This is a genomic window from Actinomyces procaprae (genome assembly GCF_004798665.1).
In the GTDB taxonomy this organism is placed as follows: domain Bacteria; phylum Actinomycetota; class Actinomycetes; order Actinomycetales; family Actinomycetaceae; genus Actinomyces; species Actinomyces procaprae.
Window position 1 is genome coordinate 2415159 of sequence record NZ_CP039292.1, and the last position, 57671, is coordinate 2472829.

At 69.3% G+C, this 57671-nt stretch carries 39 protein-coding genes and 1 pseudogene (1 of these 40 only partly in view); 17 read left to right on the forward strand and 23 right to left on the reverse strand.

Annotated elements, in window-relative coordinates; translation table 11 throughout:
• Window positions 1-38: 38 nt before the first annotated feature.
• The 17 genes and pseudogenes from E4J16_RS09885 to E4J16_RS09965 form a co-directional block, all read right to left on the reverse strand.
• A complete protein-coding gene (locus E4J16_RS09885; RefSeq protein ID WP_168709485.1) occupies window positions 39-3698 on the reverse strand; it encodes a CDP-glycerol glycerophosphotransferase family protein in 3660 nt (1219 codons plus the stop codon).
• 111 nt (window positions 3699-3809) lie between these two features.
• Entirely contained in the window at window positions 3810-4202 is a 393-nt protein-coding gene (gene tagD / locus E4J16_RS09890; protein WP_136313895.1) for a glycerol-3-phosphate cytidylyltransferase, read from the reverse strand.
• Window positions 4203-4360: 158 nt separating this feature from the next.
• Complete coding sequence (locus E4J16_RS09895; protein WP_136313896.1) at window positions 4361-5536, reverse strand: glycosyltransferase family 2 protein; 1176 nt, start codon at window positions 5534-5536, stop codon at window positions 4361-4363.
• Window positions 5536-7959, reverse strand: a complete 2424-nt coding sequence (locus E4J16_RS09900) for a CDP-glycerol glycerophosphotransferase family protein (protein ID WP_168709486.1) — start codon at window positions 7957-7959, stop codon at window positions 5536-5538. Before E4J16_RS09900 ends, E4J16_RS09895 begins: the two co-directional genes overlap by 1 nt.
• On the reverse strand, window positions 7956-8315 hold the full coding sequence (locus E4J16_RS09905; RefSeq protein ID WP_136313898.1) for a PIN domain-containing protein: 360 nt from the start codon (window positions 8313-8315) through the stop codon (window positions 7956-7958). The genes E4J16_RS09900 and E4J16_RS09905 overlap by 4 nt, the downstream gene beginning before the upstream one ends.
• Window positions 8312-9424: a helix-turn-helix domain-containing protein gene (locus tag E4J16_RS09910; protein ID WP_136313899.1), complete on the reverse strand. Its 1113-nt coding sequence runs from the start codon at window positions 9422-9424 to the stop codon at window positions 8312-8314. Before E4J16_RS09910 ends, E4J16_RS09905 begins: the two co-directional genes overlap by 4 nt.
• 84 nt (window positions 9425-9508) lie before the next feature.
• Window positions 9509-11416 carry a CgeB family protein gene (locus E4J16_RS09915; RefSeq protein WP_136313900.1) on the reverse strand — a complete coding sequence of 636 codons (1908 nt, stop codon included), beginning with the start codon at window positions 11414-11416 and terminating at the stop codon, window positions 9509-9511.
• Window positions 11417-11420: 4 nt separating this feature from the next.
• On the reverse strand, window positions 11421-14399 hold the full coding sequence (locus E4J16_RS09920; RefSeq protein WP_136313901.1) for a CDP-glycerol glycerophosphotransferase family protein: 2979 nt from the start codon (window positions 14397-14399) through the stop codon (window positions 11421-11423).
• Between the two features lie 46 nt (window positions 14400-14445).
• Entirely contained in the window at window positions 14446-15696 is a 1251-nt protein-coding gene (gene wecC / locus E4J16_RS09925) for a UDP-N-acetyl-D-mannosamine dehydrogenase (protein ID WP_136193456.1), read from the reverse strand.
• Window positions 15697-15881: 185 nt separating this feature from the next.
• The gene (locus E4J16_RS09930; RefSeq protein WP_136313902.1) at window positions 15882-17006 is read right to left on the reverse strand and encodes an LCP family protein; all 1125 of its coding nucleotides are present in this window, start codon (window positions 17004-17006) and stop codon (window positions 15882-15884) included.
• A 75-nt stretch (window positions 17007-17081) separates the two neighbouring features.
• Window positions 17082-18251, reverse strand: a complete 1170-nt coding sequence (locus E4J16_RS09935; RefSeq protein ID WP_136313903.1) for a branched-chain amino acid aminotransferase — start codon at window positions 18249-18251, stop codon at window positions 17082-17084.
• Between the two features lie 212 nt (window positions 18252-18463).
• Window positions 18464-19528, reverse strand: coding sequence for a 3-isopropylmalate dehydrogenase (locus E4J16_RS09940; RefSeq protein WP_136313904.1), 1065 nt, complete (start codon window positions 19526-19528; stop codon window positions 18464-18466).
• Between the two features lie 1048 nt (window positions 19529-20576).
• Window positions 20577-22022, reverse strand: a complete 1446-nt coding sequence (locus E4J16_RS09945; protein WP_168709487.1) for an AAA family ATPase — start codon at window positions 22020-22022, stop codon at window positions 20577-20579.
• 100 nt (window positions 22023-22122) lie between these two features.
• The gene (locus tag E4J16_RS09950) at window positions 22123-23439 is read right to left on the reverse strand and encodes an AAA family ATPase (RefSeq protein ID WP_136313906.1); all 1317 of its coding nucleotides are present in this window, start codon (window positions 23437-23439) and stop codon (window positions 22123-22125) included.
• Between the two features lie 306 nt (window positions 23440-23745).
• Window positions 23746-24777 (reverse strand): ketol-acid reductoisomerase, encoded by a 1032-nt coding sequence (gene ilvC, locus E4J16_RS09955; protein WP_136193449.1) that lies wholly within the window; start codon window positions 24775-24777, stop codon window positions 23746-23748.
• A 9-nt stretch (window positions 24778-24786) separates the two neighbouring features.
• A complete protein-coding gene (gene ilvN / locus E4J16_RS09960; RefSeq protein WP_073327221.1) occupies window positions 24787-25299 on the reverse strand; it encodes an acetolactate synthase small subunit in 513 nt (170 codons plus the stop codon).
• A gap of 4 nt (window positions 25300-25303) precedes the next feature.
• A pseudogene (locus E4J16_RS09965) lies at window positions 25304-27089 on the reverse strand (acetolactate synthase large subunit).
• 366 nt (window positions 27090-27455) lie between these two features.
• Between E4J16_RS09965 and E4J16_RS09970 the strand changes: the two are divergent.
• From E4J16_RS09970 to E4J16_RS10010, 9 genes are all read left to right on the forward strand, one after another.
• Complete coding sequence (locus E4J16_RS09970; protein WP_136313907.1) at window positions 27456-29069, forward strand: aspartate:alanine exchanger family transporter; 1614 nt, start codon at window positions 27456-27458, stop codon at window positions 29067-29069.
• A gap of 219 nt (window positions 29070-29288) precedes the next feature.
• Window positions 29289-31094, forward strand: coding sequence for an FAD-dependent oxidoreductase (locus E4J16_RS09975; RefSeq protein WP_275669543.1), 1806 nt, complete (start codon window positions 29289-29291; stop codon window positions 31092-31094).
• A gap of 5 nt (window positions 31095-31099) precedes the next feature.
• Window positions 31100-31519: a metal-sensitive transcriptional regulator gene (locus tag E4J16_RS09980; protein ID WP_136313908.1), complete on the forward strand. Its 420-nt coding sequence runs from the start codon at window positions 31100-31102 to the stop codon at window positions 31517-31519.
• Between the two features lie 66 nt (window positions 31520-31585).
• Window positions 31586-31765 (forward strand): hypothetical protein, encoded by a 180-nt coding sequence (locus E4J16_RS09985; RefSeq protein WP_136313909.1) that lies wholly within the window; start codon window positions 31586-31588, stop codon window positions 31763-31765.
• Between the two features lie 96 nt (window positions 31766-31861).
• Entirely contained in the window at window positions 31862-34792 is a 2931-nt protein-coding gene (gene fxsT, locus E4J16_RS09990) for an FxSxx-COOH system tetratricopeptide repeat protein (protein ID WP_136313910.1), read from the forward strand.
• Between the two features lie 442 nt (window positions 34793-35234).
• Window positions 35235-36377, forward strand: a complete 1143-nt coding sequence (locus E4J16_RS09995) for an AAA family ATPase (RefSeq protein WP_136313911.1) — start codon at window positions 35235-35237, stop codon at window positions 36375-36377.
• 20 nt (window positions 36378-36397) lie between these two features.
• Complete coding sequence (locus E4J16_RS10000; RefSeq protein ID WP_240038102.1) at window positions 36398-37042, forward strand: DUF4276 family protein; 645 nt, start codon at window positions 36398-36400, stop codon at window positions 37040-37042.
• Between the two features lie 110 nt (window positions 37043-37152).
• Window positions 37153-38550, forward strand: coding sequence for an exonuclease SbcCD subunit D (locus tag E4J16_RS15985; RefSeq protein ID WP_136313912.1), 1398 nt, complete (start codon window positions 37153-37155; stop codon window positions 38548-38550).
• A complete protein-coding gene (locus E4J16_RS10010) occupies window positions 38550-41717 on the forward strand; it encodes an AAA family ATPase (protein WP_136313913.1) in 3168 nt (1055 codons plus the stop codon). Before E4J16_RS15985 ends, E4J16_RS10010 begins: the two co-directional genes overlap by 1 nt.
• A gap of 77 nt (window positions 41718-41794) precedes the next feature.
• On the opposite strand, the gene E4J16_RS10015 is transcribed toward E4J16_RS10010, so the two are convergent.
• On the reverse strand, window positions 41795-42271 hold the full coding sequence (locus E4J16_RS10015) for a DUF6912 family protein (RefSeq protein ID WP_136313914.1): 477 nt from the start codon (window positions 42269-42271) through the stop codon (window positions 41795-41797).
• A 95-nt stretch (window positions 42272-42366) separates the two neighbouring features.
• Here E4J16_RS10015 and E4J16_RS10020 point away from each other — a divergent pair, with 95 nt between their 5' ends.
• Entirely contained in the window at window positions 42367-42891 is a 525-nt protein-coding gene (locus tag E4J16_RS10020; protein WP_136193432.1) for a Fis family transcriptional regulator, read from the forward strand.
• A 28-nt stretch (window positions 42892-42919) separates the two neighbouring features.
• Here the strand turns inward: E4J16_RS10020 and E4J16_RS10025 are convergent, their stop codons facing one another.
• Window positions 42920-43159: a helix-turn-helix domain-containing protein gene (locus E4J16_RS10025; RefSeq protein ID WP_136193431.1), complete on the reverse strand. Its 240-nt coding sequence runs from the start codon at window positions 43157-43159 to the stop codon at window positions 42920-42922.
• A 113-nt stretch (window positions 43160-43272) separates the two neighbouring features.
• Between E4J16_RS10025 and E4J16_RS10030 the strand changes: the two genes are divergently transcribed.
• The 4 genes from E4J16_RS10030 to E4J16_RS15780 are packed head-to-tail and all read left to right on the forward strand — an operon-like array spanning window position 43273 to window position 47207.
• Entirely contained in the window at window positions 43273-43953 is a 681-nt protein-coding gene (locus E4J16_RS10030; RefSeq protein ID WP_240038103.1) for a hypothetical protein, read from the forward strand.
• Entirely contained in the window at window positions 43953-45689 is a 1737-nt protein-coding gene (locus tag E4J16_RS10035) for a CpaE/TadZ family protein (protein WP_136313915.1), read from the forward strand. Before E4J16_RS10030 ends, E4J16_RS10035 begins: the two co-directional genes overlap by 1 nt.
• A 48-nt stretch (window positions 45690-45737) precedes the next feature.
• Complete coding sequence (locus E4J16_RS10040) at window positions 45738-46490, forward strand: LysM peptidoglycan-binding domain-containing protein (protein WP_240038104.1); 753 nt, start codon at window positions 45738-45740, stop codon at window positions 46488-46490.
• 60 nt (window positions 46491-46550) lie between these two features.
• Window positions 46551-47207, forward strand: coding sequence for an Rv3235 family protein (locus tag E4J16_RS15780; RefSeq protein ID WP_275669545.1), 657 nt, complete (start codon window positions 46551-46553; stop codon window positions 47205-47207).
• A gap of 2 nt (window positions 47208-47209) precedes the next feature.
• Here the strand turns inward: E4J16_RS15780 and secA are convergent, their stop codons facing one another.
• Complete coding sequence (gene secA / locus E4J16_RS10050; RefSeq protein WP_136313916.1) at window positions 47210-50089, reverse strand: preprotein translocase subunit SecA; 2880 nt, start codon at window positions 50087-50089, stop codon at window positions 47210-47212.
• Between the two features lie 267 nt (window positions 50090-50356).
• Here secA and E4J16_RS10055 point away from each other — a divergent pair, with 267 nt between their 5' ends.
• Together E4J16_RS10055 and hpf are read left to right on the forward strand one after the other, a co-directional pair.
• A complete protein-coding gene (locus tag E4J16_RS10055; protein ID WP_136313917.1) occupies window positions 50357-51184 on the forward strand; it encodes a ComF family protein in 828 nt (275 codons plus the stop codon).
• Between the two features lie 184 nt (window positions 51185-51368).
• The gene (gene hpf / locus E4J16_RS10060; protein WP_136313918.1) at window positions 51369-52019 is read left to right on the forward strand and encodes a ribosome hibernation-promoting factor, HPF/YfiA family; all 651 of its coding nucleotides are present in this window, start codon (window positions 51369-51371) and stop codon (window positions 52017-52019) included.
• A gap of 125 nt (window positions 52020-52144) precedes the next feature.
• Here hpf and E4J16_RS10065 read toward each other — a convergent pair whose 3' ends face one another.
• From E4J16_RS10065 to mtrA, 3 genes are all read right to left on the reverse strand, one after another.
• Entirely contained in the window at window positions 52145-53974 is a 1830-nt protein-coding gene (locus E4J16_RS10065; protein WP_240038105.1) for an LpqB family beta-propeller domain-containing protein, read from the reverse strand.
• Window positions 53971-55800, reverse strand: coding sequence for an MtrAB system histidine kinase MtrB (gene mtrB, locus E4J16_RS10070; RefSeq protein WP_240038106.1), 1830 nt, complete (start codon window positions 55798-55800; stop codon window positions 53971-53973). Before mtrB ends, E4J16_RS10065 begins: the two co-directional genes overlap by 4 nt.
• 106 nt (window positions 55801-55906) lie before the next feature.
• A complete protein-coding gene (mtrA, locus tag E4J16_RS10075; protein WP_136193426.1) occupies window positions 55907-56590 on the reverse strand; it encodes an MtrAB system response regulator MtrA in 684 nt (227 codons plus the stop codon).
• A 385-nt stretch (window positions 56591-56975) separates the two neighbouring features.
• Between mtrA and E4J16_RS10080 the strand changes: the two genes are divergently transcribed.
• On the forward strand, window positions 56976-57671 hold the 5' portion of the coding sequence (locus tag E4J16_RS10080) for a DUF7847 domain-containing protein (RefSeq protein ID WP_136193425.1). 531 nt of this gene lie beyond the right edge of the window; only the first 696 of its 1227 coding nucleotides appear in the window; it begins with the start codon at window positions 56976-56978; its stop codon lies beyond the right edge, outside the window.

A 57671-nucleotide genomic window follows, 5' to 3' on the forward strand; every position in this document is an offset into this window, starting at 1 on the left:
CTTCCGCCCCTCATGCGCGTGTTCGTGGTCATACTCTGTCATACTCCAAGAACCCGGACATGAGCCGCACACGCGTCGGTAAGGTAGTCGTCGATCGAGAACTCACCATGGCGCTCCCCGGCCGCAATTCGCCTCATGCCATCAGCAATCGAATCGACGTCCGCGTGTACCAGCAGGCCACCCCCAGATTGCAATATCGAACGCGGCCCAGGAATATCCACGCTGACGACTGGAACGCCAAGCACCAACGACTCTAGGACTACGATACCCTGCCCCTCAAACAGCGAGGTCAGTACGAACACGTCAGCTCGTCGCAAGTAGCGGTATGGATTTGAGTCGTGACCGGCGAAGAATACATGATCGGCCACACCGAGTTTTGAGGCCAGGGCGCCAAGCGCCGCGCGTTCTGGGCCGTCGCCAACTATCAACATGGCGTCGTCCTCGCCCCGGACCTTACAGAACGCCCGAATGGCGAGTGCGTTATTCTTTTCAAGCGATAGTCTGCCGACCTGCACATAAATCGTCCCGGAGTGCCTTCCCAAGAAAGCATCGCACTCCGCGCCTACTGGAACATCGGCAGCCTCGCGTATCGCTTCACAGTCCACAAGATTCGCCGCGACCTCAAACCTACCAGCCGGGTCATCTACTAACATCGCGTTGGACTCCATCGCCGACTCCGAGACCGACGCAATGCAGTCGAACCATGGGTACACCTTTGCGACTCCGTCAAGGTACGGGAACCTTCTACGCGCTTCCCGCGCCATGTCTGAGTGCAGGTAAACCACCTTGCGAACACCTGACGGCGCTGAACCGAGTACCAGCAGCCAGTATCTCGTGTATCCCTCGAAGCAAACGGCTACGTCGAAATGCGCGTCACCGTACAGCCGTCGATACTCCCGCCCGTACATGCGGCGTAGCATGTTCATCTGCTCAGTTGACCAGAGTTCATCTCTCGACATGAAGATCGTGTTTAGCCACTGTTCTTCGGGATCACGTAGGGCGGATCCAACCAGGGGCAGGGCGTATACGTCGTCCGGTAGCGAGCGGAAGATCTCAGCACGTTCGTCGATAGGGATGATCTTCGCTCCCTCAACTGATACGGTGACACCTACGCCGTTTGCCACAAGGAACTTATTCAGCTCTCTCGCGCTGGCGGTGACTCCGTTCGGCGCGAAATGCCCCTCGAAGAGGACAGCTTCTTTCTTCCTCCTCTCTCCGGTCAACTTCGTTTGGCCAACATCAAGACCATCGAAGAGGAAGCCCAACACCCGATCCGTGGCGTTGCCGTCCTCATGCGCCCACATCTCCGCGAACTTGCCCAGATCTTCCGGCGCCGACCATTCCCTTTGGCTCACGGCAGCTGCCAGCTCGTCGCGCGTGTTTACGACCTCGACCGGTAGTTCCTCCAGCGCCATGTACAAACCACGTTCGGACTCATATTCCGCACGGTCGTACACGTACAGAATTGTTCTCACGCCCGCACCAACGGAATCGATCGCGATGGACGAGTAGTCAGACACAACGACGTCCACTGCTCCGAGCAACTCGTTTGTGTCGATATCATTAGGAACGTTTACCGCGGACGACGTGAGTCCAGCCAGACCCGATTCCATCAGGGGATGGCCGCGAAATGCTACTACGACGTCCTCCGCGTTCATTGCAGCGAGATCGGATTCGATCTGACTCAGGTCAACCTTTTTGTCGGCCAGGTCCCCGCGCCAGGTCGGTGCAAATAGCACAATTCTCTGGCTCGGTGATGCTCCCAGTCGGCGACGAATCGCTGTGCGTCGTTCTCCAGACAGTTTCAATGTCACGTCCATACGAGGAGAGCCAGTGACCGCGAATTCACCCGGGAATAGTCGGGCGACGTCATACCGGTCCAGCAGCACTCTGCCGGTGAACATGTTCGGAGTAGCCAGGTGTGTGACGTGAAGGAAGTTGCGAGTAGCGTTACGGTGATCCATCACGCCTGACCTGATGTCCTTGCCCAAGGTCTTCATTGGCGTCCCGTGCCATACGTTAAGGTACTTCTGTTGTTCGCGGCGGGAGAAGTACGGCGGGAACGTGTTGTTAGAGATGAGCCACCCAGCTGTCGCTAGATAGCGGATATAGGCATCCGATTGTTTTGAGATGAATATAACGTTGGTGCGCCCTCTTAAATCCTCGGGAATCCGTTCGCGATCGTTGATGACCACAACGTGGGTCATGTCCTCGCCCCGCGGTGTAGCGAGCATTCGAATGGCCAACGGCTTCACGGAGCATGTAATTGCTGATCCATGATTGCTCTCGTACAGCACAACATCTGGGTCGACCGGGAGCAGGTCGCAATACGCCACGAATAGCGCGCTCTCCTTTTGCGCGCGAGTTTTCACGTAGTCATCAACGTTCACACCATAGGGCTTGCCGAACTGTTTAGAGCTCAGGTACGTCTCGACTGCTTCGCGTTTTCTGCCTAGGCGCATAAGGCAGGCAGCGTGGTGTAGGTACGCGACGGGGTCGTGAGCTTCTAGGCGCTGCTCCGCCGCCGAGAACGCTTCATCGGCAAGGCCATCATACCGAGCATTAACAGCTGCCTCCGCAACTGCCAGGCAGCCCGGCCCGTCGCTTCGTTTCATTGCCTGCACAAGATCGTCCCGCAAGACCTGCTCATCCCAAGCGATGTTCACCCCGTCTGGGCGCTTCTGCGGAACGTACGTAGGTAGTTCTTTGGCAGCCGCATCCACGTCGCCTGCCTTAAGCAGGCACCATATCATCCGGTATCTGCGGTAAGCATGCGGAGAGTTTGAGTTCAGTGACGCACGATACGCTGTAGCCGCCTCGGCGAAATCTCCCTTTCGTTCTAGAGCGAATGCGAGATCATACCAGGTCTTCTTTTCCGTCGGCGCAAGCTGCACGGCTCTACGCAAGTAGCTTATCGCGTCTCCCCAACGGTATTGCCGGGCGTATGCGAATCCCAACGCGTGTATTACTGCCGCCTCGGGCTTAGGCGTCGTTTCAACGACATGGCGGTATTCACGTGCAGCATCCTTCCAGTATCCTTTTTCCTGGAGAAGACGGCCCGCTCCTAGCTCTGTCACAATGGGGCGCTTGTCGCGCTGGACTGCGGTCAACCAATGTGCGCGCGCCTCCGTTATGTTTCCCTGCCTTGAGAGCGCGATTCCAGCGAATAGGGCATCATTGCCTTCGTCTCCGTGGCGCTCACACCATTCATATGCCCGAGCTGCCAACTGCCATTGTTTCATGGAAAACGCCTGGCTGGCCAGCCTGCGTTGCCAGTCCAACGAGTCAGAGTGTGATTGGGCTCCCGCCTCCAGTATCTTTAGACGCTTCCATCCCGGAATACCCTTAGATAAGTCAAGAACCAGTTCATGGGGTTCCGGGGCGGATGGGTCGAGTTCAGCCGCAATTTCGGCGCATTCTATTGCGCCCTTCAGGTCGCCTATTTCTTTCAGGCACAGAGCCCTTCTCATATATCCGTGCGTTTCGCTCGGGCTCAGTTGAATTATGCGCGCATACGTCTCGGCGGCCGCCGTGTAGTTACTTCCGCGCTCTAGGTAATACGCTCGTCGATTCAACAGCTCAGGATCATCCCATGAGGCGCCCAATGAGGCGATGTAGTTCGCCGCTGCTTCCGGCCCGCTGCTCCTATTGATTAGGCGCGCTTTGCGTATCTGTACCTCATGGTCATCGGGAGCCAATGTGGCTAGTCTAGTCGCCGCAGCCGGAGTTTTGCTCTCCAGCCTGCGCATCATGCTTCGTACAACTCGTGTCCGTCGAGGTGCCGCCATCGTGTTTTCTCCCTTACCCCTTTAGGATGCCTGCATGTCGTTCTTGATCTGCGTCGTCGAGATCTCCGGCGTGCGCGGGAGATAGACGACCTCACACAAGCCCGCGAGCTGCTCGTCGAACTTGCCCCTCCAGTCATCCCCCATGACGAACACGTCGATGTCGTACCGCTTGACGTCATCAACCTTCTGCTCCCACGTGTACTCCGGCACCACCAGATCCACGTACCGGATCGCCTCAAGCATCCGCCGACGCTCATCGTAGGAGAAGTAGGACTTCTTACCCTTCCCGGCATTGAACTCATCCGAGGACAACACCACCACCAGGTAGTCACCAAGCGCCCTCGCACGGCGCAACAACTCGATATGCCCGTAGTGCAGCAGGTCGTACGTGCCGTAAGTGATGACGCGCTTCATGGGGCCTCACATGGGTAATGGGTAGTCGTTCTGAGACCGGATGCTTGCTAAGCCAGGGCTAGCATGCCGGTCGCGATGTGAGGATCCTATCCAAGGTGCCGCGCCCCGCCTCCCCTGTGAGTGCGCTTACAGGATCACGAAACGGCGCCAATCCGCGACTACAGGTGCGGCTGCCGCGCCTGCTCCGGCAAACGGACGCAGAGCGCGAGCGGACACTCCCGCTCTGCGCCGTCACCGTGGTCCACGTAGCCGCAGGCCCGCCCCCAGTACCTCGCCGGGGCAGCCGATTCGGTGACGGCATCCTGCGTGTACAGGCTTGTCACTCGGCCCGAGGCGATGATGGCCACCGCCTCCTCACCCTTCCAAAGCAGCATGCGGGCTCGTGCCGCCGCGCTCAGATGCGGCCACGGAGCGCGGCGGATCGACTCAGCGTCGAGCTGCTCCACCAGTCGACGCACCAATGCCTCGTGCCTGGTGCTCAGGCCCGGGATGTCCGGCGCCTCGCCGCGGTCCACGACGCCGAAGTACCAGCCCAGGTCATACAGGACCGTCTGCTGCGCCCAGGGGGCGGCGCCGGTTTCCTCCAGGTAGGGCAGGTAGCGGTCGGTGAACTGCTCGATGTATCGCCCTGGTTTGTCCCAGGCGGTCTGCACCGCCGAGTCCCCGGCGGCGCGCTTGTTGTAGTAGTAGACGGCGTCGGGGACCACCACGCACAGCGGACTCAGTACGCGGAGCCTGCCGATGAACATGCCGTCCTCGAAGGTCGGCGCCTCCCGGTCCTCCGGGAAACGGCAGCGTCGTGCCAGTTCGGAGCGGACCAGCACCTCGTGGGTGGACAGCTGCACCACGTCCGGTGACTGGCGCACGTCGATGGTCCTGACGCCCCGGTGGAACCTGAAGTCCAGCGGGTGGGGGTACACGCGCCCCCGCTGACGGATGAGGGTGCGTCCGATCACCATGCCCGCGCGTTCGTCGCGGGCACCTATCAGCGTCGAGATGAAGGCGGAGTCCAGTTCGTCGTCGGGATCGGGGAAGCCGACCCACTCCCCCGCCGCCTGTTCCAGCCCAGTGTTCCTGGCCCTGCCCTGGCCGCCGTTCTCGATGTGGATCACCTGGGTACGTAGGTCGGTGCGGGCGGCCCAGTCCTGGCTGATGGCCGGGCTGTCGTCACAGGCGCCATCCAGGACGAGCACCACCTCCAGCCGGTCGTGCGGATAGTCCTGGGCGTCCAGTGAGGTGAGGAAGGCAGGCAGGTAGTCCGCCACCCCGTACACCGCCACTACCAGCGAGACAGTCGGTCTCCGGTCATCCCGACGACGACGATCCAGTGCCATCAGATCCTCTCCTCCAGCAGCCGGGACAGGATCCGCTCGCAGGCACCCGCATCCGGGATGACCAGGCTCGACGGCGGCAGCAGCCCGCCGTCACGCGCGTCCAGCGCGGCCGCGAGCGCCTGCCCGGGGCTCGCCGCGGAGACCGCGCCGGCCTGAACGTGCATGCGGCGGTAGGCGTCGGCGTCGGCGGTGCCGACCGGGCTCCACACGATGGCGACCGCCCCGAGCAGCATCCCATCGTCCAGGATCGAGGAGCGGTCCGAGACCACGGCCCAGGCCCGCGACAGCTGCTCGGGCACATCCGTGCCCGTGGTGGTGGGCACGCTCAGGCCGTCGAACCACTGCGGCGCCGTCAGGGCGAGCTTGGGGTGGGCGAACATGACCACACCCACACCGGCCTCTCCCAAGGCCTCGGCGAGCTGGACCCAGGGCGTGTAGAAGGCATCGAGCAGGTCGGTGCGGGCGTGTTCCCGATCCAGTGCCCTGGACAGGGACGGGCTCCAGGTGGGGGCCAGGACCACTCGATCACGCTGGCGCCCGAGCAGGGCGTGCATGGCGTCGTGGCGTGGGAAGCCGGTCAGCCACACTTCCCGGTCGGTGAGCAGGTAGGGGCTGTGGTCGGCGGTGATGGCGGTGTACTCGGCGCGGTGTGCGGTGATGAGCACGTCAATGCGGCGGGTGTTGAACCACCGCCACATGTGCCGCATGGTCACGCCATGCTGGAGGAAGACCACCCGCTGGTCCCTGCGCGTGCTGCCGCTCATCAGCCTGCCTGCGATGGTGGGGTCGCCGATGTCGGCCAGCAGCAGGGTGTCGGCCTGCGCCCAGGCGGTCTCGAAGGCGGCGGTCCCCGGGGCGACCAGCTCGAAGCCGTCGGCCTGCAGTCGCCCCCAGTCGGCGCAGCTGCGGTCGACGGCGAAGACGTGCCTGATGCCGGGGGCGTGCACCCGGGCGTAGCGGTACAGCGGCTCGGCGTTGTCCCCGGCCGAGTCGTGGCGGTCCATGTAAAACCAGGTGCGGGGCGCGTTGGTCGTTGCGGGAGCAGCGGCCTGCGCGGTTCGCTCCGCGACCTGGGTGCGGGGCGCGGCCGCGGCACCGTTATGCCTCGCCAGCTTCACCGCGTGGCGTCGCAGCACTCCGAGCCTGTGCGTCAGGGCGCGTCTGGCGCGGGCGGACGGTGGTGGCGGCGGCGCGGGCGGACGCCGCATCCCCCGGTAGGGTGCGGGGACCACCTCCCAACCGCCGATGACGGCGCTCACTTCGCCCTGAGGCAGCCACACGAGCCGCTCATGGACGAGCACACGGTCGAAGTAGCTGTGGTCAACGAGCTTCACGCTGGTCGGCCGGACCGGCGCACCATCTACGAACCACTGCTCTTCCGGCGGGCTCCCGGTGAAGAAGTAGGACACCTGACGGTCCGCCCGGAACGGGCGCTGCGACGGAAGCACGGGATCGGGCAGGCGGGCGCCGGTGGCCGCCAGTAGTGCGGCCAGCCGGTTCAGCGCCACGGGGGTCGCACAGTACGCCTCCACCTGGGAGGCGGGCACGCGGCCGAGCGCGTCGAGCAGCAGCTCGGCGACGCGTGCCCGCTCCACCCCGCTCATTAGGCGTGCGGCGAAGCGCAGGCCACGGTCGGCGTCGGTGACCTCCACCAGGCGCGCCAGCACCAGCTGGTGCACCCAGCCGGGAGGCTCGCCCCGCTCCCCCGCCGCGGCGTACCAGGCGGGAATGTCCCCCTCCAGCACCCGCAGGTACTCGTGCAGTGTGGACAGCGGCGGCGGCTCCTCGGGTCGGGGCCGCTCGATGACTCCGGGGCCCGCATGCAGGCGGATCCGCTGACCGGTGGCCGCCAGCAGGCGGATCAGCAGGGTGGCGCCGTCGTCGTCGGCCCGGTCCCAGGCGGGCAGCCCGCCGGCGGGAACGTTCATGACCGCGCCCGCCAGGCGCAGCGTGAACAGGTGCGGCTCCGCAAGCAGACTGGTGTCTCGCGCCCCGTGGGTGAAGCGGCCCCGCAGCGGATGCGTGTCTGACACGTGGCCGTCGACCATCCGCTTGAGCGGCACCATGACGACGGCGGCGCGGCGGCTCGTCGGCAGCTCCTCGGCCAGGCCCGGCTCGGGCACGTCCCCCGCCCGCAGCACCAGCACCCGGCCGCCGCGCATGCCGGCGAGCACCCTACGGGCACCGTCCAGTGCCGTCTCCCCCACCGCGGGATCCAGGCCGTAGTCCGCGAGCGCCGCGGCCTCCGCCGGGGTGGGACCGCCGGCGCCCACACACACGACGACGTCGTTGAGCCCCTCATCGGCCAGGCCGATGAGGGTGGTCTCCAGGTCCCCGCCGCCGTCGACGACGACCACCACGCGCAGACGTGTAGCACCGGCGGGGATCACCGCCCGCTCGCGAAAGCCAGTGCCGCTTGTCAAAGAAGCCCCTCCCCTGAGGCCCAGCCTCTGAAGCGTCCGCTGACTCCCCCGAGCGCAAGGACCCCACATTCTCCCCTGTTACGTCCTCGGTTATCGACCAGGAGTTGCCCGAAAGCGGCGAATTGTTGAAGGTAGTCCATATCGTACCGACGCTCGACGTTGATCCAGTCGGCTTTCAGCACCTGGTCGAGTCCGGGGTCACCGGCGCGCTGTTGCTTAAGCTCCTCCTCAACACTCTCCGGTATAACAACCCGCCCATCCCGGGTGACGAACTTGAGTACAGCCAGCCACCCCCCGAGAGCAAAGTGACGCAGCGGCCCGGTGTCGAAGGCATAAACCTTCTCCGCATCGCTCACGAGACGTACTCCCAGATCGCAGTTCGTTCCCTCGGATGCGGTGCCGGGAGCTCCTCCACATCGAAGAGGCCCCACAGGAGGTCGGCCGCACGCTCCCGGCTGATCTCCTCCTCGCGCACGAGCTCGAGCACCGCGCGTTGGAAGGCGCGCGGCTGCGTCGTCTCGGCCAACTCCTCGGTGGTATGAAGGTCAAGCTCGATCATGTCTGCCCGGGTTGTCCGAACGGCGCGGACGTCACCCGCCTCAGATGCAGAGACGACGCCAAGGTCGCTCAGGCGACGCGCGAGAGTCGACATGTCCACCTGATACTCGCTGCCGACGATGACCGCCGCCGTACGTGTCCCGGACCGCTCTGCGATCTCCGTCCAACGCGCCGTCACCGCCTCTCGCGGAAGCAGAAATGCCCGCGCGAAAGCATCCAGCCGAGACTCCATCGGCTCGTCGGCGTCGGCTACCCGCCAGTCCACCGTGTAGGTGTCCTTCACCAGGAAATGGCCAAGCTCGTGCGCCGTCGCGAGGCGCCGACGCCCCACCTTCTGGGAGGAGTTGATCAGAGAAACGCCAAGGCCACCGACGAGAACCGTCCCGGCGTCCGCGGTGTCGGTACCGAAGGGCCGGGAGAAGACGAGGAGACCGGCCGCAGCCAGGTGATCCTGAAGCGCACCTACGGGTTCGGCCTGGTCATAGCTGAGCAGTCCCCTCGCCTTCGCGGCCATCGCCTCGGCCTCGTCCTCGGAGTCTGGCCGCTCCCACGCTTGAGTCTCCGCAGCTATTGTCAGGGGACGTAGCGAGTGGACCAGCCGGACCTCGTCGGCGAGCTCTGCGAGAAGTGCGTCGATCTGCGAGTCCACAGTGTCAAGCCCCTGGGAGGAACGGTGGGCTGCCACCGCAGCGACCGGCTCCTCGAAAAAGGCGGCCATGCGTACGCGGAGCGCACGGGCGATGTCGGAGAGTTCAAGAGCGGAGACCTTGCGCGTGCCCGCCTCGATCTTGTTGACCGCCGTCCGTTCAAGTCCCACCTGCTCACCCAGATGCTGCTGGCTGATACCTGCACGCGTACGCGCCTCACGGATACGGATGCCGAGGGACTGCGGTGTCATCTCTCCCATGTGTGCGATTCTGGCACGTCCACATGTCGCGTGGCATTCCCATCGCCTCACCCGCATTCGCACTTGTCGCTCCCCCCACCCCGGTCAGTGCACCTCGCCCGGGATCTCGGCGTCCCCGGGCTCGCCCCAGTGGGTGATGCGGCCGGTGGCCAGCACCTCGGCGGAGGAGATGCCCCAGGTGTGCGCGGAGCCGGTGCCGCGGCGCTGCACGAACCCGAAGCGGGAGGCGGAGTACATGCGGGCGCCGGCCTCAGAGGCTCGCTTGAGGAATCCGGAGTCCTCCCCGATGGTGGTGTCGGGGAAGCCCACCGCGCAGGCAAGCTCCGTCGTAGCCACCAGCGTCGGCCCGGACAGGAACGCCGTGTACCGGTGCTCCCACTCGGGGAAGCGCAGCACCACGACGTTCTCGCTCTCCAGGTGCACGAAGTGCGCATGCTTGCCCACCACCTCGGCCCGCGCATAGTCGGCGGCCACCAGGGACTCCAGCAGGTAGTAGTCGCCGTAGAGGTCGTCATCGTCCATCTTGGCGATGAAGTCCGCTTCCACGCGCTCCAGCATCCTGCTGTAGTTGGCGCCGAGCGAGTCCGCAGCATCACCCACGACCCAGTCCACTTCAAGGCCTAGTTCGTGGGCGCGGGAGCGGGCGGCGTCAGGCGCCTCGAAGCCGTGGGTGAGGATGATAGGACGCTGGCGGACCTCCTGCTGGCGGGCCAGGGTCTCCAGGACGCCGTCGATGCGCTCGGGGCGGATGGTGGAGATCAGCGGCGCGATGGTGGGGCGGTGGTAGCTCCGCTCCCCCAGGCCGACGGCCTCCAGGACCTGGTCCACGCGGGCGGTGTAGGTGTGCCGCAGCCAGATCTCCCGCTGCGCCAAGTAGGTCATGCGCGCACGCAGGTCCGGATTGCCCACCAGGGCCCGCTCCGCCCAGTAGGCCTCCTTACGGTCCCCGACGACGGCGAGCGTCCCCTCCGGAAGGAACCGGCCCGTGGCCGGCGACGGCATAGTCAGCACCGGGGTGCCGCAGGCGGTGATCTCGAAGATCCTTCGCGCGAACATGGACGGGCTGGTGACCACGGAGTTGACGTTGAGGAACACCTTGTAGCCCCGGTAGGCGGACAGCATCTCCGGGTAGCTCAGTGACCCGCGTACGAAGGCGTCGTAGGGGGCGGGGAACTGGTAGTTCGCGTCGGCGCCCAGGTAGCGGGAGAAGATGTCAAGGCCGTGCTCCAGCCTCGGCGCGGCATCCACGGCGGCACCCAGCAGCGTCTCCATCTGCTCGCGGCGCTCGGGATACTTGTGGGCGAAGTACATGCCGGCGAAGGCAATGTCTCTCAGCGCGGCGGGCCGGCCGTCGTCGTCGCACAGGCGCACCGGGTTGTGGATGGTCGGCTGGGCGGCGAAGGGCAGGACGCCCACGCGGTCGTGCCCGAGTTCGGCCCGGTAGCGGTCCAGGAGGGTCTCGTCGGTGGTGAAGACCCAGTCGAACAGGCGGGCGGTCTCGATCGCGTCGTCGTAGTGGGCGGGGTCCTCCTTGTTCCAGAAGACGGTGGTGACTCCGGCGGCGCGGACCTGTGCCACCAGTTCACGCAGGTGGGCGGAGGGGCCGCCCTTCCCGATCACCTGGTAGCGCCAGGCGTCGCCGTTGCCGTGCCAGGCGGACTCGACGAACAGCAGCTCGATCGGGCTGCCGGCTATCTGCTCGCGCCAGTCGGCGGGGGTCAGGGCCACCGCCCGCCACTCGTACTGGAGGGCGAGGGTGGTGAACTCGTCGGCGATCACACCGACCGTCAGGTCGTGGCGGGGCGGGGCGGCGTCTGGCTCGGGCACGTCCCAGGCGGGAAAGACGATCTCCGCCCCGACGGCACGGCGGCGCCTGGCGGGGCGCGCCCACGCACTGGCCCGCCGACGCCGGCGGTACTCCTTCACGCCGCCGATCCCGCCGTGGCGGGCATGCCACAGGGTTTGTCGGACCGTACGGATCAGATCGCTCACGGGCCTAATCCTCACCGCAGCGGGCGGGCACTGCACCTGTAAGCACCGTATCGATCCAGGCGCAGATCGCGTCCAGGCAGGCACGGACCGGTGCGCCGTCCACCTGCGGAGCAGGCGCACGGGCCGCCAGCAACGCGACGGCGTGCGCCTCGGCCTCCGCCTGCGTGCGGCTCACCGGCAGGCTCGAGTCCTTCGGCCAGTCCCGGTAGAAGCCCCGTTCCCGGTCCCGGTAGGCATCCAGGTCCGGCACGTGCAGCACCGCGGGCCGACCGGTCAGCGCCCAGTCGTGAACCACCGAGGAGTAGTCGGTGATGAGCAGATCGGAGGCGAGCATGAGCCCCTCCAGGCTCTCGTAGCGGCTGACGTCCAGTACCCGGTCGCCGCCGGCGGTCCGGGCGTTCATGTGGTGACTGCGCCACAGCACCACGGCACCGGTAGTGCGCGCGAGGGAGGCCGCATCCAGTAGGCCCGGCGCGCCGGAGCCGGGGCGCCGCAGGTCCTCACGCCAGGTGGGTGCGTACAAGATGACGGGCTCCCCGGGGGCGATACCGAGCCGGTCGCGTACATGCCGCGCCGTCGCCGCCCCACCGAGCAGGCCGACGTTGCGGGGCTGCTCGCCGACGAGCACCTCCCCGCCGTATCCCAGGCCGTGACGCAGGTCCCGCTCGGCGGCCGACGTCTGGGCCAGCAGGAGGTCCCACTGGGGCACCTGGCGGGCCATGAGCCGCCGGTAGGCCAGGGTTACGGATGCGCGCGGGGCGTCGTTGAGCAGGTGCTTGACGGGGGTGCCGTGCCAGGTCTGCAGGATCACCTGCCCGGGACGCTTGGAGAACCAGTACGGCAGGTTGTCGTTGACCACCAGCAGGCGTGCGGTGCGCAGTGCCCGGAACCACTCCGGGGTGCCGACGACGACCGGCGCGGCTCCCGCCGGCACGGGCACGTTCCCGTCCCGCACTGACACCCACAGCGGAACGGACGTGCCCCGGCGCATCAGCTCATCGCGGATGGCGCCAGGATTGTCGCCGGCAGACTTCCCGCCGAAGGTCTCGAAGAACACTCCAGGCAGGAGCGGCCCCCAGTCCCGCTCAATCAGGGCCCGCCTGCCGTAGCTGGAGCGGTGCTGTGGCGCGACCGGGGCGATGATGCTCAGGTCCAGGCCGCCGTCCGGCTGGGGCCGCAGGCGCACGTGGCGGACGCGCCCGGACAGCTCGGTCGGGGGCCCATCCAGGCGAGCACCGGTGTGGCAACGCCCCGCTGCGGCCCCCGCGGACCAGTGCAGGCGGTAGCCGCCCGAGGGGACTTCCGGGTCGGCCAGGTCCAGCACCGCCGTCCAGCCCGCGGAGTTCGCCGTGGTGCTGAGGCTGACGGTCCGGCCGGAGGACACCGCCGTGATGCTGAGGCCGGCGGGAGCGCACCCGGCGCCCCCGAGCCGCAGCCGGTCCTCATCCACGCCGGCGTAGTCGACCACGACCCGGGGTGCACCGGGATCCGGTTCGGGGCCGTTGCGCGGGCCCTCCGGTGTGGCACCGCCCGCCTGCGCCGCCCGAATGACCAGCGCCTCGCCGTCGGCACCCGCCACCCGTCCCAGGGCCGAGGCGCACGGCCGCCGCGAGCCCATGGGCGGCGGAACCGCGTCCGTCAGGGTCCTGCCGCCGACCCGGATGCGCAGCTGGGCCCGCAGCGGACCGGCTGGGGCATGCGCCAGATCCAGCACGGCGCGGTAGCCGGAGCCGATGTAGGTGCGCCCGGCGTCGTCGGCGTCCAGGTCCGCCAAGGGCGCCTCGATGCGCTCAACGTCGGCACGCGCGGCCTCCCGGTCGGTGGCGTCGGTCAGGATGAGCTCGGGGGCGCCGTGGGACTCAGGGGCCAGTCCGGGAACGTACGCCCAACCCGTCAGCGCCAGCCGCTCGCCGTCCTCCCACGCGCACGCGGCAAGCTGCTGCCTGATGCGCAGGTCCGCATCGGTAACGGCGAGCAGTGCGGCGGGCGGGGGCGTGATCCGGTCCAGGACCGGCGGGGCGGCGTGGATCTGCCCGTGCTCAAGCCGCAGCGCAGGTGTGGGAGTGTCCTCGGTACGGGAGGCCAGGACCTCAAGCAGCTCGTCGGTGCCCGCGTGGGCGAGTACCCACAGGAGCAGGCGGTCGGGCAGGGCGAGTGCGGACCACACCGGCGCCCCGGCGTGCGCGGTGAGGACCTCGTGTGCCAGCTGCCGCAGCTGCGCGCCCGCGGCGTCCGACTGGGCGGGCACGTCCACCGCCAGCTCGATCATGGCGCGATGATGCAGGGCAGATATCAGGGCGGGGTCGCGGCCCGCGAGGGCGCGCCGGTCCGCCGCCACCTCGTCCGCGAGCGCCGCGAGCCGCTCCTCCCAGAGCTGGGGCCCCGCGGCGGCGGTCAGTACCAGGTCCTGGGGCTCGGCCCACACGGCTTCGGCGTCGGTCAGGAGCGTGAGCGCGGCGGCGCGGGCCGCCCGTTCGGGCGAGCCGCCCTGGACCGCTGCGGTGGCGCGGATCCAGGCGCTCGCGGGGGCGAGCACGCGGGCCGGGCTGAAGTCCTCCAGCAGTGCGGGATCCGCCGCGATGCCGCGTAGAACTCGCCGCGGTGGCATCCGCCGGCCGGGCCCCTGCGCCAGCCGGCGGCAGCCGCCGAGGTGGACGGCGTCGTCGACCGGTACCCTCCCATACCCGTCCCGGGCGGCGGCATCCGCCGCGGACATGACCGTCAGCATGCTCCCCCGCGCCGTGTCCAGCGCCGCCGCCAGCGTGCCTTCAAGGGTGCGAACATGGCGGTTCCTGGCGGCCAGGGCGTCTAGGACTGCACGCTCAGGCTCCGGGCATTCGTCCATGACGACGGCCAGGACCTCAACCTCCCCCGGCCGCTGGTTCAGCAGGGAGCGGGCGGCGCGATCGACGTGTGCACCGGCACCAACCAGTAGGACGGCGCTCAGCGCCGGCCGCCGTCGGCGAGCCGACCTGCTCAGCATGCCCCGAATCCTCATGGCGTCGTAATCCGCTGGTCGCGCGGGCGGCTCAGCGCCAAGTGCCGCGGGTATCGATTACGCGCTTGCCGGCCAGCCGCTCCCGGTCCAGTTCCCTGAACTCCCGGTGGTCCACCAGCAGCACCACTGCGTCCGCCTCACCGATCGCGGTCCGGTAGTCCACGAAGGCGAGGTTCGGTACTGCGGCGAGTGCCCCGGGCAACTCGGTGATGTTCGGTTCGGCGACCAGCACCTTCGCGTCCGGGAGCAGCGCCGCCAGGTCCCGGGTGACGGCGAGCGCCGGGGACTCGCGCAGATCATCCACGTCCGGCTTGAATGCCAGGCCCAGTGCGGCGATCGTCGGGGAGGGCATGTCGGCGACGGCCTCCTGCACGCGTCGGATCACATGCTGGGGCTTGGAGTCGTTGACCTCACGTGCGGTGCGGATAAGCCTGGCCTCGTCCGGTGCGGCGGAAACAATGAACCACGGGTCCACGGCGATGCAGTGCCCGCCGACGCCGGGGCCGGGCCGGAGGATGTTCACCCGCGGGTGCAGGTTCGCCAGCTCGATCAGCTCCCACACGTCGATCCCGAGCCTCTCGGCGACGAGCGACAGCTCGTTGGCGAAGGCGATGTTCACATCCCGGAAGGCGTTCTCCGTCAGCTTCGTCATCTCAGCCGTCCTGGCGTCCGTCAGCCGCAGCTCCCCCTCACAGAAGACGGCGTACAGGTTACGGGCGAGCTCGGCGGCGCGCGGCGTCAGGCCACCGATAATCCGGGAGTTGCTGACCATCTCACTCATGATGCGCCCCGGCAGTACCCGCTCGGGGCAGTGCGCAAAGTGCACCAGCGGCCTACCCGCCGAACCGTCCACCGACAGGTCCGGGCGCTGCGCCATGATCACCTCGGCCATGTGCTCGGTGGTTCCGGGGGGCGACGTCGACTCCAGCACCACCAGCTCGTCCCCGGCCAGCTGCGGCGCGATCGCCCGCGCCGCCGCCTCGATGTAGGACAGGTCCGCCTCGTGGTCACCGGACGCTCCCCGCTTGAACGGGGTGGGCACGGCCACGATGTACACGTCCGCGGGCGGCGTGTCCTTCTGTGCACGCAGCCTGCCGCCGGCAACCGCGTCCGCCACGGCCTCGGCCAGTCCGGCCTCCGCGAAAGGAAGCTCGCCCCGGTTGACGGCGTCGACGTGCCGATCCGAGACATCTACCCCGATCACCTCGATTCCCGCGCGCGCCAGCACAGCGGCCGTTGGCAAGCCGATGTAGCCGAGTCCAAGCACACAGATTGAGGTCATGGGCGGGCATTCTCCTACGGATCGACCGCGGCCAGCGGGGAGCCCTGACCGATCGGTTGCGTACAGCCTAGATGATTCATTACGAAAGCGGGGCGCTGCCGAGGTCCAGGGATACGGTGCTCTCACCCGCCCTTCCGGGTGTCCCCCACCAGCGGCCGCTGAGAGCGCCCGCTGGTGGGGGCCGCTCAGTTCACCGTGGCCGGGAGCAGGGTGACAGCGTCGGGGTTCTCCTCCAGGAACTCCTCCACCGAGTCTTCCTGGAAGGCCTTGAACAGGGGCGCGTCCGCCTCGGCGTCGAGCAGGACGATCGACTGGCCGTCGGCGCTCGTGCCCGTGCCCGCGGTGGGGACGGTCATGAAGTTGATGTCCGTGGAGTGTATGCCCCGTAGGGCCATGGCCAGCGACTGCATCTCGTCGATCGTGAATCCGTCATCCACCGCCAGAGTCTCGGTGACCGTGATAAGGAAGGAGTACAGCTTCCCCGGGTTGGACAGGATCCCGTTGTTCAGCACGGCCCCTACCATGGCCCGCATCCAGGCCTGCTGGCGGTTGACACGGTCGAAATCGCCTCCCGGCAGGCTCTTGCGCTCGCGCGCATAGGCGAGCGCCTGCTCGCCGTTGAGCAGCTGGGCGCCGGTAGCGAACTCGATGCCGGCCAGCGTCTGCGGAGTCTTGAGGTTGATCGTGACCCCGCCAATGGCGTCCGTGATCTCGCTGAAGGACTCGAAGTCCGCCACCACGAAGTGGTCGATGCGCACGCCCGTGAGCTGTTCGACGGTTTGGATCGTCAGGCTCGGGCCGCCGTAGGAGAAGGCGGCATTGATCTTGTTCTCCCCGTAGCCGGGGATGTCCACCCAGGAGTCGCGCGGGATGGACATGACGGAGACGTCCTCCCGGTCCCCGCTTACTTGCACCAGCATGATGGCGTCGGTGCGCTGGGCTCCGGCCTCCCACTGGCTGGGGTCGCCGGCACTGATGCGCGAGTCGGAGCCGAGCACGAGGATGTTCGTAGCCGGGTCCTCGGCGTCCTGCTCGGGGGCGCGGTCGCTGGAGTCGATCGCGGCGAAGGGATCGCCGATCGTCTCGATGTTTCCCGCCAGGCGGCTGCGCAGCCACAGTCCCCCGGCCGCCGTACCGACTACCAGCACCAGCACGACGGCTAGCACAGACACCAGCCCTATGCGCCAGCGCCGGCCACTGCGGCTCTTCCCGGAGCGTCCGCTCGCGGAGTCGGTCCGCCCTACGCCGCCGAGCACATCATCCAGTTTGCCGGAGTCACCGTCGCCCACGTGCTGCTCATTATCGCTCATGAGTCAATCTGACCACACCGAGCCGGGCGGGAAGCCGCGCTGGAGAGGGGAACCGATCACAAGCAAATTGCGACGTCAGGCCAGGCGGTACATCCAGTCGTAGGGGTCCTCCAGGCGCCCGTACTGGATCCCGGTCAGCCGCTCGTAGATCTCGTGGGTGACCTCGCTGCCCTCGAGGGCGACGTCGAAGTCCTTGCCCTTGAGCCGCCCCAGCGGGACGACCACGGCGGCGGTGCCGCAGGCGAAGACCTCCCGCACCTTGCCCGAGGAGATGTCCTCCAGCAGGCTCGTGAGCGAGATGGTCTCCTCCACCACCTTCCGGCCGGAGTCCGCGAGCAGGCGGATGATGGCGCTGCGCGTATTGCCCTCCAGGATGGTGCCGGTCAGACGCGGCGTGCGCACGGTGCCGTCGGCGTCCACCACCATCACGTTCATGCCGCCGAGCTCCTCGAGGTTCTTCTCGGTGACGTCGTCGAGGAAGCACACCTGGTCGCAGCCCTGAGCGGCGGCCTCCTGCTGCGGCAGCAGGGAGGAGGCGTAGTTGCCGCCGGTCTTGGCGAAGCCGGTGCCGCCACGGCCGGCCCGGTGGTAGTCCTGGGCCACCCAGATGGAGATGGGCTGCAGGCCGTTGGTGAAGTAGGCACCCGACGGGGAGGCGATGACGTAGTAGTCGATGGTGCTTGCGGCGTGCACGCCGAGGAAGGGTTCTGAGGCGAAGGCGTAGGGGCGCAGGTACAGGGACTCCCCCTCACCGGAGGGCACCCACTCGGCGTCGGCCCGTACCAGGTCCACCAGGGAGGCGATGAAGTCCTCCTCCGGGAGCTCCGGGACGGCCATGCGCCGGGCGGACAGGTTCATCCGGGCGGCGTTGTAGCGGGGCCGGAAGGTCCAGATCGAGCCGTCGTCGTGCCGGTAGGCCTTGATGCCCTCGAAGATCTCCTGCGCGTAGTGCAGGACGGCGGCCGCGGGAGAGAGGGTCAGGTCCCCGAAGGGAACGATGGCGTGGTCCGCCCAGCCGCCCTCGCGGGTCCAGCGGGCGTGGGCCATGTGGTCTGTGAATACGCGGCCGAAGTGCAGGTCGGTCAGGGCCTGGGCGCGCTCGGCGTCGCTGGCGGGGTGCGGGTGCGGCTGCCGGGGGTAGCGGCCGGCGAGGGAGTCGGCGGGAGGGACCGGGACAGCGGCGGCGCGAGCCAGAGGCGTGGTGAGGGAATCGGGCGTGGATGCGGCGGCTGGGGTCACAGACATACCGGCACTGTACCGCCGCTCCACCTGCCGGACGGGCGTCTCTCACATGCTGGTTCCGCAAGGCCTCCCGCCCGGCGCGCCTTCGGTGCGTGCCCGGGATGCCGTACAACGACGGCGCCCGCCCGGGCACGCACTCGCGGCTGCGGCCCCATGCCGTCCAGGAGTGAGGTTACGGGGCCGCGCCCGGGCACGCACTCGCGGCTGCGGCTGCGTCAGCCGCGCAGGGCGGCGGTGATGGCGTCCCCGATCTCACTGGTGGTGCGCGCCAGCGGGGTGCCGGCCGCCTCGGCCGCGGCGCGGGCCGCCATGTCGGCGTCGACGGCGGCCTCTACGCGGGCGGCCGCATCCGCCAGGCGAAGGTGCTTCAGGAGCATGGCGACCGCTGAGATGGTGGCGACCGGGTCGGCCTTGCCCTGGCCGGCGATGTCCGGGGCGGAGCCGTGCACCGGCTCGAACATGGAGGGGAACTCACCGGAGGGGTTGAGGTTGCCCGACGCCGACAGGCCGATTCCGCCGGTGATGGCGCCGGCCTCGTCGGTGAGGATGTCGCCGAAGAGGTTGTCGGTGACGATGACGTCGAAGCGGCCCGGGTCGGTGACCAGGTAGATGGTGGCGGCGTCCACGTGGGAGTAGTCGACCTTCACCTCCGGGTACTCGGCGCCGACGGCCTCGACGGTGCGGCGCCACAGGTGCCCGGCGTTGACCAGCACGTTGTGCTTGTGCACCAGGGTCAGGTGGCGTGCTGGGCGGGACTGGGCGGTCTCGAAGGCGTAGCGCACCACGCGCTCCACCCCGTAGGCGGTGTTGACGCTGACCTCGGTGGCGATCTCGTGGGGGGTGCCCACGCGGACGGCGCCGCCGTTTCCGCAGTACAGGCCCTCGGTGCCCTCGCGCACCACCACGAAGTCGATGTCCCCGGGGTCGGCCAGGGGCGTGGCCACACCCGGGTAGTACTTTGAGGGGCGCAGGTTGACGTAGTGGTCCAGGGCGAAGCGCAGGCGCAGCAGCAGGCCGCGCTCGAGCACGCCGGAGGGGACCGACGGGTCACCGACGGCGCCCAGCAGGATGGCGTCGTGGGCCTTGATGTCCTCCAGCTCGGCGTCCGTGATGGTCTCGCCGGTGCGGTGCCAGCGCTCGGCGCCCAGGTCGAAGTCGGTGGTCTCCAGGGTGACGCCGCTGCCTTCAAGGGCCGCCTCAAGTACCTTCAGACCCTCGGGCACCACCTCCTTGCCGATGCCGTCGCCGGGGATCACTGCAAGCTTGATGGTCTGCGTCATGGCGCGACCCTAAGCGGAATGCTCGCAGCCCCGAGCGGGCATCTCAGATACCGGCGCGCGGTTGGCGGGCACTCCAGGAGACGCTGCGCCGCTCCTGCCCACCACCTGCCGCCCCCCCTGCCACCTGCCGCCCCCCCCTGCCACCTGCCGACCTCCTGCCACCTGCCGCCCCCCCCTGCCACCTGCCGACCTCCTGCCACCTGCCGCCCCCCTGCAGACCTCCTGCAGACCTCCACGGTACTGACCAGTACGCGGCACGCTGTCGCCACGGCGCAGTTCCACGACCTTGGTGTGTATTCCACGACCTTGGTGCGCGTTGCACGACCACCCCGGGGTCGTGGAACGCGCACCAAGGTCGTGGAGTGACGCCCGGGGTCGTGCAACACGTATACGCCGCCGCGACCGGGCAAGCGGTCCCAGTCGGCCACGGCACTGACCATGCCGGCACACAGCCGCCGCGAACCGGGGCACCCGCGTTACTCGTTGCGCAGGTACGGCCTCACCCTAATCAGGGCGTCACTGAGCTCGTCTTCGAGCCTCTTCCAGGCCTCCAGTTGCTTGACGTCACCGTATATCTGGATTTGGCCGACGAGTTGGGAGCGCCTAGAGGCAAACTCGGTCGACGTCATGAAGCTAGGTCCGGTTGTGTAAGTGCTCGGGCGGGGTGCGCGGTTGGGCGTCTGTGCGCGCGGCCGTGAAGCCCGCCAGTTGGACCCCTGTGCCCCCGTTGGACCCCTGTCCCCCCGTTGGACCGCCGTAGACGCTGGTTACAGCGGTCCAACGGGGCGTGAGCGGTCCAACGGGGCGTAAGCGGTCCAACCAGGGGCGGCGCAAAAGCCACCCGCCCCCTTCGGCTGCCGGCACCCAGGCCCCCGGCACCGCAGAAACGCCGGGGCCCTGGCTGCGCACAACAATCCTCACCGAGCACACAGACCCGTCCGACCACAGGTCCGCCGGCACCCAGGCTTCGATCATCGTCACTGGGATCACCGGTACGACGCGCTCGTCGTCCGGCTTGCGGCACTCCTCGGTCCGAGCCTCAATGTCCTTAGGCTCGGTACTGTCGGCGTCCACCGATGAAGGCGCACCGCCACGCATCGGTCTCCTCCGGCTCTGACGGGTTGCGCAGGAAGGCGAACAGCTTTGAGCGTGACACCGGTGCCGAGCTCCGTGGGCGGTCATCCGAGCGCTCCCACCGCTTAGACCGCCAGGTTCCCGGCAGCGGGTTGAAGGTGACGGACTCCGTGATGCGCCCATCGGGTTCCCGACGTCGCCATGGCACCGCGCACAGTACGTCGTCGGCGTGGTCTTGCATGACGTCCTGGACCAGGTAGGGCGAGTGCGTGTTGACGAGGACCTGCCCGGCGTGGCCGTCACGGGCTTTGGTCATGGAGCGCAGCAGCTCGACCATGCCGCCCATCTTGGCGGGGTGGAGACCGTTCTCCGGTTCCTCAATGGCAACCAGGCTGGGACCGTCATCAAGGACCGCGAGGGCGGCGAGCGCAATAAGGCGCAGGGTGCCGTCGGAGAGGCTGCGCGCGGACAGCTCGGGACCGTCTCCGATCCTGGCGCGCAGCTCCAGGTAGTCGCCGTTGGGGACCACTCGCAGCGTGCGCATCTCAAGGAACGGGGCCAGGGCATCGATGATGTCCTGGTAGACCCGGCTGTCGTCCCGAGCGGCACGCCGGTAAAGGACCGAGGCCAGGTGCGCTCCCGACGCGGTGATGTCCGCCTCCTCATCGCGGTCATCCGCGCGCCGCAGCGCGGACGGCTCTAGGGAGAGGAAACGCCACGAACGCATCTGCGCGGCGACCGCGGCGACGGCCCTGGAACCACCGCCCCCACTTCGAGAATCGCCCAACGTTGTTCTTATGCCGAAGCCGCTGCGATACCACACCGGGTCACTATCTCCGCCGGGCTCAGATGGAGACGTATCTTGGAGGACAAAGACCACGTCGACATCCTCCACCCACTCCTCCCACTGGCCACCTTCCTCCGTGCCAACAGGCATGCGCACTTGGCCTGTCCAGATGTACTTCACGTCGTCGTCGAGTGAGACGAGGCGTTCCTCGGACAGGATGAGAGAGGTGTCGCCATCGCTTTCATTGACGCGGAACTCCACCTCGTAGCGGAATCTCTCGGCACGTGTGGGGACCGATGGCGACTCCGACCGAGGATCGCGCGGTACCACCTGCCCGGGCGGCGTCACGTCGACGTCTGCCGTAACCTCCGCAGCAATCCGGACCGTGTGCCCGCCGGCGAGCGACTCGGGCGGGAAGAGCACGCGCAGTGGCGTCTTCTGGCCGCCGTCGGAACGCAGGCGCCGGAAGGCCTCGCGGTAGGGGTACTGCACGAGGAGGCTGAGCAGCTCAATGGCGTCGAACAGGTTCGACTTCCCAACGCCGTTTGGCCCTGCAATCACCGTCATAGGACCGAAGTCAACGGCAACGTCCCGGAGGTTCTTGAACCCCGAGACCTCGATCCTGGTCAGCACGACCCCGACTCCTTCCCGCAACGTTCGCACCGGTCACCGACCAGGCTAACAGCCGTGCCACTCCAACATGTGGGGGCGAGGGCATCCTCTGCCCCGCTCCTCACCCCAATGCCTCGTGCGGGTTCTTCAGGTAGGCCATGACGGCGCTGCGCGGAACCGGGCGGATGCCATCACCGCCGCGCCAACCGCGGGCGCTCCAAGTCCCGGCCAGGGGACGGAAGTCCACCACCCGAAGCCGCTCACCATCCTCGAGGCGCACCGTGCGCCCGACGGCGCACAGCAGCTCGGCATCCTCCGCGCACTGGAACAGGAGCGGCGAGTGCGTGTTCACGATGACCTGCCGCAGATAATGCTCGGTCGGCTCGGCCAGGTCATGCAGCAGGTTGGACAGGTCCGCGATCTTGGCGGGGTGGATGCCGTTCTCTGGCTCCTCAAGGCACAGCAATCCGGAGTAGTCCGTACTAGCGCCGATAGCGGCGAGGGTGAGCAGGCGCAGCGTCCCGTCCGACAACGCCCGCGCGGGAAGCTCGGGAGAGTCCCCCACCTGTGCACGCATCTCCAGCGTCTGGCGCACTGGATCCTCCGCGATCACCAGGCTACGGATGTCAATCAACGCCCTGACGGCGTCGCACACACGGCGGAGCACCTCGCCGTCCCTGTCAGATGCGAGATCCTGCCGGAACAGCGACGCCGGCACATGGGCTCCGTCAGCGGAAATGGTGCGCCGCTCCATTAAATCGTCGGGGGCGCGCATGGCACTGGGCTCAAGTGCAAGGAATCTCCAGGACTCCATTTCTGTGCGCGCCGCAAGAATAGTCGGATACTCGGCACTGGCGACGGCGGACAGCACGGTCCTCTGGGCGCCGTCGGCAAGAACCTGACGCGACCTGCCAGCAGCCTCGCGGTGCACCACTACTACACCGTTGCGGCCAGAGCGCTCATACTCCATGAAACACTCACCGGATTGACCTGTGGCAGAAGTGATGAACCGGCTGTAGGCATCGGCCTCCGGGAAACGGAGAGGACGCTCTTCCGCGGTCAAGGAGCGCAGCCGCTCGCACGCCAGGCGCAGGCGCAACCCGCCGGGGACAGAGGCGTCGCGCTGCACGGCGACCTCAACCTCATAGCGCACGTATCTGCACGATGGCACCACGGTCTGCCCGAACTCGTCCTGCGCGCTCGGCGGCAGGATCATCTCCGCAGCCAACTGCAGCCGACCACGCCCGGCCATCACGTCGGCGGAGAGCAGGGACGCGGCGTCGAACTGCTGCCGGGCCGTGGGGCGCACCTGCACACAGGCGTCGTGGAAGGAATTGCGGCTGAGCAGGGAAAGGAACTCAAGGGCATTGAGCAGATTGGATTTACCCACCGCGTTGGGACCGGCGATGCAGGTAAACGGACCGAAGTCCACGGCCACGCCTACGAGATTCTTGAACCCTGTCACCTCGAAACGGGTAAGCACGCCTCCGCCCCCTCGTCTCCCGCCTATGGTCCTCTCAGTTTATCCTCAGGTATGTAGCAATATGCGGTTATGCGCCAGCGTGCTCAAAACGCGACATTACCCGCGTTCTGTAACGTTTAAATCCGGGAAAACATGTGGGGGCGGCGGGCCGAAGCCCACCGCCCCCACCGGGACGCATGCGTCAGATCAGCCGACTACGCGGACGAGGTCAAGCAATAGCCCCCGCGCAGCCCGCCAGGCCGGGTCGCGGCCACCCGCCGCTCAGCGCGCGGCCGAGCCCTCGGTGTAGTCCTTGTCCAGGTCGGCGCGCCAGGCGAACATGGAGCGCACCTCCCGGCCAACGGACTCGATCGGGTGCGCCTCCCCCTCGGCGCGCAGGCGCTTGAACTCCGGGGCGCCGGCAGCCTGGTCGTCCATGAAGCGCTTGGCGAAGGAGCCGTCCTGGATGTCCGCGAGGACCTCCTTCATGTGCTCCTTCACGTCCGGGGTGATGACGCGCGGACCGGAGACGTAGTCGCCGTACTCGGCGGTGTCGGAGCAGGACCAGCGCTGCTTGGAGATGCCGCCCTCGTTGATCAGGTCAACGATCAGCTTGAGCTCGTGGCAGACCTCGAAGTAGGCCATCTCGGGCTGATAGCCGGCCTCGACCAGCGTCTCGAAGCCGTACTCGATCAGCTTGGACACGCCACCGCACAGGACGGTCTGCTCACCGAACAGGTCCGTCTCGGTCTCCTCGCGGAAGGTGGTCTTGATGGCGCCGGCGCGGGTGCCGCCGACCGCCTTGGCGTAGGACAGCACCAGCGGCCAGGCCTGGCCGGAGGCGTCCTGCTCCACGCACACCAGCACGGGCACCCCGCGGCCGGCCTCGAACTCGCGGCGCACGGTGTGGCCGGGGCCCTTGGGGGCGACCATGACCACGTCGATGTCCGCGGCGGGGGTGATGTAGCCGAAGTGGATGTTGAATCCGTGGGAGAACAGCAGGGCTGAGCCGGCCTTGAGGTTGGGCTCGATCTCCTGCTTGTACAGCTCGGCCTGCACCTGGTCGGGGGCCAGCACGACGGTGACGTCCGCCTCAGCCACGGCGTCGGCGATCGGCTTGACGGTCAGGCCGGCCTCCTGCGCCTTGGCAGCGGAGCTGGAGCCCTCGCGCAGGCCGACGACGACCTCCACCCCGGAGTCGCGCAGGTTCAGGGCGTGGGCGTGGCCCTGCGATCCGTAGCCGATGACGGCCACCTTCTTGGACTGGATGACCGACAGGTCGGCGTCGTCGTCGTAGAACTTCTCAGCTGCCATAGTGGGTTCTCACTTCTCCTTGAGTTGATCGGTGATGGAACGGGGACCGCGCGAAATCGCGACCGCACCGGATTGGACGATCTCCTTGACCCCGTGCGGGGCCAGGGCGTCCAGGAGGGCCTTGACCTTGGACTCCGAGCCAACGGACTCGATGACGACCGAGGTCGGGGACACGTCCACGACGTGCGCCCGGAACAGGTCGACGATCTGGAGTACGGCGGTCCGGTTGGAGTCGTCAGCACGGACTTTAATCAGGTACAGCTCGCGGCCGACCGAGGTGTCCGGATCCAGCTCGACGATCTTGATGACGTTGACCAGCTTGTTCAGCTGCTTGGTCACCTGCTCCATGGCCGGGCCCTCGGCGTCGGCGATCACCGTGATACGCGAGATGTCCTCGTGCTCGGTGGGACCGACCGCCAGGGAATGAATGTTGAAGCCGCGGCGGGTGAACAGGGCCGACACGCGGGTGAGCACGCCGGGCTTGTTCTCCACCAGGACGGACAGCGTGTGCTTCTCGCTCACGGTCTCACTCCTCCTCCCACGCCGGGCTCATGCCCCGCGCGTGCTGGATCTCGTCGTTGGACACGCCCGCGGCGACCATGGGCCACACCTGGGCGTCGGCGGACACGATGAAGTCGATGACGACGGGCCGGTCATTGATGGCATTGGCCTGGGCGATGACGTCGTCGACGTCCTCGAGGCGCTCGCAGCGCAGGCCGACGGCGCCGTAGGCCTCGGCCAGCTTGGCGAAGTCAGGAATGCGCTCGGTGCCGGCACCGGTGTGCAGGTCGGTGTTGGAGTAGCGCTCCCCGTAGAACAGGGTCTGCCACTGGCGCACCATGCCCAGGGACGAGTTGTTGATGATGGCCACCTTGATGGGGATGTTGTTGAGCGTGCAGGTGGCCAGCTCCTGGTTGGTCATCTGGAAGCAGCCGTCGCCGTCGATCAGCCACACGGGCCGGTCCGGGCAGGCCTCCTTCGCGCCCATGGCCGCCGGAACGCCGTAGCCCATGGTGCCGGCGCCGGCGGAGGTGAGCCAGGAGCGGGGCTGGTTGAAGTGCAGGTAGTGGGCGGCCCACATCTGGTGCTGGCCGACGCCGGTGACCCAGATGGTGTCCTTGTCGGCCGCCTTGTCCAGGTGGGGTGATGACCTCCTGGGGCTGGAGCAGGCCATCGTCGGTGTCAGTCCAGTCGGTGGGGTAGGTGGCCCGGATGTGGGCGACCTCGGTGAGCCACTGGTCGATCTCGGTGCGCGGCTCGGCGGCGAACTGCTCGCGGCAGGCCGCGGTCAGTGCGGGGACGACGTCCTTCAGGTCGCCCACGATCGGGATGTCCGCGGTGCGGATCTTGGAGATCTCCGCCGGGTCGATGTCCACGTGGATGACGGCGGCGTGGCGGGCGAAGGTGTCCGGCTTACCGGTGACGCGGTCGTCGAAGCGGGCCCCGAGGGTGATGATCAGGTCGGCCCGCTGGAGGGAGCCGACGGCGGCTACGGTGCCGTGCATGCCGGGCATACCCAGGTTGAGCTGGTGGTCGGTGGGCAGCACGTCCAGGGCGGTCAGCGTCGTCGTGAACGGGGCGCCGACGAGCTCGACCAGCTCCTTGAGCTGCTCGACCGGGACGCCGGCGCGGCTGAGGCCGCCGCCCAGGTAGAAGACCGGCCGCTCGGCGGAGGCGATGGCCTCGGCGGCCTGGGCGATACGCCGCTGGTTGGGCCGGCCGGGCAGGCTGTAGCCGGGCAGGTCCATGCGCGGGGGCCAGTGGAACTCGGTCTCCCCCACCTGGGCGTCCTTGGTGAAGTCGAGCAGGACTGGGCCCGGGCGGCCGGTGGAGGCCAGGTGGAAGGCCTCGGCCACGCGGCTGGGGATCTCGTCGGGCGAGGTGACCAGGAATGAGTGCTTCACGAACGGCATGGTCGAGCCGACGATGTCCGCCTCCTGGAAGGCGTCGGTGCCGATGGAGGTGGAGCCGACCTGGCCGGTGATGGCGACCATGGGCACGGAGTCCATGTGGGCGTCCCCGATGGCGGTGACCAGGTTGGTGGCGCCGGGGCCGGAGGTCGCCACGCAGACGCCGACTCCCCCGGTGGCCATGGCGTAGCCCTCGGCGGCGTGCCCGGCGCCCTGCTCGTGGCGCACGAGCACGTGGCGGATCTTCTCGCTGGCCAGCAGCGGATCGTAGAAGGGGAGGATCGCACCCCCGGGCATGCCGAAGATGTCGGTAACGCCGATCTCCTCCAGGGAACGCACGAGCGCCTGGGCACCCGTCATTACTTGTCGGTCCTGGTCCGAGGAACCTCTGTCACGAACCATCGTCCGCCCTCCTATCCGTGAGATCCGAGTGTTTGCGCGATTGCCGGCCGACGCGGGGCCGGTTGGGTGGAACCGTATGCCGCCCCGCTGCCCGCCGTCGATTTCGCAGGTCGTGATCTCACATATTGGAATCACGGACGACGGCGGGGGTGCCGGGGGTGAGTCGGCGAGGCCGACGGCGGGCGGCGCCAGTGGCGGGCGAGGGGCGGCTGCCGCGAATGTCAGGTGTCTCTCGTACCGGCGCGGTCTTTGGTCCGCACGACGACGGCGCCGCGGATGCCAGAATGCAGCAGTAAAGCACTCATCGACTCGGCCGCGGCACAGGCAACGCCGTCGGCCCGGCATTATGGAAGGCGGCACCAGCCCTTGGTCATCGGACTGCTCAACGCCCTGGCCGAGAACCCGGTTCTCGTTCTGTTCCTACTGATCGGCATCGGCATGCTGGTCGGCCGCATCAAGGCCGGCGGCGTCAGCCTGGGGGCGGCGGCCGTGCTCTTCGCCGGAATCGTCCTGGCGGCCTGGGGCACCGCTGAGGGGATCACCATTGAGATCCCGCCCCAGATCGGCACGCTCGGGCTGGCGGTGTTCACCTTCGCGATCGGTATCCAGTCCGGGCCGAACTTCTTCCACGTGCTGCGCACTGCGGCCGGCCCGCTCGCGATCATGCTGGCGGTGCTGGTGGTCGGCGCCGCCGCCGGCCTGGGGGTGGGCCGCTGGCTGGGGATGAGCCCCGCCATGATCGCCGGAGCCTTCGCCGGCGCCCTGACCAACACTCCCGCCCTGGCCGCCGCCGGCGGTGCGGCCACGGCCGCGGGCAACCCCGACGGCATGGCCATCGCGACGGTCGGCTACGCCGTCGCCTACCTGTACGGCGTCATCGGCATGCTGTTCTTCTGCCTGCTGGCACTGCGCTACCGCCGCTCGGACAAGGACGCCCCCTCTCCCCTGATCAACCGCACCGTGCGCGTGGAGCGTGAGGACGGCCCGCAGCTGGGCGACATCGCCGAGCGCGTGAGCGGGGAGATGAAGTTCTCCCGCCTGCGCCGCGGCGAGACCGGCCCCATCACCCGCCCGACCCTGACGGACAAGATCTACAAGGACGACCTGATCACCGTGGTCGGCACTCAGGACGCCGTCAACCAGGTGATTCGCGAGATCGGCCACTCCTCCTCCCACTCCCTGATCGAGGACCGCCGCTACCTGGACTTCCGCCGCATCACCGTCTCCGACCCGAAGCTGGCCGGGCACGCGGTGTCCGAGCTCGACGTCGACCAGAAGTTCGGGGCCACCATCTCCCGGGTGCGCCGCGGGGACGTCGACATGGTGGGCACGCCCGACCTGGTGCTGCAGCTGGGCGACCGCGTGCGCGTGGTCGCGCCGACCGGGCGCATGGCCGAGCTGTCCAAGTTCTTCGGCGACTCCGCCCACGGCCTGTCCTCCATCAACCCGGTGGCGATGGGGCTGGGCATGGCCGTGGGCATCATGATCGGTGAGTGGGCGATCCCGCTGCCCGGCGGCTCGACCTTCTCCATCGGCTCGGCCGCGGGCACGCTCATCATCGGCCTGATCTTCGGGCGCATCGGCCGTATCAAGGGGTTCGTGACGGCGATGCCCTTCACGGCGACGGCGGTGCTGTCCGAGCTGGGCCTGCTGATCTTCCTGGCGCAGGCCGGTACTCGTGCGGGCGGCCAGATCGCGAACGCCTTCACCGGTGGTGACTGGTGGAAGATCCTGATCACCGGCTTTGTGATCACCACGATTGTGGGCCTGGGCATGTACGCGTCCATGCGGTGGGTCGTGAAGATGGGCGGCACCCGCCTGTCCGGCCTGCTCGGCGGCCTGCAGACGCAGCCGGCGGTGCTGGCCTTCGCCAACGAGCGTACGGGCGCCGACCCGCGCGTGGCCCTGGGCTACGCCATGGTCTACCCCGTGGCCATGATCGTGAAGATCTTCATCGCCCAGTTCCTGGGCGGGCTGTAACCCCACTTCTTCGGGAGATACCGGGCTCCTCACAGGTACATCGTCCGCTCGGCAGAGCATCGCATCGGTCACCATCCGCGTCACCCTCTTGACGCAGATGGTGACCGATGTCGCATATGCATCCTCGCGCGAGCAATACCCCCCGGGGTATTGTTCGGGGTGCGCCGCGATGGCGCCGGGCGACCGACAGCGCCGTAGAGGCACCACCACGCGAAAGGCATGACGATGACCCCAGCCACCACCTCGCCGGATTCCGCTTCTACCCCCGAGGCCGCATCCCCTTCCGACGACGGCGCCCGCTCGAACCCCGCGAGCACCACCCCTCGCCCCTCCCGCACCGGCTCCGCGCGCCCCCGGCGACTGGTCGTCGTCGGCGGTGTCGCCGGCGGGATGAGCTGCGCCGCCCGCGCGCGCCGCCTGAGCGAGGAGGCCGAGATCATCGTCCTGGACCGCGGGCGGCACGTCTCCTTCGCCAACTGCGGCCTGCCCTACTACGTGGGCGGCGAGATCGAGGACCAGGCCGACCTGCTGGTGCAGACCCCCGAGCGGCTGCGCGCCTGGCTGAACCTGGATGTGCGCACCGGCCACGACGTGGTCGGCATTGATCCCGTGGCGCAGGAGGTGATCGTGCGAACCGCCGACGGCGTCCAGCGCCTCGGCTACGACGCCCTGGTCCTCTCCCCCGGCGCGCAGGCCACGCGCCCGCCCGTCGACGGGCTCGACTCGCCGCGCGTGGCCACTCTGCGCAGCGTCGAGGACGCCGTGGCCCTGCGCGAGTGGGCGGACGCGGGTGCCCGGTCCGCCGTCGTCCTGGGCGCGGGCTTCATCGGCGTTGAGGCGGCCGAGGTGCTGGCCAGGCGCGGTATTGCCACCACCATCGTCGAGTACGCGGAGCACGTGCTGCCGCCGTTGGAGCGGGAGCACGCCTACCCGATCACCCAGGAGCTGCGCGGGCTCGGCGTCGACGTCCGCACGGGAACCGCCGCCGAGTCCATCACCCACGGCGCCGACGCCGACGAGGTCCACCTGGCCGACGGCACGCGCGTACGGGCCGACCTGATCGTCCTGGCCACGGGGGTGCGCCCGGACACCGACGCCTTCGCCTCCTCCGGCCTGGAGCTGGAGCGCGGGGCCATCGTCGTCGACGAGCACGGCCGCACGAACCTACCGAATGTCTACGCCGTCGGCGACGCCACCGTTTCCACCGATCCGGTGACCGGGGCCCGCCGCCCCGTCCCCCTGGCGGGACCGGCTAACCGGGCGGGGCGCCTGGTGGCCGACTTCATCATGGATCCCGAGCACGCCCGCCCGATCCCCGCACCCCTGGGCACGGCCATCGTGCGCGTCGGGGGCATGACGGCGGCGATGACCGGCGCGAACCGCGCCGCTCTGGACTCCGCCGGGATCGAGTACACGACCATCCACCTGCACCCCAACCAGCACGCCGGCTACTTCCCGGGGGCCTCCCAGCTGCACCTGTCGGTCAGCTTCGCCCCGGACGGGCGGATTCTCGGCGCCCAGTGCGTGGGGCGTGACGGCGTCGACAAGCGCATCGACGTGCTGGCCACGGCCATCCGCGCCGGCCTGGGCGTCGCGGACCTGATCGACCTGGATCTGGCCTACGCCCCGCCCTTCGGCCAGGCGAAGGACCCGGTGAACCTGGTGGGAATGCTGGGCTCGAACGTGCTGGATGGAAGCGTGGAGGTGTGGGATGTGCGCGACCTGGAGCAGGTCCGCCACACCCACCTGCTGCTGGACGTGCGCACGAGCGCCGAGGTCGCCCGCGGCATGGTGCCGGGGGCACTCAATATCCCGCACACCGAGCTGCGCACCCGGATCGACGAGGTGCGGCAGGCGGCGGCCGGCCGCCCCATCGGCGTGATCTGCCAGGTGGGGGTGCGGGCGAATATCGCCCACCGGATCCTGGCGGGCAATGGCCTGAAGTCCTCGGTCCTCACCGGCGGCATGATCACCCTGCGCGCCTGGCTGGGCGACGACGCCGACTCCTACCTGGCCGGGGCGTGATCGCCGTGGCCAAGACTCAAGGTGCTGTAACTCGAGGTGCCGCCGCGCCGACGGCAGGCGCTGAGGCGACGGCGGCCCCGGGATTCGAGTGCGATCCGGAGACGAAGCGCCGCATCGTCAACCGGCTCAAGCGGGCGCGCGGCCAGCTGGACGCCGTCATCGACGCCGCCGAGCGTGAGGCCTCTTGCAAGGAGATCGTCACGCAGCTGTCGGCGGTGACGCACGCGCTGAACCGGGCCGGGTTCGTCATCGTCGCCACCGCCATGCAGGCCTGCGCCGACGGCGAGCGTACGGCGGCGGCCGAGCGGGACGGTGGGGACGGCGTCAGCGAGGCCGACGGGACCGGAGCTTCGTCGGACGGGGCCTCCCGGCCGGGGGCGCTGACCATGGACGAGCTGGAGAAGATCTTCCTGTCCCTGGTCTGAGCGCCACCCGGGCGCGATCTCCCCTTTTCTTTCATCACCCGATCACCACAACGAGAGGAGAACATCATGTGTCGCAAGGTGACGTGCAAGCAGTGCGGCAAGCCCACCTGGGCCGGCTGCGGGCAGCACATTGAGCAGGCGCTGGCGGGCGTGCCCAAGTCGCAGCGCTGCCAGGGCCACGACGACGAGCCCGCCTCATCTGCTGCGCCGTCAGGCTTCCTGCGGGGGCTCTTCGGGAGGAAGTAGCGCCGCAGCCAGCGCCCTGCCGACGCCTGCGACGCTGTTTCTCAGGCGTGACCTGGGGCGTCTCCGCGGGTTGGTCTTCCGCCCTACAGTCATGTCATGGCTGAGCTCCCTTCCCTGCTGCCGGTCGCGAAGAGCGCGACCAGCCTGCTGTTGCTAGGTGCCGACTTCGTTTCGGGCCCGTCCTTTGCGGGTGCGGCAGCGGTTGTCGGCGAGGCCGCGACGTGGTGGGATCGTCTGCACGCGCTCAAGGGCCGGGATCAGGAGCAGGAGGCCCTGAGCCGGCGGATCGAGGCGCGTCTGCGCTCGCAGCTAGAAGCCATGCAGCCTGCGATCCAGGCACGTGATATCTCCTCGACCGTGCTCGCCAGTGCCGTCACCGAGGTTGAAGTTCTCATTAAGGAGTTAGAGGCCGACCCGAGCATCTTTGTGGCTGCGGTACGGAACCCTGAGAGTTTCAAAGCTGGGCTGCGTCAGCGCGGCGGCGCACGCAGGGCAAACCTTGAGGAGAAGGCTGAGGAGTTCTTCGATCGCCTGGTTGACACCACCGCCGATGAGATCATCGTGTTGGCGCCGTCGTCTCCCAAGTTCCAACTCGGAGCCTTGCAAAAGCTATTGGACGGGCAGGACAGGATACTTGAAAATCAAAACCTGCTCCTCGCCAACGACCAGAAGATGCATGCGAAGATTGATTACCTCATAGCGACTGGGCAAGCATCCTCGGTATCCCAGCGCCAGGAATCGTCTCGCTTCGGCACGCGCCCGACCGTCGCCGACGGGTTTATAAAACGACCCCAATTCACTCGACTCCTAGAGTCGGTGGTCGCGCAGTCAGCTGAGCGCACGGTTCTGGTGGGTATGCGCGGATGTGGTAAGTCCCAGCTCGCAGCCGCCCTGGCGCGATACTGCGAGAAGCAGGACTGGCAGCTTGTCGCCTGGATTAATGCCCAGTCTCGCGATTCGGTGTTGGCAGGGCTATCGGAGTTGGGCCTGGCTCTGGGAGTGCCAACCGGCGAGGATTTGACCCCTGAGGTGCTTGCACAGCGTTGTCTCAACGCGCTCGCCTCAGACAAGGCCTCCGATCGTCTCGCGGTCCTGGACAATGTTGAGCGCCTTGATGATCTGCGTGACGTGGTGCCACGGGGCCAAGGACTGCGCGTGCTCGCTACCACCACCCGGCACTCCGGCTGGGACGGGCAGGGATGGGACCAGATCGACGTCACGGAGTTCGACAGGTCGGAGGCCGTCGACTTCCTGCTGCGCAGGACAGGTCAGGACGATGCAACTACTGCTGGCGAAATCGCCGAGAGACTCGGCGATCTGCCGTTGGCAATCGCTCAGGCCGCCGCCTCCATCAAATACGAGAGCTGCACCTTGGGCGAGTACCTGGTTCGCCTGAGCCAGACCAAGCTTGAGGACGCTGTGCCCAAGCTCGACGGAGACCTCTACCCCGAGGGAGTCGCCTTCGCGTTGTGGATGGCGATCGAAGGAGTGCTCGAGCGGATCGCTGCCATCTCATTGCCACGGGCAAAGATCGCCCGCGACCAGCTGGGAGCCCTGGCGCTGCTCGCCGCATCGGGAGTACCCACACGGTGGCTTTCGGCAGCCACAAACGATGCGGGCGAAGCACGCCGGGCGCTGGCCGAACTCCGCAACTCCTCGATCTGCCAAGTCTCGGATGACGGTGCCACAATCACAATTCACCGCCTACAGGGGCAGGTATTCAGAGAAACGCGCACTGAAAGCCAAAAGAAGGAGATGACGGCCGCGGCAGTCGGCACACTGACCGCAATTGACTTCGACGCGATCCCACAAAACAACACACAGGAACGTCGCCGCGAAGTACTGGACCGCGTCGCACAACTGCGAACCATCGCAGAGCAAGAGCACTCACGCGAGCTTTTTAGATATTCACGCATCAGCAACTTACTTTCCGATACGCTTAGGCGCGCCTCCGAGCTTGGGGCACCGCAGGATGCGCTGTTTCTAGAAGCAGCGGTAGACGTCCAGACGACCATCCTGGGCACAAACCACGCCGACTCACTAAGGAGCCGCAACAACCTTGCCTACGCCTACCAGGCAGCGGGCCGGACGGAGGAGGCCATCGAACTGTGCGAGCAGGTCCTGCAGGACAGCCTGCGCATCCTCGGCCCCGACCACCCCCAAACCCTGACCAGCCGCCACAACCTCGCAGGCGCCTACCAGGATACGGGCCGGACGGAGGAGGCCATCAACCTGTTCGACCAGGTCCTGCAGGACAGCCTGCGCATCCTCGGCCCCGACCACCCCCAAACCCTGACCAGCCGCCACAACCTCGCCTACGCCTACCAGGATACGGGCCGGACGGAGGACGCCATCGACCTGTACCAGCAGGTCCTGCAGGACAGCCTGCGCATCCTCGGCCCCAACCACCCCGACACCCTCACGAGCCGCCACAACCTCGCAGGCGCCTACCATGATACGGGCCGGACGGAGGACGCCATCGGCATGTTCGATCAGGTCCTGCAGGACAGCCTGCGCATCCTCGGCCCCAACCACCCCGACACCCTGACCACCCGCAACAACCTCGCCTACGCCTACCAGACAGCGGGCAAAGTGGAAGAGGCTATCGACCTGTTCGAGCGTGTGTTGGAGGCCAGCCTGCACATCCTCGGCCCCAACCACCCCCACACCCTGACCACCCGCAACAACCTCGCCTACGCCTACCAGGCAGCGGGCCGGACAGAGGACGCCATCGGCATGTTCGATCAGGTCCTACAGGACAGCCTGCGCATCCTCGGCCCCAACCACCCCGACACCCTGACCACCCGCAACAACCTCGCAGGCGCCTACCATGATACGGGCCGGACAGAGGACGCCATCGGCATGTTCGATCAGGTCCTACAGGACAGCCTGCGCATCCTCGGCCCCAACCACCCCCACACCCTGACCACCCGCAACAACCTCGCAGGCGCCTACCAGGCAGCGGGCCGGACAGAGGATGCTGCCAAGCTAACGGGTGCAGCCGATTCCGACCCCAAGGGCTCTTGAACCTCTGAGGCACCGCACAGCGCAGTGAAGTGATCGCTCCCCTGGCATGTGGAGCCTTCCAGCGGACTGGATGCACAGATCCCGTCATGCTCCATCCCTCGGTTACCTGCACGCCCATCAGGCATCGCTGGCTGCGGAGCTCCCGCTAAGCCTGCCCAACGCCCTGCCTCAGTGTGATGGCGAGGTCGCCGCCCTCGCCGTCGGGATTGGCAATAGCCCCGCTGTCGGGGTCGGGCACACGCGGCCCCTCGGAGTCGTGCACCGAGGTCATAGCCGCACCGACGCCTATCCGCCGGTCTAGGACGGTCCTCGACAGCCCCACCCTCGGTACCCCGACTACGCCGCGCGCGGGAGCCCCCAGGGATCGAGGACGATCACCTGACTCAGAGCGCCTTGTCTGCTCAGGACGCCACCTGAGGCAGTTACGCTGTAGCCTGGTGGCATGGCCGCCCAGGAGTCGCTCGGACGAATCGTCATCCAGGGGTACCGCTCGATTCGCGACCTCGACCTGGAGCTGACAAGTGACGTCACCGTCCTCATCGGCGCCAACGGGTCCGGCAAGTCCAACCTGGTCAGCGCCCTTGAGCTCATCTCCCGCGTCTGGGATGACACGTTCCAGAACTACCTCACGGACCGCGGCGGGCTCGCGCCCTCCCTCCGCGACGAGGACGGCGCCGCGCGCATCTCAATCTTCGGCGCAGCCACCCCGGGGCGTCCCATCAACGGCTACCGCGTAGCGCTCGCGCTTGACGACGACGACGCTCCCCGCGTCACAGAGGATCTCCTGTTCCAACAGCCATGGGAGCACAATCGCCCGTTCGAGGAGAGGATATCCCGACGCGACCTGCATGGAAGGGGCAAGACCGTCCCTCACGAGAGGCAGGGTAAACGTGCTATTGCCTATTACGTCGCGCCTATCGTCTCCGGATGTCGCGTATTCCACTTCGACGACGTCTCCCCCAACGCCCCTGTACGGCAGTACAGCAACACCGCAGACGATATTGCGCTTCACTCCGACGCCTCAAACATTGGCCCATTCCTGCTCAAGACTCGCGAAAATCACCCCCACCGCTACGAGCAGATCGTCTCGACCGTACGCTCCGCGGCGCCATTCTTTGAGGACTTCGTGCTGGAGCCGAACCAGAACGAGCGGCTCCGACTACGCTGGCGACAGCGTGGGCTCGACCGCGTCTTCTCCTCCCGCGAGATGAGCGACGGCACCTTGCGGTTCGTGTGCCTGGCGACTCTACTGCTGGGCCCAGATCTTCCCTCGACCGTAGTTCTGGACGAGCCCGAGCTCGGCCTGCACCCAGCAGCGATCACGCTGCTCGCGGAGATGATCCACGCCGCAGGCAGGATGGGGCATCGCGTCCTGGTAGCCACCCAGTCGGTGCCCTTGCTGTCGCACTTCGAAATCGGTGAAGTACTGGTGCTGAACCGGGTCGACGGCACCACGGTCGCCACGCGCCCCGACCCTGAACACCTCACAGGTTTTCTCGAGGAGTACTCGGTAGGAGCCCTGTGGGAGATGAACCTGCTCACAGGCCATCCGTCCTTCCACGAGCAGCCGATCGAGGTTATCTGATGACAGCTCCCAGACAAGTCATGGTGCTCGTTGAAGGACAAACCGAGAAAGACATCTTGGAGAGCGTTTTCGCCCCCATGGCGAAGTCTCGCTCGGTGTACGTTTACCCGATTCCCGTCACTACATCCCAAACGCCCAAAGGACCCAACCGGGGCGGCGGCACCTGGGGAAACTATGATCACAGCCTGCGTAACCTGCTTAAAGGCACCCACCTGAGCAGTGTCGGCCTGCTGATAGACTTCTACGGCTACCCGCGCAATGCACCCGGCTACGTTTCCAACGGCAAAGGGGAGTCGTACCGGCTGTCCTTGGAACAGGCGCTTCGAGACCACTTCGAGGACCCCAGGTTCCACCCACTCGTCGTCAAGCATGAGATCGAGGCACTGGCGCTCGCATCCATCTCCGCCGGTCATTCGACGGGAGCCTTCTCAGCAAAGGCGCTGAAGCAACTCATCAAAGACGTCGAGGCAAGCGGAGGCCCAGAGGAGGTCAACAACGGGCCGGACACGAGCCCGTCCAAGCGTATTCTCCGGGTCTGTCCCGAATACCGCAAAGTGCAACATGGCCGGGAGCTTGCAGAGTTGGCGGGTGCGGAAGAGCTTCTGAGGCAGTGCCCCACGTTCGCGGCCTGGTGGAAGAGCCTTCTCGAGGACGCGCCGTCCTGAGCCGTCGACGGTGCGCGCCGCGCACTCGCTAACCACATGCCGTACGTCCGCTGCACGCCACCCGCTAAGCACCTCGAATTCGTGTCGGAGGTCTGTGAGAGGCTGCGGGCATGCGGATCCTCCACACCTCCGACTGGCACCTCGGGCGCACCTTCCACGGCCGGGTGCTCGACGACGCCCAGGCAACCTTCGCCGACCACCTGATCGAACTGGTCGACTCCGCGCAGGTGGACGCCGTCGTCATCTCCGGAGACGTGTACGACCGCGCCATCCCGCCCACCGCCGCCGTCCGCCTGCTCGATGACACCCTGTGCCGCCTGGCCGACCGCACCCGCGTGGTGCTCACCCCCGGCAACCACGACTCCGCCCAGCGGCTCGGCTTCGCCGCCTCCCTGCTGCGCGAGGGACTGGACCTGCGTGTGCGCGTAGCGGACGTAGACCGCCCCGTCATCATCCCCGACGCCGCCGGCCGCCCCGGCCTGTACGTCTACGCCCTGCCCTACCTCGACCCGGACGCCGCCCGCGAGACCCTGCCCGGGCTGCTCTCCGAGCGCCTCGGGGAACGCACAGGCGCCCCCGCCGCTCCGCCCGAGCCCCCCTCCCCCGCCGACGCCGACTCCCTCGCCGACGCCGCAGCTTCCACCGAGCAGTCCGGCCCGACCGCGCCCACCACAGCCGACGGCCACCCGCTCCTGCCCCGCAGCCACGAGGCAGTGGTCTCCGGGGCACTGCGGCTGGTGGCCCGGGACCTGGCCTCCCGCCGCGCCGACGACGGCGAGCGGGTGCCCGCGCTGACCATGGCGCACGCCTTCGTCGTCGGCGGGCAGGCAAGCCCAGACTCCGAGCGGGACATCCGCGTCGGCGGAGTCGACTCGATCCCGGCGGGAGTGTTCGCCACGCTCGGCGGCTCGCCGCTGGCCGGAGCCTCCGGCGGGCTCGACTACGTTGCCCTCGGCCACCTCCACCGCCCCCAGGAACTGCACGCGCCCACCGCCGAAGCACACCCGTCGGGCGCGGGCACCCCCACCAACCCGCGCCTGGCCTACTCCGGCAGCCCACTGCCCTTCTCCTTCCCGGAGGCCGACGCCGCCAAGTCCTCCATACTGCTGGAACTGGGACCCAGCGGCGTCACCAGCCTGGAGCGGATCCCCACGCCCACCCCCTACCGGGCCACCACGCTACGCGGCACGCTCGAGGAGCTCCTCACCCCCGCGAACACGATCCACTGCCGCGACTGGGTGCGCGTGGAACTCACCGGCCCCATGCTCCCGGACACCATGGTGCAGCTGAAGAAACACTTCCCCAACCTGCTGGCCTTCTCCCACACCCGCCCCGAGCAGTCCGAGCGCGAAACCATCACCGTCACCCGCGCCTCGGACCCGGTGGACGTCGCCGACCGCTTCCTTGCCGAAATGCTCGGGCGCAACCCGACTCCCGCCCAGCACGCGGTCATGTCCGAGGCCTACGACGCCGCCCGCGCCCACGCCCAGTCCAAGGAGGAACGCTGATGCGACTACACCGCCTGACCATCACCGGGGTGGGTCCCTTCGCCGGCACCCAGACCATCGACTTCGACCGCTTCGCCGACTCCGGCCGCTTCCTACTGACCGGCCCCACCGGATCGGGCAAGACCACCATCATCGACGCCATCGTCTTCGCCCTCTACGGGGAGGTGGCGGACTCGGACGGCTCCTCCAAGCAGCGGATCCGCTCCACCCTGGTGGCCGGCACCGACCCCAGCGAAGTCGAGCTCGTCTTCTCCACCTCCGCCGGCGTCTACCGCATCCTGCGCACCCCCGAGTACATGCGCCCCAAACTGCGCGGAGACGGCACCACCAGGCAGAACGCATCCGTGAAGCTGTGGCGGCTGTCCGCCCCCGACGGCGCACCCGCCACCGAGCCGATCACCCGCATCGACGAGGCCGGCCAGGAGATCCGGCGAATCGTCGGCCTTGACCGCGAGCAGTTCACCCAGACCGTCATCCTGCCCCAGGGGAAGTTCGCCCAGTTCCTGCGGGCCGAGTCCAAGCAGCGCCGCCGACTACTGCGCGACGTATTCGGCACCCGCATCTTCGACGACATGCAGGAGGCGCTGCGCGTGCGCGGCCGCGCCCTGGAGCAGCAAGTGGAATCCGCCCGCCAGGCGCTGCGCGCCCGCGCCGACATCCTGGCGCCACTGCTTACCGACGCCGAGCCCGCAGCACAGCTGGAGGCCCTCGTGGCCGCCCACATGCCCGACGCCGAAGCCATCACCGCCATCGGGGCCGCTGCCGTGCGGGCCGCCACCGCGGCGGTCGAACCCGCCCAGCAGGCTCTGGACGCCGCCGCCACCGCCCACCAGGCGGCGACCGACGCCGTCAACGCCGCCACCTCCCTGCAAGAACGACTGGACCGGCGCGCCCGCCTGGTGGCCGAGCACCAGCAGCTCGAAGCCTGCGCCGCCCAGGACGCCGCCGACGCCGCCCGTGCAGAGGCCGCCCGCAGGGCCGCCACCGTCATCCCCGTGCTGGCCCGCGCGCAGGACGCCACCCGCACCGCCCACGACGCCCACCAGGACGCCGTCAAGCTCCTGGCGGACAACCGCCCCCTCGACACCGGCACCGAGGCCGACCCAGGCACCGCGGCCCCGCTCACCATCGCCGAGTACGAGCCCACCCGGGCATCGCTGGAAGGGCTCACCACCCTGATCCCGGCCACCGACGCGCCCACGCCGACCGCCCCGGACTGCCCACATGCGCGCCCCGCCCTGGACGCCCTCACCGAGGCCGCCCATGCCATCACCACCCGCAGCCATTCCCTGCGCACCCGGGCGGGGAGCCTCAGCGCCGTCGTCGAACTCGAAGACGGTATGGACGCCCGCACCCTGGAAATGGAGGCGGCACGGCAGCGCCTCGCCACCGGCCAGGCGGACACCGACGCCGCCGCCACCCAGCTGGCACAGCGACCAGCTCGGCAGGCCGAGCTGGAGGCGGCGCTCACCGCGGCGCGCGCCGCCCAGGGAAGAGTGCCCGAGCTGCGCGTGGAGCGGGCCGAGCATGCCGAACGCCTTGAGGCCGCCCGGCGCGCAGATGCGCTGACCGGCCGGATCGCCGCCGCACAGGTCGGCGTCGAGTCCGCCACCGCCGCAGCACGCGAGGCCGGCGCCCTCGTGTCGCAGCGGCGCGAGGCGTGGATCAGTGCCACGGCCGGCTCAATCGTCACCGAGCTGGCCCCTGGCCGCCCCTGCCCGGTGTGCGGCTCAACCGAGCACCCCGCACCCGCCGTCCCCGGCCAGGAGACCATCTCCCGCGCGGAGGTTCAGGCCGCCGAGGCCGCCCAGCGCCAGGCAGACACCGACCTCGCGGAGCAGGTCAAGAACCACGAGGCGCTCGTCGCCGAGCAGGCAACCGCCCGCGCCACCGCCGGGCCGGCCCCCACCACGGAACTCGACCAGGCACTGGAGGACGCGCGCCGTGAGCTCGACGCCGCACAGCAGGCCGCCGCGCCCGCAGCGGAGCTGGAGTCCCAGCTAGCCGACTTCACCCGCACCACCGAGCAGCTGCGCACCCGGCTCGAACAGCGGCGGACCGAGCTCGCCCAGGAAGGCGCCCGACTCGACTCGCAGGCAGAAGCACTCACCCGCGACCGGGAGCGCTGCCGCACCGCGCAGGGCGGCTACGAGTCCGTCGCCGCACACATGCACGCCCTGAGCGCCGCCGCCGACACCGCCGGGCGGCTAGCGGACCTACTCACCCGGGCAGCCGAGGCCACCAAGCGGGCCATGCACGCCCACACCGAGCTGGCCGAAGCCATCACGCAGGGCGGCTTCGCCTCCGCGGCCCAGGCCCAGGCCGCCTCCCTGAGCGGCCCCGAGCTCGCCGCCCTGGAGCAGAAGGTCGCCGAGGTCACCCTCCGGCGCGAACGCGTCCGGCACGGCCTGACCCAGGATGAGACCATCGCCTCCCTCACAGGCGAGGAGACCGCCGACGTGGCCGGCGCCCGCGCGCGCCTGGCCACCGCCGACTCCGCCTACCGCACCGCAATGGAGGCGCTGGAACAGGCCGGATCCCGCCGGGACCGCATCCAGGAGGCCGCCGACGGCGTCGAGCACGCCGCCACCGCCCTGGCCGCCACCGCCCAGGACTCCGCCGCGCTGTGGGAGGTGGTCGCCATCGCCTCCGGGCACAACGACGCCGCCACCCCGCTGGCCACCTGGGTGCTGCTGGAGCGCTTCAAGGAGGTGCTGGTATTCGCCAACCAGCGCCTGTCCCAGATGTCCGCGGGCCGCTACGAGCTCGTGCACGTAGACGATGAGGCCGGCACCAGGAGCCGCACCGATCGCGGGCTCGGCCTCGGCATCATCGACCACTTCTCCGGCTCCGGGATACGCGGACCCAAGACGCTGTCCGGCGGGGAGACCTTTTACGTGTCCCTGTCCCTCGCCCTGGCCCTGGCCGACGTCGTCACGGCCGAATCCGGCGGCGTGACCATGGACACGCTGTTCATCGACGAGGGCTTCGGCTCCCTGGACCCCGAGACCCTGCAGAACGTACTGGCGGAGCTGGGCCGCCTGCAGGCCGGCGGCCGCACGGTCGGCATCGTCTCCCACGTGGAGGAGCTGCGCCGGCAGGTGGCCGACCGCATCGAAGTCACCCACTCCCCCACGGGCTCCAGGCTGCGCGTCATCGCCTCCTGACCGCACCGCCGCCCGGCACCCTCCTACGTCATCAGTGCCGGCCTCGCCGTGTCGCGAGCGCCGCGCGCTCGGAGACGTCAGGGGGTGGCGGCCAGTTCCTGTGCGAGCGCCGCGCGCTCGGAGACGTCGTACCACAGCAGGTCCGCATCGGCGGCACGCTCGAAGGCGGCCTCGTCCCCGGTGCGGGCGGCGCGCACATCGGCCTCCGCATCCGCCTCATCCACCAGCAGGGCCGCCACCGACTCCCACTCGACGGCTGCGGTCACCTGAACCGTGCCGGGCAGGACGTCACCCTCCACCGGCACCTCCCGGACCAGCTCGTCATCAACATCCGCAGCGATCACCACGCGCCTGTCGGCCTGGTCCCGGGCACCGGGCTCAGCCAGCAACAGCACCGAGGCATCGGCGGCGCACAGGCTCGCCGACACCTCCAGGCCCTCCTGGTCCTCCTCCGGGAACACCGCGGCCAGCGTGGGCGTGGCGGCGTGGGCGGTGCGGGCACTGATTCGGGCGGCGGCCAGATCGGAGGCCGTGGCGGGAAGGTAAACGCGCATGGGCCAAGTGTGCCCCCAAACCAGCGCGCACGCGGGCCACCCGACCACCCCGCCTTCGCCTTGGCGTGGCGCCGCCGATGTGGTGTGCTGCGGGCATGAACTGGGACAACCTCCTGGCCGACCTGGAAAGCCGCTTCGATGCGGAGCGCCGCGCCGACCTCGCCGCCGAGGCCGCCGAACTCGCCGAGGCGGAAATCGCCGGCCTGCACCTGGCGGACCGCCTGCGCGGCGCCGTCGGCCGCACCGTGCACCTGCGCACCCGTGGTGGGACAGGAGTCGACGGCGTCGTCAGCCGCGCCGAGCAGACCTTCGTGCTGCTGGACGAGGGTGACGGGCTGCAGTCGCTCGTGCCGCTGCAGGCAATCGCCCTGGCCTCACCACTGCCCGGCCCGGCGCCGGCCACCACCGGGCGCCGCCCCAGCATTCAGGCGCTGCTAAGGCAGCTGGCACGCGCAGGCACACAGGTACGCGTGGTCTTCGCCGCAGGCGAGGTCACCGGGCGGCTCGCCCGCGTAGGCGCCGACTACATCGACGTCGTCCGCGACGGCGCCGCCTCGGTGCGCGCGCCCGGAGCAGTCACCATCGCACTGTCAACGATCGAGGTGGTGCGCAGCCGCTGAGCCGGCCAACACGCCACCCGCCCGGCACCTACTCCTCCGCGCCCCTGGGCGTCTTCCCGGCTCCGGCTCCGGCCGCCACCATCTCACGAGTGGCGGCCAGCTGCCGCTCCACATACCCGTCGAACGCGCTCTCCGGCACGCGCCACAGGTGACGCGCCCCCACCTGGATCGCCGGGAGCTCCCCCGACTGAATCAGGGCACGCACCCCCTGGGCGGACAGCTGCAGGTGCTCGGCTACTTCGGCAATGGTCAGAAAGTTCTCCGGCATGGCACTATGCTCTCACCATCTTGCCGTTCGCGCCATAGTTGAACATACTTGTGGATAACCAACCACTCACTTAAAGCACTTAACGGCAGCGCACACGATCAAGGAGGATCCCCATGAGTCCCGCTCGACGACGCGCCACCGACTCCGCCAATACCACCGAGCCCACGCGCCTCAGCCCGCGAGGCCGCGTGCGCCGTCCCACCTGGCGGGACCCCCGCCTGGCCGGCGGGGTCGCCCTGATCGGGGCCGCGGTCGCCTTGGGCGCCTGGGCCGTGAACGCCGCCGCGGACACCGAGCAGATCTACGTGCTCGCTCACGACGTCGCCCCCGGCACCGACCTGGCTGCGGACGGCGTGCTCGCGCTGGTCGACTCCCACCCCGGCACCGACGCGTATGTGGCGGCGGGCGAGCTGCCACAGGACGCCGTCGCCACCCGCTCCCTGCAGGCGGGTGAGCTGCTGCCGTCCGGCGCGGTCGGTCGGGCCGCGGACGTGAACCTGCGCTCGGTGATGCTCACCCTCGCCTCCGGCCTGCCCACGGGCACGGGAGCGGGAGACATCGTGGACCTGTGGGCTCTGCCCGCCACACAGGCCACCGCCCAGGAGCCGGGTACCGCCGACGTCGTCGCCAGGGGGCTGCTGATCGCCTCCGTGGGTGAGACCGGCAGCAGCCTCATGGGCGGCACCAGCGTGCAGGTGGAGGTACTTGTTCCTGAGGATGCGGTCGCCGACGTGCTCACCGCCGTGGGCGCGGCCGGCCCGCTCGTGCTGGTCCCGACCGGGCAGGGGCAGTGATGGCCGACCGGCACGCCACCGCACCGACCGCCCCCCATGGAGTACTCCTCGCGCTCTCCGGCGACGACGCCGAGGTGCTGCGCGCCCTGGACGCGCCCGGCTCGGGACTGAAGGTGGTTCGCCGCTGCGCGGACACCAGCGAACTGCTCAGCGCCGCCATGGCCGGGCTGGCGGTTCTCGTAGTCGTAGACACCGGCTTCGACGAGCTCGACCGCACGGTCCTGGACCGGCTCGGCCGCGCCGGCGCGTCGGGACTGCTACTGGCACCGATTGCCGAGCACGAGCGCTGGGCGGGAACGGGCTGGCCCCTGGAATCAACCACCGCCACGCCCGCAGACATATGCTCCAGGCTGCAGGCCATCGCCCGCAGCCTGGAGGAGAGCCCCCGGGATGTGCCGCGCGCGGCGGCACCACCGCCCCCGGACCCGACGCCGGCAGCGACCGGCACCGACCTGTGGGACGACTTCGAGTCGGCGGCCCCGCCCGGACCGCCGCCGTCCTGGGCGCCGCAGCCGCTCATCCCGGGCACCGGTGGCTCGGAGCACGCGCACGGCCGCCTGGTGGTCGTGTGGGGATCACAAGGAGCGCCGGGGCGCTCAACCGTCGCCGCGTCCCTGGCCTGCGGGCTCGCCCCCGACACCATCCTGGTGGACGCCGACACCCAGGCCCCCTGCCTGACACAGCTGCTCGGCACGCCGGAGGACTCCTCCGCCCTGGCTACCGCCGCACGGCTCGCCTCCCGCGGACGCCTGGACGCCGAGGCACTGGGCCGCATCCTCTTCCCACTCGGTGACGGCCGTAGCCTGCTGACCGGCCTGGGCCGCCCCGGCCGCTGGCGCGAGCTTCCGGCGGCCGCGATGCCGGAGGTGTGGGAGCAGTGCCGCGCAAGCGCCGCGTGGACCGTGGTCGACGTGGCCGGCGGCCAGGTCGACGACGCCGTCGACGACTTCACCCTGGAGCCGGGTCCCGGCGCCGTCACCGCGAATCTCCTGAAGGAGGCCGACGTGGTGGTGATCGTCGGCGCCGGGGATCCGATCGGGGTACGCAGGCTGCTGCAGCTGATCGACGACATGGAGGGGCAGCCCCGGCCAGCGGGACGCATCGAGGTAGTGGTCAATCGGGTGCGCGCCTCCGCCGCCGGCCCGTCCCCGCAACGGGCGGTGCGGGAGGCGCTCGCGCGCTTCGGCGGCATTGAGGAGGTCACGCTCCTGCCCGACGACGCGCCCACCGCAGACCGCTGCCTGATGGAGGGGCGAAGTGTGCTCGAGGCCGCCCCGGCCTCGCCGTTGGGGCGGGCACTGGCCGAGCTCGTTGACCGCATCGACCCGCGCTCCGGGGCGTCCGCCCGGGCCTCACGCGCCGGCCGAGGCGCCCGCCTGCGCCGGGTGGCGACGCTACTCGGGCCACGCCGCCAAGAGCGGCCAAGCGGGCGGGGGCACGCCGACCGGGCCGCCGCGGAAGCAGGCTCCGCTGCCCCGGGCAACCCTGGGGCAACCTCCACGGTCACGCCGGCGGCGGTTGGAGCCGCCACCCCCGCACCCCCCCGCCGCCGGAGCCCGGCGCCGACGCATCCCCTCGCGGCCGCCACCGCGCCTGATCGGCGCGCAGCCGGCGCGACCACGGCAACCTGCCCGAGGACGGCCTCCCACACCCGCGCACGCCGCCGCACCCGCGCACGCCACCACATCCTCGAACCAGAAGACCCATCAAACCGCTTGACACCCCCAGCGCCATAGACCATGATCTAACATCATCAAACATCATCAATACAGATGGAGTAGGACATGAGCGCGTCAACACGGATCATTCAGTCCGTGAAGGGACTCAGCGGGCGAGCCGCACTCGGCCTGGTCGGACTGGTTTCCTTCGCCCTGGTCCCGGTACTGCTGAGCGCTGCGACCACAAGCGCCCGGTCCCTGCTGGAACTGCCCCTGGCCTGGTGGGGCCCCGCCCAGTTCTCCGCAGCCATCACCGCCGTCGCCTGCGGCGCCGGAGCCGCAGGGGCGCTCTGGCACCTGCTGTCAGTCATCCTGGCCCTGCTCGCCTGTTCCGACGGCCGTCGCGGATCCCTGAGGGCTCCCGGCCGCGGAGCCCGTGCGGCCGCCCGGATACTGCGCCGCTGGGGCGCTCCCGTGGTGCGGCGGATCGCCGCCGGAGCGCTTATCGCCGGCATGTCCTCAAGCCCGGCCCTCGCCGCCACCACCGCCGCCGCTCCCGGCAGCGACGACCTGGGCTGGCAGCCCACCCAGACGGCGCCCACTGACCCCGGGGACTCAGGCACCGGCTCCTCCCCCACCGATCCGGGGCAGCCGCAGGAGAGTCCCGCCCCCACCCCCGGGCACACGGTGACGGCCGGCGAGTCCCTGTGGTCCATCACCGAAGACCTGATCGGCCCCGAGGCCTCGCCGGCGCAGGTAGCCGAGGCATGGCCACAGCTGTACCGGGCCAACACGGACGTGATCGGCTCAGACCCCGAGCTGATCCTCCCCGGAACACCCTTGTCCGTTCCCGGCTTCACCGACGAAGCCGAGTCCTGAGCCATCCAGCCGAACACCGCGAGCGCCGCCTCCCACCACCACAGCCCCAGGAGAAGCATCATGTCCGCCCTCACCGCCGCCGCCCCGGCATATCCCCAGTCCGCCCCGTCACCGCAGTCGCCCGCCACCAACGACAAGCCGCAGTTGCGTGCAGTCCCGGCACCGGAGACGATCGAGCGTCCCGGCACACCTCCCCGCAGCCGCACCCGCCCGGCCCCGGCCGCACGCACCGCCCCCGGCCTGCGCCTCTCAGCGAGCACGCCCGCCGGCACCCTCGTGCCCCGCCCGGTCCTGGACGGCGCCCAGCAGCCCAAGGACTGGGACCGCCTACGCTTCCGCCCCGTCTTGAAGCAAGGCGGCGATGACGCGAAACAGCCGAACGCCGAGGCCGAGATGCCCGATCCGGCGCGCTTCGCCGCCGTGGTCGTGACCGCCGCCGCCGAAGTGCTGTCCGGGCACCGCCGGGCGGACAACCTCGCACGCTGGACCACGCCGGAGCTGTTCGAGGCGCTCACCCGGCGGGCGGGACTGGCGTGCAGACTGCTCGGGCAGGCGCCGACGCGACTACGCCCGCGCTCGGCGCACGCCCAGCCACCCAAGCACGGCAGCTGCGAGGTGACGGTCCTGCTGGACGACGGCACCCGCGTTCGCGCGGCGGCCGCCCGCCTGGAGACCTTCAGGGGACGGTGGCTGCTGGCCGCGCTCGAAATCGCCTGAGGCTACTTGCGCCGCTTCTTGGCGGCCCGCCGCTGCTTGCGGTTACCGCCGGTGGACGCCGACTTGCCCGCTCCCGCGCCGGCGGCTGCCCCGGTCGCCGACGCCGCAGGCTCCGCGGCCCCACGGCCCTGCGCCCCCGCAGCCGGGGTGGCCGTGGCGGTGCCGTCCTCAGCGGGCGCCGTATAAGTGACGCGCTGGTTCATGGGCTCCTGGCCGGTGCTGCCCAGCACGGACCCGCGGGACGCTCCCCGCCCGTCGGCCGCAGTCCTCCCGCCTCCGGCCGACGGCGCCGCGTCCTTACCCGCGGCCTCGGCCTGTGCCTGCTGGGCGGCGGCACGAGCGGCCGCGGCGTCGAAGCGGGCTGCGTTGGCGAATACCTGCTCGACCGTCTCCTCCCGGATGCCCTCCATCATGGCCTTGAACATGTGTGCACCCTCATTGGCGTACTCGACCAGCGGGTCCCGCTGGGCCATGGCGCGCAGGCCGATGCCCTCCTTGAGGTAGTCCATCTCATACAGGTGCTCGCGCCAGCGCTTGTCCACGACGGCCAGCAGGACGCGCCGCTCCAGGGAGCGCATGGGCTCCTCCCCCAGCTGCGCGCGGGCGATGGGGTTCTCGCTCAGGCGCTGCTCGGCCTCCTCGTAGGCGACGGCGGCGTCCTCAGTGAGCTCGGCGGACAGCCGCTCGGCGGAGAGCAGGTCGCGGCCGCCTACCTCCTCGATCAGGTCCTCCTGGGTGAGGCTGACCGGGTACAGGTGCGCCAGGTCGTTCCACAGGGCGTCCAGGTCCCACTCGTCGGGACGGCCCTCCTGGGTACGGGCGGCCACGATCGTGCCGACGGCCTGGGCTCGGAAGCCGACCAGCTGCGGCTCCAGGTCCTCGCCGTCCAGGACCCGGCGGCGCTCGGAGTAGACCTTCTCGCGCTGCTCGGTCATGACGTCGTCGTACTTGAGGACGTTCTTGCGGATCTCGTAGTTGCGGGACTCGACCTGCCGCTGGGCTGAGGCGATGGCGCGCGTGACCATCTTGGACTCGATCGGCACGTCGTCGGGGTAGGCACCGGAGTTCATGATGCGCTGGGCGGCGCCGGAGGCGAACATGCGCATCAGGTCGTCCTCCATGGACAGGTAGAAGCGGGACTCCCCCGGGTCTCCCTGGCGGCCGGAGCGCCCGCGCAGCTGGTTGTCGATGCGGCGGGACTCGTGCCGCTCGGTTCCCAGCACGTACAGGCCGCCCAGCTCTACGACCTCGTCGTGCTCCGCGGCGCAGGCCTCCTGTGCGGCGGCGAGCGCCTTGGGCCAGGCCTTCTCGTACTCCTCGGCGTTCTCCTCCGGATCCAGGCCCGCCTCCTTCAGGGCGGTCACCGCGATGTGCTCGGCGTTCCCGCCGAGCATGATGTCGGTGCCGCGGCCGGCCATGTTGGTGGCCACGGTCACGGCGCCCTTGCGTCCGGCCAGGGCTACGACGGCGGCCTCACGGGCGTGCTGCTTGGCGTTGAGCACCTCGTGCTTGATGCCGCGCTCATCGAGCAGTTGGGACAGCCGCTCGGACTTCTCCACGCTGGTGGTGCCCACCAGGACGGGCTGGCCGGCCTCATGGCGCTCGGCGATGTCGTCGACGACGGCGGCCAGCTTGGCGTCCACGTTGGTGTAGACCAGGTCCGGCTGGTCCACGCGGATCATCGGCTTGTTGGTGGGGATGGGAACCACGCCGATGCCGTAGGTGCCGGCGAACTCCGCGGCCTCGGTCTCGGCGGTACCGGTCATGCCGGCGCGCGAGCCCTCCGGGTACAGGCGGAAGTAGTTCTGCAGGGTGATGGTGGCCAGGGTCTGGTTCTCGGCCTTGATCTCCACCCGCTCCTTTGCCTCGATGGCCTGGTGCATGCCCTCGTTGTAGCGGCGGCCGGGCAGGACGCGGCCGGTGTGCTCATCGACGATGAGTACCTCGCCGTCGCGCACGATGTAGTCCTTGTCCAGGTGGAACAGCTCCTTGGCCTTGATGGCGTTGTTCAGGAAGCCGATCAGGGGCGTGTTCTCCGACTCGTAGAGGTTGTCTATGCCCAGGTAGTCCTCCACGCGCTCAATTCCGGGGGCGAGTACGCCGACGGTGCGCTTCTTCTCGTCGACCTCGTAGTCCCGGCCGGCGCGCAGGCGCTGGGCGAGCTTGGCGAACTCCTTGTACCACTTGTTGACGTCCCCGGTGGCGGGGCCGGAGATGATCAGCGGGGTGCGGGCCTCGTCGATGAGGATGGAGTCGACCTCGTCTACGATCACGAAGGCGTGACCCCGCTGGACCAGGTCCTCGGGGCGCTGGGCCATGTTGTCGCGCAGGTAGTCGAAGCCGAACTCGTTGTTGGTGCCATAGGTGATGTCGCACTCGTACTGCTTGCGCCGCTGGGCGGGATTCTGGGTGGCCAGCACGCAGCCGGTCGTCAGCCCCAGGAAGCGGTGCACGCGCCCCATCAAGTCGGACTGGTACTCGGCCAGGTAGTCGTTGACGGTGACCACGTGCACGCCCTTGCCGGTCAGCGCCCGCAGGTAGGAGGGCATGGTGGCCACCAGGGTCTTGCCCTCACCGGTCTTCATCTCGGCGATGTTGCCCTGGTGCAGGGCGGCCCCGCCCATGATCTGCACGTGGTAGGGGCGCTGGCCGAGCACGCGGTCGGCGGCCTCAACCACGGTGGCGAAGGCCTCGGGGAGGAGCTCGTCGAGGGTCTCCCCGTCGGCGTACCGCTGCTTGAACTCCGCTGTCTGCTCCTGCAGCTCCGCGTCGGTGAACTGCTTGTAGTCCTCCGCCAGGGCCTCGACCTGGGTCGCGAGGGCGTCGAGCCTCTTGAGGGTCCGTCCCTCACCGATGCGAAGGATCCGATCGACGATCGACACGCTGCTTTCTCCCCTGGTAGCTGATGGGAGCCCGCCGGCATGCGGCGCCTAGGAGGGCGGGCCCCGTGCCCGGGTGGACCGGGCGCGGACGCCGCCATGGTATGCCATTGCACGGCTGGGTCCCGGGCAGGGGGCGGGCTATCGCTCACCGCTGAGCGCATCCGCCGTCGTCCACAGCCGCCCTCGAAGACGGCCCGCCCGCGGCGCCTGTGGATAACCCGCGTCCGCGGCGGGCGCCCCGCCGCGGACGGGACGCACACTGTGCGCATGCTCCGTCACCTGCCGGGCGCGCTCGCCGACGCCGTGCACGTCGCCCTGCCGCTCAGTTGCGCCGGCTGCGGCCGGTGGGACGTCTCCCTGTGCGAGGACTGCGCGGCACTGCTCGAGGCGGCGCCGCACCGGGTCGAGCACGCCGACGCCGCCGCCGGACTGGCCGTGTGGGCGCTGGCTGCCTACGCCGGTCCGGTCAGGTCCCTGGTGCTGAGCTGGAAGAACGGCGCCCGGGAGGAGCTTGACCGTGTCATGTCCCGGGCGGGCCGACGGGCGGGCCGCCAAGTGGCGGAGGGCCTGTCCGCCCGGACGGTGGCGGCAGTGTCCGCGGCCGACGGCCTGCTGGTGGTTCCGGCACCGTCCGGCCTGCAGCGGCGGGCGCGCGGCAGGCTGGTGGCGGCACGGCTCGCCGACGCCATCGCACTCGGCATGGCCGAAGGCCTGCGGGAGGTGTCCCGGGACGTGTCGCGGCGGCCGGTGACGGTGGCCAGCGCGGACGTGCTGCGGCGTCGGGCCGGTGCGGGCGGCGTGCGGCAGGCGGGCCGGTCTGCGGCCCAGCGGCGCGCCAACCGCTCGACGCCGCCGCGGGTGGTGGCCCCGGTCGCAGGGATGGCGGTGGTACTGGTCGATGACGTGGTTACCACCGGGGCCACGCTGGGGGCCTGCGCCCGAGCACTGCGCCTGGCGGGCGCAGTGGTTGAGGAGGCCCTGGTGGTGGCCGCGGCCCCGCCGCCGGCCCGGGGGCGTCCGGTGGTGGTCCCCGGCGGCCCGGTGCTCCCCGCAGACGGCGGCGGGATGGCCATGAGCGCCCCAAAAATGGTGTAGGTTATGTGTCGTAACGCACACACTAGTGCGCGGCGGCCGAGGTCGGCGCCGCGCCCCGGTTCTCCGCCGGCAGCACACGAGGAGGTGGCCAACCACTCCGAAGCCGCCGCGAGGTGCGGCGGCTGTCTCCCCCCCAGCCCGATCCCCTCACAAGGATCACTTGGACTCAGAAAGAGGTTCCACCATGGACATCACCGTCGTCGGTCGCAATGCGGAGATCAGCTCTCGCCTGCGGGACTACGTCGAGGAGAAGGCCGCCAAGGTCGAGCAGTTCGACCCGCGCGTCCAACGAGTCGAGGTCGAGGTCACCCACGAGCGCAACCCGCGTCAGGCGGACACCGCCGAGCGCGCAGAGATCACCGTCATCTCCAAGGGCCCGGTGATCCGGGCCGAGGCCAGCTCCTCCGACCGCTTCGCCGCCTTCGACATCGCCATGGGGAAGCTGACCGAGCGCTTGCGCCGGGCACGCGACCGGAAGAAGAACCACCGCCGCCACATCGTCGAGCTCCCCGACCAGGTCGCGTCCGCCCCCGCCGAGGAGCCGGAGCTGCCGGACACCGACGACCTGCCCATCGAGGACTCGCCCTCGGCGCCCACCCAGCCGGGTGTGGCGGTGGAGTCCCAGCTGGGAGACTCCCCCGTGGTGGTACGGCAGAAGCTCCACGACGCAGTGCCGATGACGGTGGATGAGGCCCTGTACCAGATGGAGCTGGTGGGCCACCCCTTCTACCTCTTCATTGAGAAGTCCACGATGCAGCCCTGCGCCGTCTACCACCGGCACGGCTGGACCTACGGCGTCATCCGCCTGAACGCGCAAGTCACCACCGGCGACTGAGCCACCCGCCACGATCGTGGCAGCGCCCCGCATGCAACCTCCGGCATGCGGGGCGCCCCGCATGCTCGCCGCTGCCGGGCCCGTCCGCCGCGGCGCGGCGGGCAGTCCCGCCGCGGCGCGCTCCCTCAGGGAAGCGGGTAGGCGATGTCGGTGATGCCGGTGGCGCTCACACGCCAGGCCGCGCCCGTGTGCTGCCAGATGCGCCCTTCGGCGTCGGTCAGCTGGACCGCTCCGGTAGCCCGGTCCGCAGTGACGGCGACCGCAGCCGGGGACGTGATGGCGGCGGTCAGCGGCCCGCCGACGGGAACGCGCAAAACACCCGACGCCACCTGGCCGTCCTCGGAGGCGGGCAGCACGGCCACGCTCAGCGGGTCATACCAGACGACGGCGTCGGTGCGGGCCGCGGCTGCGGCGGGCAGCTCCAGGGGATCTCCCAGGCCGGTCGGGGTGCCGTCGTTACGGACGATCACAGCCACGCTCACACGGTCATCACCGTGCTCGCCGCTCCCCCGGTGGCGCACCACAATGCGAGCCGACTCGGCGGCCAGGTCGAAGGCCACAACCGTCCGGCTGCTCAGCCACGGGGCGTCTATCGACGCCCGCCGGCCCCGGCCGTCAACGGCGATGATCCGCCCCTCCGCCCCTGTCCACACCCACTGGTGGCGGTCCACGATCGGGGGCAGCAGCCCCTGGGTCGCGGCCTCGGCGCCGTCCGCCTCTCCGGCCCCGTCCGGGTCCGGGGCGGCACCGGGCTCGGCCTCGGTGTCAGAGTCGGCGCGGGAATCGGCCTCCCCCACAGACATGATGACGTCGGCCGCGCCCTGCCCCGGTGACACGCGCAGCAGGCTGGAACGGGTCAGGGCGTACACGGTGCCGTCCTGGGCGAGCGTGGGGTGAGAGGCGACGTCGGCGCCCATGGTCTGGGCCGCCACCAGGGTGGTACGGGTGGAACTCGTGCCCTGGACGACGGCTCCCGCCCACATCCCGACCACTTGCCCCGGCGGCGTGTCGACGGCGGGCAGCGCCGTCGGCGCCCCGAGCTCGTCGCCATCGGCCCGCACGGCGACGTCCCGCACCTGCGTGAGGTCGGATGCACCCAGAAGCGTGGCGCGAATCTGCGCCACCAGGAGCCGTGCCTGCGCCTCATCTAGGTCACCCGGACCGCCCAGGCCGATCAGGTCGACGCTGGCGATCCCGCCCTCGACTACGACGCCGTCGTCCCCGATGGTGACGCCGGCGGGAATCGCGGTGGACACCCCCGCGGCCATCCAGGTCGAGGGCCCCTCCAGCAGCGCCTCGACCAGTCGCCGGGACAGCTCGTGGCGGGGCAGCCAGCGCAGCTCCGGAACCAGGCGGGTGTGGTCAGGGGTCAGGAAGAACAGCGGCGCGGAGCCGAAGCCGGCCATCAGGTCACCGTCGGACAGGAGCATCCCGTCGGGCAGCTCGGCTATGCGCCACTGGCCCGACGCATTGGTGGTCAGCGCGTAGCGGTAGGAGTGATCGGGATCGGCAGCTCCGGTGAACACGCCGACCGGGTCGACGACGCCTATCAGGTCGACCGTGACGGTCACCTCGTGCTCGACCAGGGCGACCACCGGCGTGGTCGAGCCCTCGTAGACGCCCACCGCGGCGGTGGGCTGCCAGGAGGCGGAGGCCGCGTCGGTAAGGAAGGCCCGCGCGGTGGCGAAGTCGTCGAACAGCCCGGCGGCGCAGGCACGCAGGAACCCCGTGACGATCTCATCCGGGGTGGCGCCGTCCGCGGGGCCCGCCGCGGTCTGGACGAGCTGTTCGTCACCCGCCCCCAGGACGTCGGACTCGGCCACGCCCCCGGACGTGGGCAGGGCGGTGCAGGCGGCGAGCGAGCCGCCACCGAGCAGCAGCGCGGCGAGCACCGCGCGACGAGGCACGTCCCGGGCGGGGCGGCGCTCGGGCAGGGCGGATGCGGGACCCGTCACCGGCGGCCCCCCTCCTGCTTCCTGCGGGAGTCGGTGTCCTCGGGCGTACGCGCCGTCGGGCCCTCCCCCGGGGCGATGACGGTCACGCGCACCTGCGCGTCGGCCTCATCGGCCTCGGTGGGCGTGGCGACCTCCTCCTGCTCGGAGTCGCGATCGACGTCCGAGCGGCGGGAGGCAGGCGAGGGCGTGAGCGCCGGGACGGCCGGAACGGTGACGTCGACGTCCTTGGTGCGGGCGCCGACCCGGGAGACGGGCGGGGCGTCGTCGGGAACCACGTCCAGGGGGCCGGGCTTGGTAAAGGTGCCGGGGGTCGCATCGGGACCGAGGCGGCGCGGCAGGGTCAGCACGAAGGAGGCGCCGTCCGCGGGCCAGCCCCAGGCGGTCAGGGTGCCGCCGTGCAGCACGGCGTCCTCCAGGGAGATGGACAGGCCCAGCCCGGTGCCGCCCAGGGTGCGCTTGCGGGACGGGTCGGCGCGGTAGAAGCGGTCGAAGACCTTCTTGACCACGTCCGGGCTCATGCCCACCCCGTGATCGCGCACGCGTACGGCGACTGCGTCACCGTTGGCGGCGACGGTGATGTCAATGGGGGATCCCTCGGCGTGCTCAAGCGCGTTGACGATCAGGTTGCGCAGGATGCGCTCGACCCGGGCTACATCGACCTCGGCGACGCAGGGCTCCTCGGGCAGGTGCAGGCGGATCGGCGAGCCGGAGGCCTCAACGTGGACGGCGACCAGGTCGAGTACGCCGTGCAGGACGGCCCCGATATCCGCCTCCGCGGCGCGCAGCTGCACGCGGCCGGAGTCGATGCGGGAGATCTCCAGCAGGTCTGAGAGCATCTGCTCAAAGCGGTCTATCTCGCGCATGAGGATCTTCAGGCTGCGCGTGGCGAACGGGTCCTGAATCTCATCGCGGGCCTGCCAGATCTGCTCCGCGGCCAGCCGGATGGACGCCAGGGGCGTGCGCAGCTCGTGGGATACGTCGGACACGAACAGCTTCTCCACCTTCGACAGGCTCTCCCAGGCCTGGATCTGCGCCTCGAGGGAGTCGGCCATATTGTTGAAGGAGCGCGACAGCGTGGCGATCTCATTCTCCCCCGACACCGGCAGCCGCTCCTGGAGGTGGCCGGCCGCCAGGCGCTCGGCCGCCAAGGAGGCCCGCCGGATGGGGATCAGCACCCGGGAGGTGAGGGCCCACAGCCCGACGATGAGCAGCAGCAGGAAGCCGGCGCCGGCGATGATGATGGCCCGCGTGGCCAGGTCGATGACGTGCTGCTCGGGCGCCAGCGTGTACACGAGGAACAGGTTGTACCCGCCGGCCAGCGGCAGGTTGACGCGAGAGCCGACCATGAGTCCCGGGGCGGTTCCGTCGCCGTCGGGTATGCCCACGGACTGGAAGTACTGGGTGCCGGTTTGGCCCGCGTCGATCTGGGAGACCAGGTTGTCGGTGATCAGCGCGGCCAGGTCCGCATCGGTGGCCAGGTCGTTGATGATGATCGTTGAGGTCTCGCCACCGGCGCGGCGCAGCACCACGCCCACACCGCCCGCCCCGACGAAGGAGTCGTTGATGGAGGCGAGCTGCGCCTGCGCCGTCGCGGTCAGGTCATCGGCAGTGTCGACCTGGGCGACGTCGAAGGCGGACTGGGCTGCGGCCGTGCGCTGGCGAGCATCGGTGAGGATGGCGGCGCGACGCTCGGCGAACACGTCGTTGCGAATGGTGATCGTGACCGCCACCAGCAGCACGGCGATGAGGACCACGCCGGCCACCGTGGCGAACAGCACCATGGAGGTGCCAAGAGAGCGGCGTGCCGCCCCCAGCGGAGTCGGCACGCCGCGACGCCCTGTACGCCGACCCCGGAGTCGAGCTTCCACGGTCAGCGAGCCACGGGACTCGGGTGGCGAGGCGGGCGGGACTCAGGCGTCACCGCGCCCGCAGTCACTTGCCGTCGCCGGCACGGTAGCCGACGCCGCGCACCGTCACCACGATGCTGGGATGCTCGGGGTCCTTCTCGATCTTGGCGCGCAGGCGCTGCACGTGCACGTTGACCAGGCGGGTGTCGGCGGCGTGCTGGTAGCCCCACACCTGCTCCAGCAGCTCCTCACGCGTGAACACCTTCCACGGGGTGCGGGCGAGGGTGACCAGCAGGTCGAACTCCAGCGGCGTGAGGTTGATGACGGTGTCACCGCGGTGGACCTGGTGGCCGGAGACGTCGATGTCCAGGTCGCCGGCGCGCACGTGCTCAGCGCCATTGGCGTCGATGTTGCGGCGCAGGCGAGTGCGGACGCGAGCCAGCAGCTCCTTGGACTTGAAGGGCTTGGTGACGTAGTCGTCAGCGCCGGCCTCGAGCCCGGCCACCACGTCCTGGGTGTCGGTGCGCGCGGTGAGCATGATGATCGGCACGTCGGACTCGGAGCGGATGAGCTTGCAGATCTCCACGCCGTCGAGCCCCGGCAGCATCAGGTCCAGCAGGACCAGATCCGGATCAGTCTCGCGGAAGGCCTCGAGGGCCTTCGCGCCGTCGGCGCAGAAGGACGGAGTGTAGTCCTCCGCCTCCAGCATGATGCCGATCATCTCGGCCAGGGCAGTATCATCGTCAACGACCAGAATGCGAGTGCGCATGGCGCCTATCTTGACACGTACATAAGGCACGAATGGCGCCTACATGCCACACCGCGACGTTCCTCACATGCAATTGAGGTTGACTTAAGCCCTTCGATCGGAGGGACTTTCGGCCCCCTGCTTAGGTTTCGCGCCTGTCCCGCTCCCCGCACCCGCCCCCGCGGACCGTGCGAAAAACACTTCGCAGGAACATGCAACCCGGGCGTGTCCGCACCCCAGGAGCACCGGCAGCCACGCCACGAAGCAGCACCGGCAACTGCACCTCGACCCTCACCGCGGCCGACGCCGCGCCTCAAGAGCCCGCCCGCCCCGGCCCGGCCCCGGCTGGCGCTTCTCCTCCTCGAGGGGGAGAGCACCGGCGCCAACACCGTGAAACAGTATGCACATGAGCAGCGACAACACCGGATGGCAGTCCCCCTCCGGCGGCGACCCCGCGGGGTCGTCCCCCGCCCCCGGGCAGTACCCGCAGTCGTCCTCCGGCTACGGCACCGACTCCCCCCAGCCCGAGCCGCCCGCCTACGGCCAGTACCAGCAGGCCGCCCCGGGGCAGGCCGCCGGCACCGAGGGCCAGTACGCCCAACAGGCGGGCGCCTACCCCGCGGGAGCAACCGGCTTCTTCGTCGCCCCCAAGCCCGGAATCATTCCGCTGCGCCCGCTGAGCATCGGCGAGATCATCGGCGGTGCCTTCGAGTCCCTGCGCGCCAACCCCCGGGCGATGTTCCTGCCCGCCCTGCTGGTGATGGGAGCCGCAGGCCTGGTCTCCGCACTGCTGATCTACGTCTCCACACGCTCCTTCTTCACTGACCTGACCTCCGCCGACTACTACAACGAGTACGACCCCACCGTCTCCGAGGCGGAGGTATTCCGCAGCTCTCTTTCCATACTGGGCGGCAGCTTCACCACCAATGTCGTCACCCTGGTGATCACGTCGCTGGCCACCGCCGTGCTGACCGGCCTGCTGATCGTGACCGTGTCCCGCTCGGTCCTGGGGCGCATCGCCACCCCCACGGAGGTTTGGGAGCGCACCAGGCCGCGCATCTGGGCCCTGATCGGCCAGGCCGCGCTGACCGAGCTGTTCACC

Coding starts and splice junctions, on each gene's coding strand:
- tagD (WP_136313895.1), bottom strand. CDS start 4,202: ATGAAGCGCGTCATCACTTACGGCACGTACGACCTGCTGCACTACGGG.
- E4J16_RS09895 (WP_136313896.1), bottom strand. CDS start 5,536: ATGGCACTGGATCGTCGTCGTCGGGATGACCGGAGACCGACTGTCTCG.
- E4J16_RS09910 (WP_136313899.1), bottom strand. CDS start 9,424: ATGGGAGAGATGACACCGCAGTCCCTCGGCATCCGTATCCGTGAGGCG.
- E4J16_RS09920 (WP_136313901.1), bottom strand. CDS start 14,399: ATGCTGAGCAGGTCGGCTCGCCGACGGCGGCCGGCGCTGAGCGCCGTC.
- wecC (WP_136193456.1), bottom strand. CDS start 15,696: ATGACCTCAATCTGTGTGCTTGGACTCGGCTACATCGGCTTGCCAACG.
- E4J16_RS09930 (WP_136313902.1), bottom strand. CDS start 17,006: ATGAGCGATAATGAGCAGCACGTGGGCGACGGTGACTCCGGCAAACTG.
- E4J16_RS09935 (WP_136313903.1), bottom strand. CDS start 18,251: ATGTCTGTGACCCCAGCCGCCGCATCCACGCCCGATTCCCTCACCACG.
- E4J16_RS09940 (WP_136313904.1), bottom strand. CDS start 19,528: ATGACGCAGACCATCAAGCTTGCAGTGATCCCCGGCGACGGCATCGGC.
- ilvC (WP_136193449.1), bottom strand. CDS start 24,777: ATGGCAGCTGAGAAGTTCTACGACGACGACGCCGACCTGTCGGTCATC.
- E4J16_RS09975 (WP_275669543.1), top strand. CDS start 29,289: ATGACGATGACCCCAGCCACCACCTCGCCGGATTCCGCTTCTACCCCC.
- E4J16_RS09985 (WP_136313909.1), top strand. CDS start 31,586: ATGTGTCGCAAGGTGACGTGCAAGCAGTGCGGCAAGCCCACCTGGGCC.
- fxsT (WP_136313910.1), top strand. CDS start 31,862: ATGGCTGAGCTCCCTTCCCTGCTGCCGGTCGCGAAGAGCGCGACCAGC.
- E4J16_RS09995 (WP_136313911.1), top strand. CDS start 35,235: ATGGCCGCCCAGGAGTCGCTCGGACGAATCGTCATCCAGGGGTACCGC.
- E4J16_RS10000 (WP_240038102.1), top strand. CDS start 36,398: ATGGTGCTCGTTGAAGGACAAACCGAGAAAGACATCTTGGAGAGCGTT.
- E4J16_RS15985 (WP_136313912.1), top strand. CDS start 37,153: ATGCGGATCCTCCACACCTCCGACTGGCACCTCGGGCGCACCTTCCAC.
- E4J16_RS10010 (WP_136313913.1), top strand. CDS start 38,550: ATGCGACTACACCGCCTGACCATCACCGGGGTGGGTCCCTTCGCCGGC.
- E4J16_RS10015 (WP_136313914.1), bottom strand. CDS start 42,271: ATGCGCGTTTACCTTCCCGCCACGGCCTCCGATCTGGCCGCCGCCCGA.
- E4J16_RS10020 (WP_136193432.1), top strand. CDS start 42,367: ATGAACTGGGACAACCTCCTGGCCGACCTGGAAAGCCGCTTCGATGCG.
- E4J16_RS10025 (WP_136193431.1), bottom strand. CDS start 43,159: ATGCCGGAGAACTTTCTGACCATTGCCGAAGTAGCCGAGCACCTGCAG.
- E4J16_RS10030 (WP_240038103.1), top strand. CDS start 43,273: ATGAGTCCCGCTCGACGACGCGCCACCGACTCCGCCAATACCACCGAG.
- E4J16_RS10035 (WP_136313915.1), top strand. CDS start 43,953: ATGGCCGACCGGCACGCCACCGCACCGACCGCCCCCCATGGAGTACTC.
- E4J16_RS10040 (WP_240038104.1), top strand. CDS start 45,738: ATGAGCGCGTCAACACGGATCATTCAGTCCGTGAAGGGACTCAGCGGG.
- E4J16_RS15780 (WP_275669545.1), top strand. CDS start 46,551: ATGTCCGCCCTCACCGCCGCCGCCCCGGCATATCCCCAGTCCGCCCCG.
- E4J16_RS10055 (WP_136313917.1), top strand. CDS start 50,357: ATGCTCCGTCACCTGCCGGGCGCGCTCGCCGACGCCGTGCACGTCGCC.
- hpf (WP_136313918.1), top strand. CDS start 51,369: ATGGACATCACCGTCGTCGGTCGCAATGCGGAGATCAGCTCTCGCCTG.
- mtrA (WP_136193426.1), bottom strand. CDS start 56,590: ATGCGCACTCGCATTCTGGTCGTTGACGATGATACTGCCCTGGCCGAG.